At 71.6% G+C, this 56,847-nt stretch carries 50 protein-coding genes, 5 tRNA genes and 2 pseudogenes (1 of these 57 only partly in view); 18 read left to right on the forward strand and 39 right to left on the reverse strand.

Annotated elements, in window-relative coordinates; translation table 11 throughout:
• Positions 1–106 (forward strand): annotated as a pseudogene (locus tag ACWD4A_RS17645) (roadblock/LC7 domain-containing protein); the annotation flags it as partial.
• Positions 107–166: 60 nt separating this feature from the next.
• Here ACWD4A_RS17645 and ACWD4A_RS17650 read toward each other — a convergent pair.
• From ACWD4A_RS17650 to ACWD4A_RS17665, 4 genes and pseudogenes are all read right to left on the reverse strand, one after another.
• A pseudogene (locus ACWD4A_RS17650) lies at positions 167–1,582 on the reverse strand (sugar porter family MFS transporter); the annotation flags it as partial.
• Positions 1,583–1,789: 207 nt separating this feature from the next.
• Positions 1,790–5,380, reverse strand: coding sequence for a chromosome segregation protein SMC (gene smc, locus ACWD4A_RS17655; protein WP_451194781.1), 3,591 nt, complete (start codon positions 5,378–5,380; stop codon positions 1,790–1,792).
• A 279-nt stretch (positions 5,381–5,659) separates the two neighbouring features.
• Entirely contained in the window at positions 5,660–5,866 is a 207-nt protein-coding gene (locus ACWD4A_RS17660) for a hypothetical protein (protein ID WP_451194783.1), read from the reverse strand.
• A gap of 426 nt (positions 5,867–6,292) precedes the next feature.
• Complete coding sequence (locus ACWD4A_RS17665; protein WP_451194784.1) at positions 6,293–6,574, reverse strand: acylphosphatase; 282 nt, start codon at positions 6,572–6,574, stop codon at positions 6,293–6,295.
• A gap of 134 nt (positions 6,575–6,708) precedes the next feature.
• On the opposite strand from ACWD4A_RS17665, the gene ACWD4A_RS17670 reads away from it, so the two are divergent.
• The gene (locus tag ACWD4A_RS17670; RefSeq protein WP_451194786.1) at positions 6,709–7,692 is read left to right on the forward strand and encodes a CAP domain-containing protein; all 984 of its coding nucleotides are present in this window, start codon (positions 6,709–6,711) and stop codon (positions 7,690–7,692) included.
• A gap of 19 nt (positions 7,693–7,711) precedes the next feature.
• Here the strand turns inward: ACWD4A_RS17670 and mutM are convergent, their stop codons facing one another.
• The 9 genes from mutM to ACWD4A_RS17715 form a co-directional block, all read right to left on the reverse strand.
• A complete protein-coding gene (gene mutM / locus ACWD4A_RS17675; RefSeq protein WP_451194788.1) occupies positions 7,712–8,590 on the reverse strand; it encodes a bifunctional DNA-formamidopyrimidine glycosylase/DNA-(apurinic or apyrimidinic site) lyase in 879 nt (292 codons plus the stop codon).
• Positions 8,591–8,684: 94 nt separating this feature from the next.
• A complete protein-coding gene (rnc, locus tag ACWD4A_RS17680; protein ID WP_451194790.1) occupies positions 8,685–9,509 on the reverse strand; it encodes a ribonuclease III in 825 nt (274 codons plus the stop codon).
• Positions 9,510–9,528: 19 nt separating this feature from the next.
• On the reverse strand, positions 9,529–9,702 hold the full coding sequence (gene rpmF / locus ACWD4A_RS17685) for a 50S ribosomal protein L32 (protein WP_030087884.1): 174 nt from the start codon (positions 9,700–9,702) through the stop codon (positions 9,529–9,531).
• A gap of 2 nt (positions 9,703–9,704) precedes the next feature.
• Positions 9,705–10,301, reverse strand: a complete 597-nt coding sequence (locus ACWD4A_RS17690; RefSeq protein ID WP_451194792.1) for a YceD family protein — start codon at positions 10,299–10,301, stop codon at positions 9,705–9,707.
• Positions 10,302–10,491: 190 nt separating this feature from the next.
• Entirely contained in the window at positions 10,492–11,559 is a 1,068-nt protein-coding gene (locus tag ACWD4A_RS17695; protein ID WP_451194880.1) for a cell division initiation protein, read from the reverse strand.
• 99 nt (positions 11,560–11,658) lie between these two features.
• Positions 11,659–12,168 carry a pantetheine-phosphate adenylyltransferase gene (gene coaD, locus ACWD4A_RS17700; RefSeq protein WP_451194794.1) on the reverse strand — a complete coding sequence of 170 codons (510 nt, stop codon included), beginning with the start codon at positions 12,166–12,168 and terminating at the stop codon, positions 11,659–11,661.
• Complete coding sequence (gene rsmD / locus ACWD4A_RS17705) at positions 12,165–12,767, reverse strand: 16S rRNA (guanine(966)-N(2))-methyltransferase RsmD (RefSeq protein ID WP_451194795.1); 603 nt, start codon at positions 12,765–12,767, stop codon at positions 12,165–12,167. The genes coaD and rsmD overlap by 4 nt, the downstream gene beginning before the upstream one ends.
• Before the next feature lie 214 nt (positions 12,768–12,981).
• Positions 12,982–15,204, reverse strand: coding sequence for an ATP-dependent DNA helicase RecG (gene recG, locus ACWD4A_RS17710; RefSeq protein WP_451194797.1), 2,223 nt, complete (start codon positions 15,202–15,204; stop codon positions 12,982–12,984).
• A 121-nt stretch (positions 15,205–15,325) separates the two neighbouring features.
• Positions 15,326–17,023: a DAK2 domain-containing protein gene (locus tag ACWD4A_RS17715; RefSeq protein ID WP_451194799.1), complete on the reverse strand. Its 1,698-nt coding sequence runs from the start codon at positions 17,021–17,023 to the stop codon at positions 15,326–15,328.
• Positions 17,024–17,360: 337 nt separating this feature from the next.
• Here ACWD4A_RS17715 and rpmB point away from each other — a divergent pair, with 337 nt between their 5' ends.
• Positions 17,361–17,546, forward strand: a complete 186-nt coding sequence (gene rpmB, locus ACWD4A_RS17720) for a 50S ribosomal protein L28 (protein WP_087926075.1) — start codon at positions 17,361–17,363, stop codon at positions 17,544–17,546.
• Positions 17,547–17,684: 138 nt separating this feature from the next.
• On the opposite strand, the gene thiD is transcribed toward rpmB, so the two are convergent.
• A complete protein-coding gene (thiD, locus tag ACWD4A_RS17725; RefSeq protein WP_451194801.1) occupies positions 17,685–18,479 on the reverse strand; it encodes a bifunctional hydroxymethylpyrimidine kinase/phosphomethylpyrimidine kinase in 795 nt (264 codons plus the stop codon).
• 10 nt (positions 18,480–18,489) lie between these two features.
• On the reverse strand, positions 18,490–19,461 hold the full coding sequence (locus ACWD4A_RS17730) for a thiamine-phosphate kinase (RefSeq protein ID WP_451194802.1): 972 nt from the start codon (positions 19,459–19,461) through the stop codon (positions 18,490–18,492).
• A 137-nt stretch (positions 19,462–19,598) separates the two neighbouring features.
• Between ACWD4A_RS17730 and ACWD4A_RS17735 the strand changes: the two genes are divergently transcribed.
• Positions 19,599–19,832, forward strand: a complete 234-nt coding sequence (locus tag ACWD4A_RS17735; RefSeq protein ID WP_451194804.1) for an Lrp/AsnC ligand binding domain-containing protein — start codon at positions 19,599–19,601, stop codon at positions 19,830–19,832.
• Positions 19,833–19,852: 20 nt separating this feature from the next.
• Positions 19,853–20,359: a DUF3515 domain-containing protein gene (locus ACWD4A_RS17740; protein ID WP_451194806.1), complete on the forward strand. Its 507-nt coding sequence runs from the start codon at positions 19,853–19,855 to the stop codon at positions 20,357–20,359.
• Here ACWD4A_RS17740 and ACWD4A_RS17745 read toward each other — a convergent pair.
• The 3 genes from ACWD4A_RS17745 to ACWD4A_RS17755 are packed head-to-tail and all read right to left on the reverse strand — an operon-like array spanning position 20,356 to position 23,292.
• Complete coding sequence (locus tag ACWD4A_RS17745; RefSeq protein WP_451194808.1) at positions 20,356–21,510, reverse strand: D-alanine--D-alanine ligase family protein; 1,155 nt, start codon at positions 21,508–21,510, stop codon at positions 20,356–20,358. The genes ACWD4A_RS17740 and ACWD4A_RS17745 overlap by 4 nt on opposite strands.
• A gap of 34 nt (positions 21,511–21,544) precedes the next feature.
• Positions 21,545–22,546, reverse strand: a complete 1,002-nt coding sequence (locus tag ACWD4A_RS17750) for an NAD(P)H-dependent glycerol-3-phosphate dehydrogenase (protein ID WP_451194809.1) — start codon at positions 22,544–22,546, stop codon at positions 21,545–21,547.
• Entirely contained in the window at positions 22,543–23,292 is a 750-nt protein-coding gene (locus ACWD4A_RS17755; protein ID WP_451194811.1) for a lysophospholipid acyltransferase family protein, read from the reverse strand. The genes ACWD4A_RS17750 and ACWD4A_RS17755 overlap by 4 nt, the downstream gene beginning before the upstream one ends.
• 160 nt (positions 23,293–23,452) lie before the next feature.
• Here ACWD4A_RS17755 and cofC point away from each other — a divergent pair, with 160 nt between their 5' ends.
• The gene (gene cofC, locus ACWD4A_RS17760; protein ID WP_451194882.1) at positions 23,453–24,115 is read left to right on the forward strand and encodes a 2-phospho-L-lactate guanylyltransferase; all 663 of its coding nucleotides are present in this window, start codon (positions 23,453–23,455) and stop codon (positions 24,113–24,115) included.
• Positions 24,116–24,203: 88 nt separating this feature from the next.
• The gene (locus ACWD4A_RS17765; protein WP_451194813.1) at positions 24,204–24,413 is read left to right on the forward strand and encodes a hypothetical protein; all 210 of its coding nucleotides are present in this window, start codon (positions 24,204–24,206) and stop codon (positions 24,411–24,413) included.
• Between the two features lie 150 nt (positions 24,414–24,563).
• On the opposite strand, the gene ACWD4A_RS17770 is transcribed toward ACWD4A_RS17765, so the two are convergent.
• From ACWD4A_RS17770 to leuC, 4 genes are all read right to left on the reverse strand, one after another.
• Positions 24,564–25,271: an HU family DNA-binding protein gene (locus tag ACWD4A_RS17770; protein WP_451194814.1), complete on the reverse strand. Its 708-nt coding sequence runs from the start codon at positions 25,269–25,271 to the stop codon at positions 24,564–24,566.
• 125 nt (positions 25,272–25,396) lie between these two features.
• A complete protein-coding gene (locus tag ACWD4A_RS17775; RefSeq protein ID WP_451194815.1) occupies positions 25,397–25,642 on the reverse strand; it encodes an SCO5555 family protein in 246 nt (81 codons plus the stop codon).
• 169 nt (positions 25,643–25,811) lie between these two features.
• Positions 25,812–26,405: a 3-isopropylmalate dehydratase small subunit gene (gene leuD, locus ACWD4A_RS17780; protein ID WP_451194817.1), complete on the reverse strand. Its 594-nt coding sequence runs from the start codon at positions 26,403–26,405 to the stop codon at positions 25,812–25,814.
• Positions 26,406–26,410: 5 nt separating this feature from the next.
• Positions 26,411–27,844: a 3-isopropylmalate dehydratase large subunit gene (gene leuC / locus ACWD4A_RS17785; RefSeq protein WP_451194818.1), complete on the reverse strand. Its 1,434-nt coding sequence runs from the start codon at positions 27,842–27,844 to the stop codon at positions 26,411–26,413.
• 127 nt (positions 27,845–27,971) lie between these two features.
• On the opposite strand from leuC, the gene ndgR reads away from it, so the two are divergent.
• Positions 27,972–28,700 (forward strand): IclR family transcriptional regulator NdgR, encoded by a 729-nt coding sequence (gene ndgR / locus ACWD4A_RS17790; RefSeq protein ID WP_451194820.1) that lies wholly within the window; start codon positions 27,972–27,974, stop codon positions 28,698–28,700.
• A gap of 79 nt (positions 28,701–28,779) precedes the next feature.
• Here the strand turns inward: ndgR and ACWD4A_RS17795 are convergent, their stop codons facing one another.
• From ACWD4A_RS17795 to ACWD4A_RS17845, 11 genes are all read right to left on the reverse strand, one after another.
• Positions 28,780–29,829 carry an anti-sigma factor RsbA family regulatory protein gene (locus ACWD4A_RS17795; protein WP_451194821.1) on the reverse strand — a complete coding sequence of 350 codons (1,050 nt, stop codon included), beginning with the start codon at positions 29,827–29,829 and terminating at the stop codon, positions 28,780–28,782.
• Complete coding sequence (locus ACWD4A_RS17800; RefSeq protein WP_451194823.1) at positions 29,819–30,721, reverse strand: MEDS domain-containing protein; 903 nt, start codon at positions 30,719–30,721, stop codon at positions 29,819–29,821. The genes ACWD4A_RS17795 and ACWD4A_RS17800 overlap by 11 nt, the downstream gene beginning before the upstream one ends.
• An 87-nt stretch (positions 30,722–30,808) precedes the next feature.
• Positions 30,809–30,881 (reverse strand) — tRNA-Glu (locus ACWD4A_RS17805).
• 45 nt (positions 30,882–30,926) lie between these two features.
• Positions 30,927–30,998 (reverse strand) — tRNA-Gln (locus ACWD4A_RS17810).
• Between the two features lie 12 nt (positions 30,999–31,010).
• Positions 31,011–31,083, reverse strand: a tRNA-Glu gene (locus ACWD4A_RS17815).
• Positions 31,084–31,142: 59 nt separating this feature from the next.
• A tRNA-Glu gene (locus ACWD4A_RS17820) sits at positions 31,143–31,215 on the reverse strand.
• Positions 31,216–31,288: 73 nt separating this feature from the next.
• Positions 31,289–31,360: transfer RNA gene (locus ACWD4A_RS17825), tRNA-Gln, on the reverse strand.
• 89 nt (positions 31,361–31,449) lie between these two features.
• Positions 31,450–32,178, reverse strand: a complete 729-nt coding sequence (locus ACWD4A_RS17830; RefSeq protein WP_451194825.1) for an HAD family hydrolase — start codon at positions 32,176–32,178, stop codon at positions 31,450–31,452.
• Positions 32,179–32,204: 26 nt separating this feature from the next.
• A complete protein-coding gene (gene gltX / locus ACWD4A_RS17835; protein ID WP_451194827.1) occupies positions 32,205–33,686 on the reverse strand; it encodes a glutamate--tRNA ligase in 1,482 nt (493 codons plus the stop codon).
• Entirely contained in the window at positions 33,679–34,461 is a 783-nt protein-coding gene (locus tag ACWD4A_RS17840; protein ID WP_451194829.1) for a fumarylacetoacetate hydrolase family protein, read from the reverse strand. Before ACWD4A_RS17840 ends, gltX begins: the two co-directional genes overlap by 8 nt.
• A gap of 87 nt (positions 34,462–34,548) precedes the next feature.
• Positions 34,549–34,761, reverse strand: coding sequence for a hypothetical protein (locus ACWD4A_RS17845; RefSeq protein ID WP_451194831.1), 213 nt, complete (start codon positions 34,759–34,761; stop codon positions 34,549–34,551).
• A 520-nt stretch (positions 34,762–35,281) separates the two neighbouring features.
• On the opposite strand from ACWD4A_RS17845, the gene ACWD4A_RS17850 reads away from it, so the two are divergent.
• The 8 genes from ACWD4A_RS17850 to ACWD4A_RS17885 all read left to right on the forward strand — a co-directional run bounded on the left by ACWD4A_RS17850 (position 35,282) and on the right by ACWD4A_RS17885 (position 45,989).
• Positions 35,282–39,187: a nitrate- and nitrite sensing domain-containing protein gene (locus tag ACWD4A_RS17850; protein WP_451194833.1), complete on the forward strand. Its 3,906-nt coding sequence runs from the start codon at positions 35,282–35,284 to the stop codon at positions 39,185–39,187.
• Between the two features lie 9 nt (positions 39,188–39,196).
• Positions 39,197–39,610, forward strand: a complete 414-nt coding sequence (locus ACWD4A_RS17855; protein ID WP_451194884.1) for a roadblock/LC7 domain-containing protein — start codon at positions 39,197–39,199, stop codon at positions 39,608–39,610.
• Between the two features lie 104 nt (positions 39,611–39,714).
• Positions 39,715–40,122, forward strand: coding sequence for a DUF742 domain-containing protein (locus ACWD4A_RS17860; RefSeq protein WP_451194835.1), 408 nt, complete (start codon positions 39,715–39,717; stop codon positions 40,120–40,122).
• Positions 40,103–40,684 carry a GTP-binding protein gene (locus tag ACWD4A_RS17865; protein ID WP_451194836.1) on the forward strand — a complete coding sequence of 194 codons (582 nt, stop codon included), beginning with the start codon at positions 40,103–40,105 and terminating at the stop codon, positions 40,682–40,684. The genes ACWD4A_RS17860 and ACWD4A_RS17865 overlap by 20 nt, the downstream gene beginning before the upstream one ends.
• Before the next feature lie 327 nt (positions 40,685–41,011).
• A complete protein-coding gene (locus ACWD4A_RS17870) occupies positions 41,012–44,380 on the forward strand; it encodes a nitrate- and nitrite sensing domain-containing protein (protein WP_451194838.1) in 3,369 nt (1,122 codons plus the stop codon).
• Between the two features lie 10 nt (positions 44,381–44,390).
• Entirely contained in the window at positions 44,391–44,804 is a 414-nt protein-coding gene (locus ACWD4A_RS17875) for a roadblock/LC7 domain-containing protein (protein WP_451194886.1), read from the forward strand.
• A gap of 86 nt (positions 44,805–44,890) precedes the next feature.
• Positions 44,891–45,427, forward strand: a complete 537-nt coding sequence (locus ACWD4A_RS17880) for a DUF742 domain-containing protein (RefSeq protein ID WP_451194840.1) — start codon at positions 44,891–44,893, stop codon at positions 45,425–45,427.
• Complete coding sequence (locus ACWD4A_RS17885; RefSeq protein ID WP_116214070.1) at positions 45,408–45,989, forward strand: GTP-binding protein; 582 nt, start codon at positions 45,408–45,410, stop codon at positions 45,987–45,989. The genes ACWD4A_RS17880 and ACWD4A_RS17885 overlap by 20 nt, the downstream gene beginning before the upstream one ends.
• A gap of 102 nt (positions 45,990–46,091) precedes the next feature.
• Here the strand turns inward: ACWD4A_RS17885 and ACWD4A_RS17890 are convergent, their stop codons facing one another.
• From ACWD4A_RS17890 to ACWD4A_RS17900, 3 genes are all read right to left on the reverse strand, one after another.
• Positions 46,092–46,289 carry an acyl-CoA carboxylase subunit epsilon gene (locus tag ACWD4A_RS17890; RefSeq protein ID WP_451194842.1) on the reverse strand — a complete coding sequence of 66 codons (198 nt, stop codon included), beginning with the start codon at positions 46,287–46,289 and terminating at the stop codon, positions 46,092–46,094.
• A gap of 12 nt (positions 46,290–46,301) precedes the next feature.
• On the reverse strand, positions 46,302–47,885 hold the full coding sequence (locus tag ACWD4A_RS17895; protein WP_451194843.1) for an acyl-CoA carboxylase subunit beta: 1,584 nt from the start codon (positions 47,883–47,885) through the stop codon (positions 46,302–46,304).
• A gap of 220 nt (positions 47,886–48,105) precedes the next feature.
• Complete coding sequence (locus ACWD4A_RS17900; RefSeq protein WP_451194844.1) at positions 48,106–50,511, reverse strand: polysaccharide lyase 8 family protein; 2,406 nt, start codon at positions 50,509–50,511, stop codon at positions 48,106–48,108.
• Positions 50,512–50,768: 257 nt separating this feature from the next.
• Here ACWD4A_RS17900 and ACWD4A_RS17905 point away from each other — a divergent pair, with 257 nt between their 5' ends.
• Positions 50,769–51,386, forward strand: coding sequence for a YceI family protein (locus tag ACWD4A_RS17905; protein ID WP_451194846.1), 618 nt, complete (start codon positions 50,769–50,771; stop codon positions 51,384–51,386).
• 11 nt (positions 51,387–51,397) lie between these two features.
• Here ACWD4A_RS17905 and ACWD4A_RS17910 read toward each other — a convergent pair whose 3' ends face one another.
• The gene (locus ACWD4A_RS17910; protein WP_451194847.1) at positions 51,398–52,957 is read right to left on the reverse strand and encodes an FAD-dependent monooxygenase; all 1,560 of its coding nucleotides are present in this window, start codon (positions 52,955–52,957) and stop codon (positions 51,398–51,400) included.
• A 112-nt stretch (positions 52,958–53,069) separates the two neighbouring features.
• On the opposite strand from ACWD4A_RS17910, the gene ACWD4A_RS17915 reads away from it, so the two are divergent.
• Positions 53,070–53,705: a TetR/AcrR family transcriptional regulator gene (locus ACWD4A_RS17915; protein ID WP_451194849.1), complete on the forward strand. Its 636-nt coding sequence runs from the start codon at positions 53,070–53,072 to the stop codon at positions 53,703–53,705.
• Between the two features lie 209 nt (positions 53,706–53,914).
• On the opposite strand, the gene cimA is transcribed toward ACWD4A_RS17915, so the two are convergent.
• Positions 53,915–55,513 carry a citramalate synthase gene (cimA, locus tag ACWD4A_RS17920; protein ID WP_451194850.1) on the reverse strand — a complete coding sequence of 533 codons (1,599 nt, stop codon included), beginning with the start codon at positions 55,511–55,513 and terminating at the stop codon, positions 53,915–53,917.
• Between the two features lie 279 nt (positions 55,514–55,792).
• Positions 55,793–56,847 carry the 3' portion of an MFS transporter gene (locus ACWD4A_RS17925; protein ID WP_451194852.1) on the reverse strand. Its footprint extends 280 nt past the window's final position, so the window shows 1,055 of its 1,335 coding nt (coding positions 281–1,335); its start codon lies off the right edge, out of view — the gene reads right to left on this strand; it ends in the stop codon at positions 55,793–55,795.

Here is a 56,847-nt window from a genome sequence, read left to right on the forward strand (position 1 = left end):
TTTCTTCTATCTGATGGCCGCCGGGGCCGGGGCGTTCCTGGCGGTGCTGGCCGATGACGACGTCGACGCCGAGCTGATGGGCATGCGGATGCGGGCCGCCGTGTCCGGCTGCCCGGCCCCGCACCCGAGTTCGCGGTCTGCGCGAACGGCGGCGAGCTGCTCGTCCACCCATCTCCTCCAGCGCCTTGCCCTTGGTCTCCTTCACGTACTTGAGCACGAAGGGAATCGAGAGCACGGCGAAGACCGTGTAGATGATGTACGTACCGGAGAGGTTCCAGTCCGCGAGGCTCGGGAAGCTCGCGGTGATGGCCCAGTTGGCGACCCACTGCGCGGACGCGGCCACGCCGAGCGCCGCGGCGCGGATGCGGTTGGGGAACATCTCGCCGAGGAAGACCCAGACCACGACGCCCCAGGAGAGGGCGAAGAACAGCACGAACGCGTGGGCCGCGACGAGGGCCACCGTGCCCTGCGTGGTCGGCAGCGAGCCGTCGGCGGCCTTCGAGGCGAAGGCCCAGGCCTCCAGCGCGAGGGAGACGGCCATACCGGCGGAGCCGATGAGCGCGAGCGGCTTGCGGCCGATGCGGTCGACGAAGATCATCGCGATCACGGTGCCGACGATGTTGATGATCGACGTGGTGAAGGAGTAGAGGAAGGAGTCGCTCGGGTCGATGCCGACGGACTGCCACAGGGTCGCCGAGTAGTAGAAGGCGACGTTGATGCCGACGAGCTGCTGGAAGACCGAGAGGCCGATGCCGACCCAGACGATCGGCAGGAAGCCCGCCTTGCCGCCGAGCAGGTCCTTGAAGGTGGACTTCTCCTCGCTGTGCATGGCCAGTTCGATCTCGGCGACGCGCTTGTCGAGGTCGACGGTGTGGCCCTCGACGTCGGCGAGGACGGCCTTCGCCTTGTCGGTCTTGCCGACGGAGATCAGGAAGCGGGGCGACTCGGGGATCGCGAAGGACAGCAGGCCGTAGAGGACCGCCGGGACGACCATGACGCCGAGCATCAGCTGCCAGGCCTCGATGCCCAGGAGGTGGCCGCGCTGGTCACCGTGGGCGAGGTTGAGGATGCCCCAGTTGACGAGCTGGGAGATGGCGATGCCGACGACGATCGCGGCCTGCTGGAAGGAGCCGAGGCGGCCGCGGTAGGCGGGCGGCGAGACCTCGGCGATGTAGGCCGGGCCGATGACCGAGGCCATACCGATGGCGATGCCGCCGAGGACGCGCCAGAAGGCGAGGTCCCACAGGGCGAAGGGCAGTGCCGAACCGACCGCGCTGATCGTGAAGAGCGTCGCGGAGATCTGCATGACGCGGATGCGGCCGATGCGGTCCGCGAGGCGGCCCGCGGTGGCGGCACCGATCGCACAGCCGATCAGCGCGATGGCGATGACCTGGGCCAGGGCGGCGGAGCCGATGTCGTACTTCCCGCGGATGCCCTCGACAGCACCATTGATCACGGAACTGTCGTAACCGAAGAGAAAGCCACCCATGGCCGCGGCCGCGGTGATGAAGATGACATGGCCGAGGTGGTCCGGCTGGGCCTTGCGGCCCTCGGACCCCTGCGCCATCGCAGTGCTGGTCAACGTGTACTCCTGGGGCCCGGCGGCATTGCCGGGCGTGGGGGGGCTGGCCCTACAAGTGGGGCACAACTCCGGGGGGCCCACCACTTGAAGGTATTAGCGACGTTGCAGACCCTATGTCTTCAATTTTCTAAGTCAATAGGTCGTAACCAAGAAGTTTCCTAGAGGCATCCCATAGGTTGCGTTCAATACTTGAAGTGGCACTGAGGGTCAGCGCAGCCGCTGACTGATGACCTTGGAAACGCCGTCGCCCTGCATGGAGACGCCGTAGAGCGCGTCCGCGACCTCCATGGTCCGCTTCTGGTGGGTGATCACGATCAACTGGGAACTCTCCTGGAGCTCTTCCATGATCCTGATCAGCCGCTGGAGGTTGGTGTCGTCCAGCGCGGCCTCGACCTCGTCCATCACATAGAACGGGCTCGGTCGCGCCTTGAAGATCGCCACGAGCAGGGCCACGGCGGTCAGGGAGCGCTCGCCGCCCGACAGCAGCGACAGCCGCTTGACCTTCTTGCCCGGCGGACGGGCCTCGACGTCGACCCCGGTCGCCAGCATGTCGTCCGGGGCGGTGAGCACGAGCCGCCCCTCCCCACCGGGGAAGAGCCGGGAGAAGACGCCCTCGAACTCCCGGGCCGTGTCCCGGTACGCCTCGGTGAAGACCTCCTCGACGCGCTTGTCGACGTCCTTCACCACCTGCAGGAGGTCGCTCCTGGTCTTCTTCAGGTCCTCCAGCTGTTCGGAGAGGAACTGGTGCCGCTCCTCCAGCGCCGCGAACTCCTCCAGGGCCAGCGGGTTCACCTTGCCGAGCTGCTGGTACGCGCGCTCGGCGGCCTTCAGCCGCTTCTCCTGTTCGGCCCGGACATAGCGGACCGGCTGGTTCCTGGGGTGGTCCGGGTCGTCGGGCAGCTCCTCGCCCTCGGCGGGCGGCGACGGCGGTACGGGCTGGTCGGGGCCGTACTCGGCGGCCAGCGCGGCCGGTTCGACGCCGAGTTCCTCCAGGGACCTGGCCTCCAACTGCTCGATGCGCAGCCGCTTCTCCGCGCCCAGCACCTCGCCCCGGTGCACCGAGTCCGTGAGCCGGTCCAGCTCGGTCTTGAGCTCGCGGCCCCGGTTCCGCTCCGCGACCAGCTCCCGCTCGCGTTCGGCCTTCGCGGCCTCGGCGTGCGCGCGCTCCTCGTCGGCCCGCCGGAGCGACACCTCCACATGGGCCAGGAGCTGCCGGGCCCCGGCCGCGACGGCCGCGGCGACCCGCGCCTCGTGGCGCAGCCGGGCGCGCCGCTGCTCCGCGCGCGCCCGCGCCTCGCGCTCGGCGCGCGCCGCCCGGTCGAGCCCGTCCGCCCGTCCGGCGAGTGCCTTCACCCGCTCCTCGTGCGTACGGACCTGGAGCCGTGCCTCCATCTCGGTCTGCCGTGCGTTGGCCCCGTCGGCGGCGAGCCGGTCGCGCACGGAGGTGTCCGGCTCGTCCGTGCCCTCTCCGGGGGCCGCCTCCTCGGCGACCGCCAGCCGTTCGGCGAGTTCCTCCGCCTCCTCGGCGGCCCGGAGGAGCGCCTCCTCGGCGCGGGTCACGGCCGTGGCCGTGCGCTCCGCCTCGTCGGCGGCGGCGCGCGCCCGGCCGCCGAGGGCGCCGAGCTCCTGGGCCACCCGCGACGCGTCGCGGTCGGCGGTGCTGCGGAGGGCCGCCAGTTCCTCGACCAGGGCGGCGCACTCGGCGCGCCGCTCCCCCGCCGCCCGCTGTGCGGCCGCGAGTTCCTCGCACCGCGCGTCGAGTTCCGTCAGTTCCGCGGTGGCCTCGTCGACGGCCGACTGCACCTCCAGCAGGCTGGGCGCGCCGCCGGAACCACCCTGCGCGAAGTGGCCCCCGAGGAGGTCGCCCTCGGCGGTCACGGCGGTGCATCCGGGCCGTTCGGCGACCAGTTCCTCGGCGTCCTCCAGTGTTCCGACGACCATGACGTCCCGCAGCAGCGGGGCCACGGCGGCCAGCAACTCGGCGGGTCCGTGGACGAGTTCGAGCGCGGGGCGCGGGCCGGAGGCGGTGGCGGGCGCCGGGTCGGGGGTCCGTACCGCCTCGTCGGCGTTCCGCCGGAGCCCCGGTGCGACCAGCAGGGCCGCGCGGCCCGCGTCCTGTTTGCGGAGCAGGCGGAGGGCCTCGGCCGCCGTGGCGGTGTCGGTGACCGCGAGGGCGTCGGCGGCCGCGCCCAGGGCGGTGGCGACGGGGAGTTCATGGCCGGGGGCGACCGACAGGAGCTCGGCGGCCGGGCCCAGGACCCCGGACAAACGATCCTGCGCGGCGAGCAGGGCACCCGTGCCGTCCTTGCGGCGCAGCCCGAGCGCCAGCGCGTCGCGACGGGCGGCGGTCGCCGCGCGGCGGCGTTCGGTGGCCGTCGCCGCCTCGCGTGCCTCGGTGAGCACGGTCTCGGCGGCGGTCAGCGCGCGCTTGGCGGCCTGGTGGCGTTCGGCGAGCTCGGCGTTGCCCGCGTCGCGGCCCTCGCCCTCGGTGCGCCGCCGCCCGTACTCCTCGGCGGCCGCGGCGGCCCGCTCCCGGGCCTCGTCGCGGGCGGCGGTCAGCCGGCCGATCTCCGCCTGCGCGGAGGCCGCGCGGCCGCGGGCCGCGGTGACCCGTCCGTGCAGCCGGGCGAGGCCCTCGCGGTGGTCGGCGATGGCGCGGGCGGCGTCCCTGAGCCGGCGTTCCTCCTCGGCGAGCCGGCGCTCCAGCTCGGCACGGTGCAGGGAGGTCTCCTCCAGGGCGACGCCCGCGGCTTCGAGCGCGGCCTCCAGCTCAGCTTCCTGTTCGCGCACCCGGGCGGCCTCGCGCTCCAGGTCCTCGGGTTCGCGGCCGCGGCGCTCCTCGGCCGGGGCGGAGGTCGCGCTGGTGACCCGGGCGTCCGCCAGGCCGATGGTGCCGCGCACCCGCTCGGCGAGCCGGGACAGCTCGTACCAGGTCTGCTGTGCCTCCGCGAGGCGCGGCGTCAGCATGCGGACCCGCTCCTCCAGGGCGGCCTCCCGCTGGGCGGCCGCCCGGAGTTCGGCCTCGGCGGCCTCCCTGCGGGCCTTGAGCGCGGCCTCGTCGGCGAGTTCGGCGTGCAGGGCCTGCCGCAGGGTCACCAGGTCGTCGGCGAGCAGCCGCAGCCGGGCGTCGCGGAGGTCGGCCTGGATGACCGCGGCACGGCGGGCGACGGCGGCCTGCCGGCCGAGGGGCTTGAGCTGCCGCCGCAGTTCGTCGGTGAGATCCTGGACGCGGGCGAGGTTGGCGCGCATCGCGTCGAGCTTCCGGAGCGCTTTCTCCTTGCGCTTGCGGTGCTTCAGTACGCCCGCGGCCTCCTCGATGAAGGCCCGGCGGCCCATGGGGTCCGCGTGCAGGACGGAGTCCAGCTGTCCCTGGCCGACGATGACATGCATCTCGCGGCCGATGCCGGAGTCGGAGAGCAGCTCCTGGATGTCGAGGAGCCGGCAGGTGTCGCCGTTGAGCTGGTACTCGCTGCCGCCGTTGCGGAACATGATCCGCGTGATGGTGACCTCGGCGTAGTCGATGGGGAGGGCGCCGTCGGAGTTGTCGATGGTGAGGGAGACCTCGGCGCGGCCCAGCGGGGGGCGGCCGGTCGTCCCGGCGAAGATGACGTCCTCCATCTTGCCGCCGCGCAGCGACTTCGCGCCTTGTTCACCCATGACCCAGGAAAGCGCGTCGACCACATTGGACTTGCCTGAGCCATTGGGTCCCACGACGCAGGTGATCCCCGGTTCGAAGCGCAGGGTCGTCGCGGAGGCGAAGGATTTGAACCCCCGCAGGGTCAGGCTCTTGAGGTGCACGCGGAAGGACTTTACCGGCCGCCCGGCCCGGCAGCCGTCTGCCCGCGCCAGCGTGCGCGCTGGGGCGGCAAAGCTGCCCCTTTCAATTTTCCGGTTTCACCCGGGAAGGGGCAGGGCACATCAGTCCAAGGGGACGGGAGGAAAACGGCCGGAAACGCCGGGGTGATACGACGATCGGATGGGGCACCACGGATACGACGAAGGGACGCCTGGGCGTCCCTTGCAACTCTCAAGCGGCTGACAGTGCAGCCCGACCGGGCCCCCGGGGCAGGGCGGCGGTCAGGCGAGCGCAGGCTCCGCGTGGGATACGTCGATGCTGCCGAGCAGCGAGTCGCCGTTGTGAGCGGCGGCAGTCAGCGCGTCGTTCTCGGCCTGCATCCGGATGAGCTCGGATTCAAGGTCCTGGACACGCTGCTGAAGCCGTCGCATCTCGGAGAGGACTCGGGGGTCGGAGCCGCCGACGTAACCGAGAAGCGCCTTTGCCATGATGGATGGTCCTCCACACTGAGTGACCGACCGAAGCGGTGTGGGTCGTGAGGGATTCGCACCCGCGGTGTCTGCCATCACTACTGCGGTGTTCAATGCCAAACAGCTAAGGTGCGCGGGGCTTCCAGAGTCTCACCAAAAAGTTTGACGGTCAACACGATCACACCCCGTATCCGCGGGCGTCCCAGGGGTGCGCGGCGATGAATACGCGGCGCAGTCTCTGCCTGGGCCCGGAGGGGCGTAGAGATCATCCGTTGAGCAGCAGCCTTCCACGATGACGGCGAGTTGGCAACCATCAGGGAATTTCTTCCGTTCGCATATGCCAAGGACATATCAATAAGGTCATCGCGACCCACGCCACCTCCTTCTTCACGCGGTCCGGCCGTCCTCCCATGGGTGGAAATTCCGTTTTCGACGGGGTGCCGGTCAGCGGATCCCGAACCCGTCATAGCCCCCGCGCGGCACGTCCCAGATCTCCGTGACGCCGTCCACGCGGCCGGGCGTGTCGCCGTCGCGCAGCCATTCGAGCAATTGTTCACACTCGTGACGTGCGCCCTCCGCGACGACCTGGACACGGCCGTCGGCGAGATTCGAGGCGAAACCGGCGAGCCCGCCGATACGCATGGCGTTCTCCCGCGTGAACCACCGGAAGCCGACACCCTGCACATGACCACGGACCCAGGCCGTCAGACGGACATTCTCGTTCATGTCTGCACGTTAACCGGGCAATTACTTGCGGAGCACTTCGACCCCGGCCCTATTGCCGTACAGTCGCCGCTCGACAGGTCCCCCCCCCGTACGAGTGACGCACGATGACGCCGAGCACGTAAGGAAGGCAGCGGATGGGTCGCCATCGACGCTCTGCCCCCCAGGCCACCGGTCGCAGCGCAGCCGTTCCCCCGCCGGCCGGGGCCCCCTCGACGACCGGGACGACCGCCCCGGGGCCCCGCTACGAGGCCGACGACCCCGCCGCCGCGCGCAGGCAGCGGACCACGCGCCGGCGGGGCCGGGTGACCCCGATGCGGACCGGGCTGCTGGGCGCGTCCGCCGCCATGGCGATGGGCGTGGTCGCGATGGCCTCGGGGCTGTTCTCCGGCGGCGACGCCCTCCAGCTCGGCGGCGGCAGCCCCGGCGGGCAGGTGGTGGCCGACGATCCGCCCGCGCTGCAGAGCCCCGGCGGGCCGCAGGCACCCGCCGCCGACCGCGGCGGGCTTCCGGTCAGCCGTGGCGCGGAGCGCCCGGACAGCCGGTCCGCGTCCCCCGGCGCGCCCGCCTCCCCGTCCTCGGCGCCCGCCGACGGCACGGCGCCGGGCCGCCCCGGCGGGGGCATCGACCCGGGCAGCGAGGCGCACACGCTCCCGGCCCATGTGCCGGAGACCGTCACCGCGGACCCGTCCGGCACGGACCCCGGCGGCAGCCCCACGCCCCCGCCCGCCGCGGTCGACCTCCAGGCGACGCCCGTCGCCCAGATCCTCTCCCTGGTCAACGAGGAGCGGGCCAAGGCGGGCCTCCGGCCGCTGGCCGCCAGCTCCCGACTGTCGGCCCTGGCCCAGTCGTTCAGCGACGACATGGCGCGGCGCGGCTTCTTCGCGCACACCGACCCGGACGGCCGCACGCCCTGGGACCGGGCCGCCCGGCGCGGCATCGACAATCTCGGCGGCGAGAACATCGCCCGCGGCCAGCCGGACGCCAGGGCGGTCATGGACGCGTGGATGCGGAGCAGCGGCCACCGGGCGAACATCCTCAACCGGGAGTACCGCACCCTCGGCATCGGCCTCAACCCCGGTGAGGGAGGCCCTTGGTGGACCCAGGACTTCGGCTACTGACCCGGCCGCCGAGCGGACCTCAGACGCGCGGGGCGCGCTGGCAGCGGGGGCAGAAGTAGCTGGAGCGGTTCATCCAGGGGCGCCTGCGGATGGCCGTGCCGCAGCGGCGGCACGGCTCGTCCTCACGGCCGTACGCGTCCAACGAGCGGTCGAAGTAACCGGATTCGCCGTTCACGTTGACGTAGAGGCTGTCGAAGCTCGTACCCCCGGCGGCGAGGGCCTCGTTCATCACCTCGCGGATGTGGGTGAGGAGTTCGGCACCGCGCGGGCGGGTCAGGGTCGCGGTGGGGCGTTCGTAGTGCAGCCGGGAGCGCCACAGCGCCTCGTCGGCGTAGATGTTGCCGACGCCGCTGATCAGCGACTGGTCGAGCAGGGCCCGCTTGACGGTGGTACGGCGGCGGCGCAGCGCGGCGTGGAAGGCGTCCTCGTCGAAGGCCGGGTCCAGCGGGTCGCGGGCGATGTGCGCGATGACGTCCGGGAGTCCGTCCGGTTCGCCCGGCACGCAGTCGTGCAGCGACAGGCCGCCGAAGGTGCGCTGGTCGACGAAGCGCAGTTCGGTGGGGGTGGTGTCGGCGAAGCGGACGCGGATGCGCAGGTGCTTCTCGTCGGGCGCCCCGGGCGGCTGGACGAGGAGCTGGCCGCTCATGCCGAGGTGGGCGAGGACGGCCCGGTCGGGTGCCGTACGGTCCTCCGTTTCGAGGGGCACCCAGAGGTATTTGCCGCGGCGGTGCGCCATGCCGAGCCTGCGCCCGGCCAGTTGGGCGGCGAAGTCCTCGGGTCCGGCGAGGTGCCGGCGGATCGCCCGGGGGTGCAGGACCTGGACCGTGGCGACCGTACGGCCGCAGATCCACCGTTCCAGGCCGCGCCGTACGACCTCGACCTCGGGCAATTCGGGCACGTCATTCCTCCGGAGGGGTCACCTGGGGTTCGTGGTACGCAGGAACGCCGGGCGGGCACGATGGCCCGCCCGGCGTTCCCGGACGAAAAACGCGTCAGTGCGACGCGCCCTGCACGCCGTCGGCGGGCGCGGTGCCCGCCGGGTCGGCGGGGGTTCCGGCCTCGGCGGCCTTCTCCCCGGCGGAGGCGCGGGCCTCCGCCGCCTCGTGGATGGCGCGCCAGGCGGCTTCCGCCGCCTGCTGCTCCGCTTCCTTCTTGCTGCGGCCGGTGCCGGTGCCGTACGCGACACCACCGACGCGGGCAGCAGCCGTGAAGGTCTTCTCGTGGTCCGGGCCGGTCTCGGAGACGAGGTACTCCGGGACTCCGAGGCCCTCGGTGGCGGTCAGTTCCTGGAGACTGGTCTTCCAGTCCAGGCCCGCACCCAGGTTCGAGGACTTCTCGATCAGCGGATCGAAGAGCCTGTGCACCAGTTCACCGGCGGCTTCGAGACCCTGGTCGAGGTAGACCGCCCCGATCACCGCTTCGAGCGTGTCCGCGAGGATCGACGCCTTGTTGCGGCCTCCGGTGCCCTCTTCACCGCGCCCGAGGCGGATGAAGGAGCCGAGGTCGAGACCACGGCCGACCTCCGCCAGCGCACGGGAGTTGACCACCGCGGCCCGCAGCTTGGCCAGCTGGCCTTCCGGCAGGTCGGGGTGGATGCGGTACAGCGTGTCGGTGACCACCAGTCCGAGCACGGAGTCCCCGAGGAACTCCAGCCGCTCGTTGGTGGGCAGCCCGCCGTTCTCGTACGCGTAGGAACGGTGAGTCAGCGCACGCACCAGAAGGGCGGACTCGAGTCTGTACCCGAGCCGCCCTTCCAGAAGCGTGTGAGACGAGGCCGTGTCCGCCGGCGCCTTCTTCGGCGTAGTGGCGTCTGACATGGAGCCTGTCACCCGCCGATCAGACCTCGAGGACCTGGCGCTTGTTGTAGGTGCCGCAGCTGGGGCACGCGATGTGCTGCAGCTTCGGCTCGTGGCAGCTAGCGCATGCCACCAGGGTGGGGACCGCAGCCTTCCACTGCGACCGGCGGTGGCGCGTGTTGCTGCGCGACATCTTCCGCTTCGGAACAGCCACGGCTACTTCTCCTGTGAGTCATCCCCGCCGGAGCGGGGTGCGTTGTCCATCTCGCCGTCCTGGTTGGACCCGGCGAGTCCCTGCAGTGCCGCCCAACGAATGTCGACGGACTCGTGGTGGTGGTCCGGGTCGTCCGCCAGCCGCGCTCCGCACTCGGAGCACAGGCCAGGGCAGTCTTCCTGGCACACCGGCTGCAGCGGCAGTGCGAGCACCACCGCGTCACGCAGCACGGGTTCGAGGTCGAACAGGTCGTCCTCGAGGAAGAGCATGTCCTCCTCGTCGTCCTCGGCGTCGTCGTCCGTGGCCACAGAGCGGCCACGGGCGTCGGCGTCGGGGTAGGAGAACATCTCCTGGAAGTCCACTTCGAGCTCTCGCTCCAGCGGCTCCAGACACCTTACGCACTCCCCTGTCAGCGGTGCACGGGCGGTGCCTGTGACAAGCACCCCTTCCATGACCGACTCCAGGCGGAGTTCCAGCTCCACCGCCGCGCCCTCGGCGATCCCGATGACCTCGATACCGAGATCGGCGGGCGCCTCGATCGAACGGGAGACCCTCTTCAGCGCACCGGGACGCCGGCCCAGCTCGCGTGTGTCGAACACGAGAGGGGAACGGTGATCAAGGCGGGCGTTCAGGGCTTCCTGCTTTCTACGCTGCGGCGACGGCCGCCCGACGCGGTAAAAGCGTCCCGGGCAGCCCTGATCGCGAATGCACACGCGACCGAAGAGCCAGAATACTCGACGGGCCGCCGTACACCCAATCGGCGCCCGGCCACCGGCGACCCGCGAGGGGTCAGCGGCCCTGCTCGTACCTGCGGAGCTGATCGAGGTCGATCATGCTCGTGTCGAAGAGACTCGTCTCGTCGAGCTGGGGCTGCTGGGCCTGCGGGGCTTCGTGGGGCTGCTGGTGGGGGCTCTGGTGGCCGCCGGGCTGGGCCGCGTAGCCGCCGCTCTGGTCGTACGGCCAGGCGTAGGGGTCGTGCTGCGCGTAGCCGCCCTGGACCGCGTACGGGTCCGGCTGCGGCTGCGCGTACGACTGCTGGTAGGCGTACGGGTCGGGCTCGTAGGACGGGCCCGGGTAGTAGGCGGGCTGCTGCGGGGGCGCGGCGGGCGGCGGGACGGCGGTGGGCTGCTGGGAGTCCGCCAGCTCGGCGAGGAAGTCCGCGTCGCTGGTGCGGTGGCCGCCGGGGAGGCCGTCCTGGGCGGCCATGTGGGCGCCGAGCTCGTCCGCCGGGCGGGCGCCGAGCAGCTTCTCCCGGCCCTTGCCGACCGCTTCGAGGGTCTTGGCCAGCACCGCGGCGACCGCGCCGAGCTTGGCGTCCACGTAGGCGTCGGCGCGCTGCCGCTGGACCTGGGGGTCGGAGCTGCGCTCGAGCCCGTCGTCGGGCAGGCCGTCCGGGTCGTGGCCGTCCCCGTCCGGGCGGCCCAGCAGCTTCTCGCGGCCGCGGTCGACCGAACCGATGGTCTTGGTGAGGACGACCTCGAAGTTGGCGAGCTTGCCGTCGACGTAGTCGTCGGCCTCGGCACGGACGCGCTCGGCCTCCAGGCGGGCCTCCGCGAGGATGCGGTCGGCCGCCTCCTGGGACTGGCGGGCCACCTCGGTGTCGGAGATCAGCGAACCGCGGTGGGCACGGGCGGACTCGATGATCCGCTCCGCCTCCTCGCGGGCCTCGGCGACGAGCTGCTCACGGCCGCCGATCAGCTCCTGGGCCTGGGCGAGGGAGCCGGGCAGCGCGGCCCGCATCTCCTCCAGCAGGGCGAGCAGTTCGGCCCGGTTGACGACGCAGGAGGCCGACATGGGCATGGACCGGGCGCCGGCGACGGTCGAGACGATCTCGTCGAGCTTCTTCTGGACGTCCACCTTGGCGCTCGCCACTCTCTTATGACGGATGGGCACGAACGGGGACGACTGTACGGCCAGTCGCCCCCCGCCCGACACCCGCCGATCGGGGCCGGTCCGTCAGTCGCGGCCCAGCCGCTCGTTGAGCGCCTCCAGCACCAGCGGCGGCACCAGGTGGGAGACGTCGCCGCCCCAGGCCGCGACCTCCTTGACGAGGCTGGAGGAGAGGAAGCTGTAGGTGGGGTTGGTGGGGACGAACAGGGTCTCCACGCCCGAGAGGCCGTTGTTCATCTGGGCCATCTGGAGCTCGTAGTCGAAGTCGCTGACCGCCCGCAGCCCCTTCACGATGGCGGGGATGTCGCGCTGCTTGCAGAAGTCGACGAGCAGCCCGTGGAACGCCTCCACCTGGACGTTGCCGTACTCGGCGGTGACCCGGCGGAGCAGGTCGATCCGCTCGTCGACGGTGAACAGGCCCTGCTTCGACTTGTTGATCATCACTGCGACGTGCACGACGTCGTACAGCTTGGAAGCGCGGGCGATGATGTCGAGATGTCCATTGGTGACGGGGTCGAAAGACCCCGGACAGACGGCGCGGCGCAACTGTGGTTCCTCGCTCTCCGGTCCATTCATGACGCGCAGGGAGATGGTGTCTCTGCAGTGCACGTCGAGGCGGCGCGACCGTACCAAAGCGTCCCCTCGCCGTAACGACGGGCCCTCAGTGGCTCGAAACCGTCCGGCCAGGGGAACTCCCCGCCCCTGGTGCTCCGCTCCACGGTGACCAGCGCGTCGTCCGCAAGCCAGCCCCTCGTACGGAGTGTGAGCAGGATCTCGCACAGTTCGTCGTTGCCGACGGCGTAGGGCGGGTCCAGGAACACCACGTCGTACGGGCTCGTGGGCGCCGCTCCGGCGAGGACCTGCTCCGCCTTGCCCGCCCGGACCTCGGCACCCGGCAGGCCGACGGCGCGGGCGTTGTCCCGGATGACGCGGACCGCGCGGGCGTCGGCCTCCACCAGCAGGACGTGCGCGGCGCCGCGCGAGAGGGCCTCCAGGCCGACCGCGCCGGAGCCGCCGTAGAGGTCCAGGACGCGGGCACCGTCCAGGGGGCCGAAAAGCGACTCCCAGGTGGAGAACAGGCCCTCGCGCGCCCGGTCGGAGGTCGGGCGGGTGCCGGTGCCGGGCGGCACGGCCAAGCGGCGTCCGCCGGCGGTGCCGGCGATCACGCGGGTCATGGAGTCCTCTTCGATGGTGGGTGTTCGGTGGCGGGCGACTTCGGCGGTGGCCGACGGGGCGTCGCCCACCACTCAGCCTAGGTCGTGCCCGGCGGTCGGCGACACGCGGCGCGGTCCCGCCAAGGGCCCGCGGCCGGCCCCTGCCGACCCTTTCCGACCCTTTCCGGCCCTTGTCAGCCCTTGTCAGCCCTTGGTCGGCCCTTGTCAGCCCTTGTCAGCCCTTGTCCAAGTAGCGCTCGCGGTCGCGGTCCAGGAGGGCGTCCAGCGCCGTGCGCAGCTCCGGCAGCCCCGTCAGCTCCGGGTCCGCGGCGACCACCGCGGCGGCTTCCTCGCGGGCCGCGGCGATGACCTCCTCGTCCTCGATGACCGCGAGCATCCGCAGGGACGAGCGGACGCCGGACTGCGCCTGGCCGAGGACGTCGCCCTCGCGGCGCTGCTCCAGGTCGATGCGGGACAGCTCGAAACCGTCCAGGGTGCTCGCCACCGCGGCCAGCCGGGCGCGCGCCGGGCTGGCCTCCGGCATCTCGCTGACCAGCAGGCACAGGCCGGGCGCCGAGCCGCGGCCCACGCGGCCGCGCAGCTGGTGGAGCTGGGAGACGCCGAACCGGTCCGCGTCCATGATCACCATGACCGTGGAGTTGGGCACGTTCACGCCGACCTCGATGACGGTCGTGGCGACCAGCACGTCGACCTCGCCCGCGGCGAAGCGGCGCATCACGTCGTCCTTGGCGTCCGGCTGCATCCGGCCGTGCAGCACCTCCACGCGCAGCCCGCGCAGCGGGCCGCCGGTGAGCTGCGCGGCGATGTCGAGGACGGCGAGCGGCGGGCGCTTCTCGGCCAGATCCTCCGCGGAGGGCTCGTCCTCGGCGGGCTTCTTCCGCGGTCTGGTCTCGCCCTCGTCCGCGATGTCGTCGCCGATGCGGGGGCAGACCACATACGCCTGGTGCCCGTTCCCGACCTCTTCCCGCACCCGCTCCCAGGCACGGCTCAGGAAGTGCGGCTTGTCCTTGGCGGGCACCACGTGGGTGGCGATGGGCGAGCGCCCGGCGGGGAGCTGGTCGAGGACCGAGGTCTCCAGGTCGCCGAAGACGGTCATGGCGACGGTGCGCGGGATCGGGGTGGCGGTCATCACCAGCAGGTGGGGCGGCTGCTTGCCCTTGCCGCGCAGGGCGTCCCGCTGCTCGACGCCGAAGCGGTGCTGTTCGTCCACGACGACCAGGCCGAGGTCGTGGAACCGCACCTTGTCCTCGATCAGGGCGTGGGTGCCGATGACGATCCCGGCCTCGCCGGTGACCAGGTCGAGCAGCGCCTGACGGCGGGCCGCCGTGCCCATGGAGCCGGTGAGCAGCACCACCTTGGTGCCCTGCTCGGCGCCGCCGAGCAGACCGCCCTCGGCGAGCTCGCCCATCATCTCGGTGACCGACCGGTGGTGCTGCTGGGCGAGCACCTCGGTGGGCGCCAGCATGGCGGCCTGCCCCCCGGCGTCCACGACGCCGAGCATGGCCCGGAGGGCGACCATGGTCTTCCCGGAGCCGACCTCGCCCTGGAGGAGGCGGTGCATGGGGTGTTCGGCGGCGAGGTCGTCGAAGATCTCCGCGGAGACCTTGTGCTGGCCGTCGGTGAGGGTGAAGGGGAGCTTCGCGTCGAAGGCGTCGAGGAGGCCGCCCGCGACGGGCTTGCGGGCGACGGCGGGGAGTTGCGTGTCGGCGTGCCGGCGGCGGGCGAGGGCGACCTGGAGGACGAAGGCCTCGTCCCACTTCAGGCGGGCCCTGGCGTCCTCGAGGTCGGCCTTGGAGCCCGGGCGGTGGACCTTGCGGAAGGCGTCCGGGAGCTCGGCGAGGCCCCGGCCGTCGCGCAGCGCCGGGGGCAGGGGGTCGACGATGCCCTGCCACTGCTCGGCCTCGAAGAGGTCCAGCAGGGTGTCGACGGCCTTGGTGAGCTTCCAGGACTGGAACTGCTTGCACGCCGGGTAGATCGGCAGCAGCCGGCCCGCGAAGGACTCGGCGGCGTCGGCACCGCTCTCCTTGTCGAGGAGTTCGTAGTCGGGGTGCAGCAGCTGGCGGGTGTGGTTGAAGAGGGAGACCTTGCCGGCGAACATGCCGCGGCGGCCGGGCAGCAGCTCCTTCTCCCGCGCGTAGGCGCCCCGGCCGAAGAAGACGAGGGTCAGCGAGCCGCTGCCGTCGGTGACCACGACCTCCAGGCGGACGCCCTTGCCGTGGTTGAAGGTCTTCAGGGCGGCCTTGGCGACCTGGGCGACGACGGTGACGTGCTCGTCGAGCGGCAGGTCCGCGAGCCGGGTGAGCTCGCCGCGCTCGGCGTAGCGGCGCGGGTAGTGGTGCAGCAGATCGCCGACGGTGTGCAGGTCGAGGTGCTCGGCCATCACCTTCGCGGTGTTGCCGCCGAGGATCTTCTTGAGGGGTTCGTCGAGCGCGGGCACGCCCCTATTGCACACCACGGCACTGACAATCGGCGCCCGCCGCCCGCACTCCGGCCCGGCCGACGGCCTGTTCGGCGCCGAACGTCGGCACCGAACATCGGCACCGGACCGTCGCCACCGGTCATTCGACACCGATCAGCAGCGGCGCCGTCTGCTGGCCGCCGCGGTAGACCACCGTGTCCACGGCCAGGTGTCCGGCGCGGACATGGCGTTCCAGGCGGTCGGCCACGGCACCCGGCACACCCGCGCCGAGGACGAGGGTGACCATCTCGCCGCCCGCGGCGAGCATGCGGTCGAGGACGGTCTCGGCGGTGGGCGCGAGCTCCGCGCCGATGACGGCCACGTCGCCGTCGATGAGGCCGAGGACGTCGCCGGCCTGGCAGACGCCGGCCATGGTCCAGGACTGCCGTTCGGCGACGGCCAGTTCGGCGTAGCGGGTGGCACCCGCGGCGGCGGTCATGGCGACGACGTCCTCGTCGAAGCGGCGGCCCGGCTCGTGGACGGCGAGCGCGGCGATGCCCTGGACCGCGGAGCGGGTCGGGATGAGGGCGACGCGGACGCCTTCGGTGCGGGCCTGCTCGGCGGCGGCCGCGGCGGCGTGCCGCAGCTCGGGGTCGTTGGGCAGCAGCAGCACCTCGCGCGCGTGCGCGCGCCGGATGGCCTCGACCAGCTCGCCGCTGGCGGGCGGCTCGCCCGGCCGGGCCGCCACGACGGTGGCCCCGGCCTCCGCGCACAGCCCGGCCAGGCCCTCGCCGGGCACGACCGTGACCACGGCCCGCTGCACGGGTTCCCGGGTGCGGGCCGCTTCGGCGGCGGACCCGAAGTGGGTGATGCGGACGCGGTGGGGACGTCCGGCCTCGATCCCGGCCTCCACGGCGGCCCCGGCGTCGTCCACGTGGACGTGGACGTTCCACAGGCCGTCCCCGCCGACGACGACGAGCGAGTCGCCGAGCGCGTCGAGCCGGGTCCGCAGCCGGGCCACGGCCGCGTCGTCGGCCTCCAGGAGGTAGATCACCTCGAAGGAGGGCGTCGTGGTGCCGGTGCCCGTCAGGAGCTCCGGGTGGCAGCCCTCGGGGTGCGCGGCCTCCGTCCCGCCGTCCGGGTCCGCGGCCCGTACGGCCTGCGTTCCCGTCCGCCACGCGCGCGTGGCGGTGGCGGCCGTCTCCCCCGACAGCGCCCGTGCCAGCGCGCCCAGCACCTCGACCAGGCCCAGGCCGCCCGCGTCGACGACCCCGGCCCTGCCGAGCACGTCGAGCTGGCCGGGGGTCGCCGCGAGGGCGGAGCGGGCGGCCTCGTCGGCGGCGCGGGCCACGTCCGGGGCGGCGCCGGGCGTCCGCGCGGCGGCCTTGGCCGCGGCCGAGGCGACGGTGAGCACGGTGCCCTCGACCGGGCGGGCCACACCCTCGTACGCGGACTCCACGGCCCGCGACAGGGCCCTGCGCAGCGGTTCCCCGGTGTCGGGGCCGCCCGGGGACTCGTCCGCCGCCAGGACCTCGGCCATGCCGCGCAGCAGCTGCGCCAGGATCGTGCCGGAGTTGCCGCGCGCCCCTATGAGGGCGCCGTGGGCCATGGCCCGTACGGCCTCGGACAGCCCGGGAAGAGCCGCCCGGGAGGCGTCGTCCGCGGTGGCGTGGCCCTCGAAGGCCGCCTCGACGGTGCGGGACGCGGACTCGACGGTCAGGTAGAGGTTGGTGCCGGTGTCGCCGTCCGCGACCGGATAGACGTTGATCGCGTCGATCTCCTCGCGGGCCCGCCCGAGCGCGTCGAGGGCCAGGGCGCACCAGGTGCGCACCGCGGCGGCGTCCAGGGAGTGCGGCACCTGTTGTCCTCCTCGGACTCCTCGGGGTGGTGTGACGGTGATCGGCAGCGTAGTCCCGACGCGGTCCGGGGCGGGCGGCCGGCGGGAAGGCGGGGGCGCTCCGCGGCGGACCCGTGAGGTGGGCGGGGAGCACCCGAGGGTGCTGCCCGGCGGGGGTCCGGGGAGTCATGGTAGTTTCGCTGTACGGAAGCAGTCGATGTATGCTGCTCCGGTTGCCTGATGAAAATCAGGAACATCCCCTGATACTGCCGGTCACTCAGACTTCGGCACGCAGGGATTCACCGTACGTGCCTGTTGTCCCTGTGCAAGTGGGGATGACCCGTCTTTGGAGTAACCCGTGGCTGCCAACTGCGACGTCTGCGGCAAGGGGCCGGGCTTCGGCAACGCTATTTCGCACTCGCACCGCCGTACCCCCCGTCGTTGGAACCCCAACATCCAGCGGGTGCGCGCGGTGATCGGGCGCACGCCGAAGCGGATCAATGCCTGCACCTCGTGCATCAAGGCCGGCAAGGTCTCGCGCTAGCGCGCAGCCTCCGGTTGCCTGAACAACCGGTCTGCCCTTTGGGGCGGGCCGGTTTTTCGCATGCCCTGATGCCGTCGGCCCTGATGCTGTCGGCCCCGGCGCTCGCCCTTCTCGGCGGGGCCGGGGAGACGGCCGTCGTCAGCCCCGGAAGCGCCAGGCGTGGTCGACCGGGCCGATCCCCCGGCCCAGGGGGAAGCCCGCGGCGATCGCACCCGTGACGTACGCCTTGGCCTCCGTCACCGCCTGCGGCACCCCGTGTCCGCGTGCCAGCCCGGCGGCGATCGCGGAGGCGAGGGTGCAGCCCGTGCCGTGGGTGTGGCGGTTGTCGTGGCGCGGTGCGCGCAGCCAGTGTTCCTCGGTGCCGTCCGTGAGGAGGTCGACGGCCTCGGGCACGTCCAGGTGGCCGCCCTTGATCAGCGCCCAGGCCGGCCCGTGGGACAGTACGGCGTCGGCCGCCCGGCGCAGGTCAGCCTCGGTGGTCACGCGGACGCCCGTGAGCCAGGCGACCTCGTCGAGGTTGGGGGTGGCGACGGTCGCGACGGGCAGCAGCTTCGTGCGGACCGTGTCGAGCGCGGAGGCGGCGAGCAGCGGGTCGCCGTGCTTGGAGATGCCGACCGGGTCGACGACGACGGGGGCGCCGACCCCGGTGAGGAGCTCCGCCACCGTCTCCACGAGCTCGGCGGACGCGAGCATGCCGGTCTTGACGGCCTGGACGCCGATGTCGTCGACGACGCTGCGGAACTGGGCGCGCACCGCCTCGGCGGGCAGTGGCCAGGACCCCTGCACGCCGCGGGAGTTCTGGGCGGTGACGGCGGTGAGCACGCTCATGCCGTGCACGCCGAGGGCGAGCATGGTCTTCAGGTCGGCCTGGATGCCCGCACCGCCGCCGGAGTCGGATCCGGCGACGGTCAGTACGCGTGGAGGTATCGGCATACCGCCGAATCTACTCGTCGGGCGCGTCGTCCCCGAAGTGGTCCCAGCCGCCCGCCTTGTCCCAGGGGGCGCCGTCGACGGTCACCTGCGGCAGGGCGGAGGGGCTGACGACCTCGCCGATGACCTTCCAGCGGGCCGGGAGCTTCACGTCCGGCGGGAAGGTCGCCACGATCGCGTGGTCCTCTCCCCCGGTGAGCACCCACTGCAACGGGTCGACGCCGACGGCCTGTCCGATGTCGGACATCTGGGTGGGCACGTCGATCGCGGCGGTGTGCAGGTCGATACGGACCTTGCTGGCCTCGGCGATGTGCCCGAGGTCGGCGATGAGGCCGTCGCTGACGTCGGTCATCGCCGTGGCGCCGAGGCCGGCGGCCGCGGGGCCCGCGTGGTACGGCGGTTCGGGGCGGCGGTGGGCCTCGACGAAGGCGCGGGGCGAGCGGAAGCCGCGGACGAGCACCGCGAGTCCGGCGGCGGACCAGCCGAGCCAGCCGGTGACCGCGACGACGTCGCCCGGCTTGGCGCCGGAGCGGGTGACCGGCTCGTGGTTGCGCAGGTCGCCCAGGGCCGTGATGGCCACGGTGATGGTGTCGCCGCGCACCACGTCGCCGCCGACCACGGCGGCGCCGGCGACCTGGCACTCGTCGCGGATGCCGTCCATCAGCTCGGTCGGCCAGGTGACGGGGAGTTCGGCGGGGACGACGAGACCGAGGAGGACGGCGGTGGGGACCGCGCCCATGGCGGCGATGTCGGCGAGGTTCTGCGCGGCGGCCTTGCGGCCGACGTCATAGGCCGTGGACCAGTCGCGGCGGAAGTGCCGCCCTTCCAGAAGCACGTCCGTACTGGCCACGACCCTGCGGTCGGGCGCAGCCACCACCGCGGCGTCGTCACCCGGCCCGAGCCGGACCGCAGGGGTGGTGGTGAGCCGGGAAGTAAGCTCTCTGATGAGCCCGAACTCCCCCAACTCGCCCACGGTGCCTTTCACTGAGCTCCTCCTAGGAGTATCGGTTGTGACATTCGCCGCGCCGCGCAGGCAGCGCGGGTCTCCCCGCGCCGTACGGCGACGCGGTACCGTGGCGTCTCTTCTCCCCACATGATCCTCGAAGCCGCCCTGGAGGTTCCGTGGTACAGGCGTACATCCTGATCCAGACCGAGGTCGGCAAAGCGTCGACCGTGGCCGAAGTCATCTCGAAGATCACGGGGGTGATCCAGGCGGAGGACGTGACCGGTCCGTACGACGTGATCGTGCGTGCCCAGGCCGACACCGTGGACGAGCTCGGCCGGATGGTGGTCGCCAAGGTCCAGCAGGTGGAGGGCATCACGCGCACGCTGACCTGTCCGGTCGTCCATCTGTAGGTCCCCCGTATGCTCGCCCGGTGAAGTCTTCGCTCCGCCGGTCGCTCGGTCTGCCCGCTCTCGTCGTCCTGTTCGCCGCCTCCGGCTGCGCCGCGGGCGGCGGGCCCGCGGGTCCGGCGGTGCCCACGCCGCCGGACCGGGCGGTCGGGCCCTGCCGGGCCCTGCACAAGGTCCTGCCGGAGTCCGTGGACGGGATGAAGCGGCGTACCGCCGATCCCGTCTCGGACTTCACCGCTGTCTGGGGCGATCCCGCGATCGCGTTGCGCTGCGGGGTGCAGCGCCCCGAGGTGATCCGGGCGGGTTCCAAGACGTACGCGCCGTCCACGGGCTCGGTGGAGGCGGACGGTGTCGAGTGGCTGCCTGAGCGGCAGCCGGACGGCAGCGTCCGCTGTACCACGGTGCAGCGGGAGGTGTGGGTGGAGGTGACACTGCCGAAGAAGGTCGCCGGTGACGCCGGCGATCTCGGTGCGCTCACCGATCTCGCCGACGCCGTCAAGAAGACGATCCCCTTCGGGTACGTTGACTAGCGCAGTCCGGTCGGGCGGCGCAGCGCGGCCCGGACGAGCGTGTCGATCAGCTCGGGGTAGCTCACGCCGGTCTCCTGCCACATGCGCGGGTACATGGAGATGGGTGTGAACCCGGGCATCGTGTTGATCTCGTTGATGACGAACTCGCCGTCCTCGGTGAGGAAGAAGTCCGCGCGGACCAGGCCCTCGCAGGACACGGCGTCGAAGGACCGGACGGCCAGTTCCTGGACGCGGGCGGTCTGCTCCGGCGTCAGCGGCGCGGGGACGATGCCGGCGGCGGAGTCGATGTACTTCGCCTCGAAGTCGTAGAAGTCGTGCGCGGTGACCGGCGGGATCTCGGCGGGGACGCTGGCGCGCGGCCCGTCCTCGAACTCCAGCACGCCGCACTCGATCTCCCGGCCGCGGAGCAGCGACTCGACGAGGATCTTGGGGTCGTGGCGCTGGGCCTCGGCGATGGCGTCGTCCAGGCCGGAGAGGTCGTCGACCTTGGTGATGCCCATGGACGAGCCGGCGCGGGCGGGCTTCACGAAGAGCGGCCAGCCGTGCTCGCCCGCGAAGTCGACGATCCTCTTGCGGGCGGCGGCCGGGTCGGCCTGCCACTCGCGGGGGCGGATCACCTCGTACGGGCCGACAGGCAGCCCGTAGGAGATGAAGACCCGCTTCATGTACTCCTTGTCCTGGCCGACGGCCGAGGCGAGGACACCGGCGCCCACGTAGGGGATGCCGGAGAGCTCCAGCATGCCCTGGAGGGTGCCGTCCTCCCCGTAGGGGCCGTGCAGCACGGGGAAGACGACGTCGACCTCACCCAGGGCCTTGGGCATGGTGCCCGGCTCGGTGTGGACGATCTCGCGGGAGTTGGGGTCGACCGGCAGCACGACGGTGCCGTCGGGCGACTCGGCGAGCTCGTCGACGCTCGGCAGCGTGCGGTCGGCGATGGCCATCCGCTCGGGGTCGTCGGCGGTGAGCGCCCAACGGCCGTCGGTGGTAATGCCGATCGGCAGCACGTCGTACTTCGTCCGGTCGATCGCGGCCAGCACGGCGCCGGCGGTGACGACGGAGATCGCGTGCTCGGAACTGCGACCGCCGAACACGACCGCGACGCGCGGCTTCCGGCTCCGGTCAGGGCTCTGGGTGGTGGTCTCGCTGCTCATATCGCGACGAGACTACCTGGTGGTACGGGGTGCGTCAGTGCCGCTCGGGCTTGGCGCTGCGCGACATCAGCTCCTTGAGGGCCACCATCGGGGGCTTCCCCTCGTGGACGATCTCCACGACGGTCTCGGTGATCGGCATGTCGACGTCGTGCCGCCGGGCCAGATCCAGCACGGACTCACAGGACTTGACGCCCTCGGCGGTCTGCCTGGTGACGGCGATGGTCTCGGCGAGGGTCATGCCGCGGCCGAGGTTGGTGCCGAAGGTGTGGTTGCGGGAGAGCGGCGAGGAGCAGGTGGCGACGAGGTCGCCCATGCCGGCGAGACCGGCGAAGGTGTGCGCGTCGGCGCCCATGGCGAGCCCGAGCCGGGTGGTCTCGGCGAGGCCGCGGGTGATGAGCGACGCCTTGGCGTTGTCGCCGAGGCCCATGCCGTCGGCGATGCCCACGGCCAGCGCGATGACGTTCTTGACGGCGCCGCCGAGTTCGCAGCCGACGACGTCGGTGTTGGTGTACGGCCGGAAGTAGGCGGTGTGGCAGGCGGCCTGGAGGCGCTTGGCGACGGCCTCGTCACGGCAGGCGACGACGGCCGCGGCGGGCTGCCGGGCGGCGATCTCCTTGGCGAGGTTGGGGCCGGTGAGCACGGCGACGCGGTCCGCGGAGACCTTGGCGACCTCCTCGACGACCTCGCTCATCCGCTTGGCGGTGCCGAGTTCGACGCCCTTCATCAGGGAGACGAGGACGGTGTCGGGGGCCAGCAGGGGCGCCCACTCGGTGAGGTTGCCGCGCAGGGTCTGGGAGGGGACGGCGAGGACGGTGAAGTCCGCGCCGGCGGCCGCCTCGGCGGGGTCGGTGGTGGCCCGTACGGCGGCGGGGAGCTCGGTGCCGGGGAGGTAGTCGGGGTTGGTGCGGGTGGTGTTGATGGCGGTGACGAGGGTCTCGCGGCGGCCCCACATGGTCACCTCGCAGCCCGCGTCGGCGAGGATCATCGCGAAGGCGGTGCCCCACGATCCGGTGCCGTAGACGGCGCAGCGCGTCACTTGGTGTCCTCCTGGGCCTTCCTGCGGACCTCGGCGCGGGCCTTGCGGTGGTTGTACGGCTCGGCGGGGGCGGGCTCGCCGCGGAGTTCGGCGAGGAGCGCGGTGATGGCGGCCATGATGTCGTCGGTGGCGGCGCGCAGCACCTCCGCGGTGGGCTCCTTGCCGTAGTACTTGGCGAGGTCGACGGGCGGGCCCGCGAGGACCTTGAGCGTCTTGCGGGGGAAGAGCCGGAGCTTCTTCTCCTTGGCGTACGGCGGCATGGCCTCGTTGGCGCCCCACTGGGCGACCGGGATGACGGGGGCCCGCGTGAGGAGTGCCACACGGGCGGCGCCGGTCTTGCCCTCCATGGGCCACATGTCGGGGTCGCGGGTAAGGGTGCCCTCGGGGTAGAAGGCCACGCACTCGCCCTTGTTGATGGCGTCGACGGCGGCGCGGAAGGCGGTGGCGGCGTCGGTGGTCTCGCGGTAGACGGGGATCTGCCCGGTGCCGCGCAGTATCGCGCCGACGAAGCTGCCCCTGAACAGGGCGGCCTTGGCCAGGAAGCGGGGGACGCGGCCGGTGTTGTACTGGAAGTGGGCGTACGACAGCGGGTCGAGATACGAGTTGTGGTTGACCGCGGTGATAAAACCGCCGTCGGCCGGAATGTGCTCCATTCCTCGCCAGTCCCGCTTGAACAGAACCACGAGCGGCGGTTTTGCCAACACCGCCGTAAAGCGGTACCAGAAGCCGATTCTGTGGCGGGACACTCGGACACCCTTCTCTTGGGACCTGGGGGCTGTATGAACCTTGGGGCCGCACAAGTGTCGCCCCAGGTACCCGGTCTGTCGAGAACACCGTAACCCCGCGCTCGCCGGGCGTCTGCGGCAGCGGGGGACAATGAGGCTGATGCTGAGAGAGGGGGCGGATGTGGTCTGGACGCTGGTGGTGCCGCTGAAGCCGCTGTCCCTGGCCAAGAGCCGTCTCGTGGGGGGCCGCGGACCCGTCGTGCCGGACAGACCCGCGCTGGCGCTGGCGTTCGCGCTGGACACGGTGGCCGCCGCGCTGTCCTGCCGGGCCGTGGACGATGTGGTGGTCGTCACGGACGATCCGGTGGCGGGTGCGGAGCTGGGGGCGCTCGGCGCCCGGGTGCTGCCCGAGCCGGACCGCGGTTCCGGTGGCCTGAACGGCGCGCTTGCGCACGGCGCGCGGAGCGTGCGGACGGGCCGGCCGGGATCGGCGGTGGCGACGCTCAACGCGGATCTGCCGGCGCTGCGGGCGATGGAACTCGGGCGGGTGCTCGATTCGGCCGCGGAATTCCCGCGCGCTTTTCTCGCGGACCGGGCGGGAATCGGGACGACGCTTCTCGCGGCGGCGCCGGGAATGGAATTGGCTCCGGCGTTCGAGGGGCAGTCGCGCACCCGTCACCGGGCTTCGGGGGCGCGGGAGATCGAGCTGGCGGGGGTCGATTCCGTGCGCCAGGACGTGGACACGGAGGACGATTTGCGGGCGGCGCTGGCCCTGGGCGTGGGCCCGCGGACGGCCGCCGCCGCGGCGGGACTGCTGGCGCCGCGGCCCGTACGGGCCGACTGAGCGGCCTTCTCCGGGTGTTCCCGGGGCTTTCCCGGCCCGCCCCCGCCGCTGTGCGGCAGGGTGCCGGGCAAGCCGTAGGGTTGGCGGCATGCAGGCCACCGCGTACACCTACGACCCCCAGACCCGCTCCGGCAGCGTGCTGCTGGACGACGGAACCCCGGTCCCGTTCGGCACGGCCGCGTTCGACGCGGGCGGTCTGCGGCTGTTGCGCCCCGGCCAGCGGGTGCGGATCGAATACGCCGGGAGCGGCGCGGAGTCCGGCCGGACCATCTCACTGGTGACGCTGCAGACCTTCTGAGGCAGACCTTCCGAGCGGACCTTCCGGCCCCGGACTTCCGGCGGACTTTCCGGCGGACTTTCCGAGGGCCCGCGAAGGTCTTCCGTCCACACACCGCGGGCCGGGCTCCCCGGAGGGAGCCCGGCCCGGCGCGTGACGCCGTCCGCTGCCTTACTTCTTGGCGGCGGCCTTCTTGGCGGTGGTCTTGCGCGCGGTGGTCTTGCGCGCCGGAGCCTTGACCGCCGTGGCCTTCTTGGCGGGCGCGGTCTTCTTCGCCGTCGCCGTGGTCTTCTTGGCGGTGGCCTTCTTGGCCGTGGTCGCCTTCTTGGCGGCGGCCTTGGTGGCGGTGACCGTCGTCTTCTTGGCGGCGGCCTTCTTCGTGGTCGCCGCGGCCTTCTTGGCGGTGGTCGCCTTCTTGGCCGTGGTCTTCTTCGCCGCCGTGGTCTTCGCCGCGGTCGTCTTCTTGACGGCCGTGGTGGCCTTCTTCGCGGTCACCTTCTTTGCGGTGGCCTTCTTGGTGGCGGCCTTGGCCGTCGTCTTGGTGCCGCCCGAAAGGCTGCCCTTCGGCGCCTTCTTCACGGCCACGTCGTTCTTCGGCAGCTTCTTCGAGCCGCTCACCAGGTCCTTGAAGCCCTGACCCGCGCGGAAGCGCGGCACCGAGGTCTTCTTGACCCGCACGCGCTCACCCGTCTGCGGGTTGCGGGCGTAACGGGCCGGGCGGTCGACCTTCTCGAAGGAACCGAAGCCGGTGACCGAGACCCGGTCCCCGGCGACAACTGCACGGACGATCGCGTCGAGTACCGCGTCGACCGCGTCTGCGGCCTGCTGACGGCCACCGAGCTTGTCGGCAATCGCTTCAACGAGCTGCGCCTTGTTCACGTCTTCCCCTTCGGAGACATTGCTGGAACGAATGCGTTCCAGCCTTTTCGCACGTTAGGCAGATATATACCGCAAATCAAACACGAAACGGTCTAATCACCCTTGTGCCGCAACGAACTCGACCATCACGGAGTTCCGTCACGGTCGGGCTCTTCGGGGAAACGGCCCTCGTCGAGGTCGTTCATCAGCCGGTCCAGACGCTTTGCCGCGCCTGAGAGATCGTGCTTTGCCGCAGCCGTGATGGCCAGCAGCTTCCGGGACAGCGCCATCCGTACGCCCTCCGGGACTTGCAGTGTGCGCACCCGCGAGTGCGCTTGCTTGAGTTGGTCGGCGACGAGCCGGTAAAGCTCGAGTTGGCTGTCGCGTTCCATGCACCGATTGTGCCATCTGAGGCGAGTTGTCGCTCCACAGGGCCTCAACAAAGCGGTGCGCCCCCTGTCCGAAGACAGGGGGCGCATCATGTCAAACCCTGGGTGAGCAGCGAAAATCCGGGTCCCCGGAAGCGCGTCGGCGCGGCGCCGAAGAAGCTCGAAATCCGTGTCAGGACTGGGCTGTGGAGGGCTTGTACGCGGGCCGCCGGGTCTCGAAGGCGGCGATGTCCGGCTCGTGCCGGAGGGTCAGGCCGATGTCGTCCAGCCCCTCCAGAAGACGCCAGCGCGCGTTCTCGTCAAGCTCAAAATCAGCCGTGATGTCCCCGGCCCGGACCTGTCGGGCGACCAGGTCGACCGTCACCTCGGTGGTGGGGTCGGCCTCGGTCAGCCGCCAGAGCACGTCGACGGTCTCCTGCGGCAGGACGACGGTCAGCAGTCCGTTCTTGAGCGAGTTCCCGCGGAAGATGTCGGCGAAGCGGGACGAGACGACGGCCTTGAAGCCGTAGTTCTGCAGCGCCCAGACGGCGTGCTCGCGGGAGGAGCCGGTGCCGAAGTCGGGCCCGGCGACGAGCACGGTGGCACCGCGGTGCTCCGGGCGGTTCAGCACGAACTCCGGATCCTTGCGCCACGCCTCGAAGAGCCCGTCCTCGAAGCCGTCGCGGGTGACCTTCTTGAGCCAGTGGGCCGGGATGATCTGGTCGGTGTCGACATTGCTGCGGCGCAGGGGGACGGCCCGGCCGGTGTGCGTGGTGAAGGCTTCCATGAGTCTCAGACCCCTACGGCGGTACGGACGTCGGACGCGTCGGACAGGTCGGCCGGGAAGGCCAGCCGGCCCAGGACGGCGGTGGCGGCGGCGACCTGGGGCGACACCAGGTGGGTGCGGCCGCCCTTGCCCTGCCTGCCCTCGAAGTTGCGGTTGGAGGTCGACGCGGACCTCTCGCCGGGCGCGAGTTGATCGGGGTTCATGCCCAGGCACATGGAGCAGCCCGCGTGCCGCCATTCGGCCCCGGCGGCGGTGAACACCTTGTCCAGCCCTTCCGCGACGGCCTGGAGCGAGACGCGCACCGACCCGGGGACGACCAGCATCCGGACGCCGTCGGCGACCTGGCGGCCGTCGAGGACGGCGGCGGCCGCCCGCAGGTCCTCGATGCGGCCGTTGGTGCACGAGCCCACGAAAACGGTGTCCACGCGGATGTCGCGCAGCGCCTGACCCGCCGTCAATCCCATGTATTCCAGGGCCTTTTCGGCGGCGAACCGGTCCGACGGGTCGGCGAAGGAGGCCGGGTCGGGAACGTCGGCCGACAGGGGTGCGCCCTGGCCCGGGTTGGTGCCCCAGGTGACGAACGGGGACAGCTCCGCGGCGTCGATGACCACCTCGTGGTCGAACACGGCGTCGTCGTCGGTGCGCAGGGTGCGCCAGTAGGCGACGGCCGCGTCCCAGTCGGCGCCCTCCGGCGCGTGGGGGCGGCCCCGGAGGTAGTCGAAGGTGGTCTCGTCGGGGGCGATCATCCCGGCGCGGGCGCCCGCCTCGATGGACATGTTGCAGACGGTCATCCGCGCCTCCATCGAGAGCTTCTCGACGGCCGGGCCGCGGTACTCGATGACGTAACCCTGGCCGCCGCCGGTGCCGATGCGGGCGATGACGGCGAGGATCAGGTCCTTGGCCGTGACGCCCTCGGGCAGTTCGCCCCGGACGGTGACGGCCATGGTCCGGAACGGGGCCAGCGGCAGGGTCTGGGTGGCGAGCACGTGCTCGACCTGGCTGGTGCCGATGCCGAACGCGAGCGCGCCGAAGGCGCCGTGGGTGGAGGTGTGGCTGTCGCCGCAGACGACGGTGGTGCCGGGCTGGGTCAGTCCCAGCTGCGGTCCCACCACGTGGACGACGCCCTGCTCGACGTCGCCGAGCGGGTGCAGCCGCACGCCGAACTCGGCGCAGTTCTTGCGGAGGGTCTCCAGCTGGGTGCGGGAGACGGGGTCCGCGATCGGCTTGTCGATGTCGAGGGTCGGGGTGTTGTGGTCCTCGGTGGCGATGGTGAGGTCCGTGCGGCGCACCCGGCGGCCCGCCCTGCGCAGTCCGTCGAAGGCCTGCGGGCTGGTCACCTCGTGGAGCAGGTGCAGATCGATGAAGAGAAGGTCGGGCTCGCCTTCGGCGCGCGTGACGACGTGGTCGTCCCAGACCTTTTCCGCGAGTGTCCGTCCCATCGCTGTCCCTCCGGCCGGCGTGACCGCCGGTCCATGTGTGTGCTCGTGGGTTGCTTGCTCTCCAGGTTGGCGCTTCCGCCGGAAAATTGAACTTGCGTTTCACAGTGTGAGACGCAAGTATCGTTGCATGGACAACTCTGGTGGCCCTTCGAGCGGCGTGGGCGTACTCGACAAAGCGGCTCTGGTGCTGAGCGCTCTGGAGTCCGGTCCGGCGACGCTGGCCGGGCTGGTCACGGCGACCGGTCTCGCGCGCCCGACGGCGCACCGGCTCGCGGTGGCGCTGGAGCACCACCGCATGGTGGCGCGGGACATGCAGGGCCGGTTCATCCTCGGTCCGCGGCTGAGCGAGCTGGCGGCCGCGGCGGGCGAGGACCGGCTGCTGGCCACGGCGGGCCCGGTGCTCACGCACCTGCGGGACGTGACGGGCGAGAGCGCGCAGCTCTACCGGCGGCAGGGCGACATGCGGATCTGTGTGGCCGCGGCGGAGCGGCTGTCCGGCCTGCGGGACACCGTGCCGGTCGGCTCCACGCTGCCGATGAAGGCCGGGTCCGCGGCGCAGGTGCTGATGGCCTGGGAGGAGCCCGAGCGGCTGCACCGCGGCCTGCAGGGCGCCCGTTTCACGGCGACGGCGCTCTCGGGCGTGCGCCGCCGCGGCTGGGCCCAGTCGATCGGCGAGCGGGAGCCGGGCGTGGCCTCGGTCTCCGCGCCCGTGCGGGGCCCCTCCAACCGCGTGGTGGCCGCCGTCTCGGTCTCCGGGCCGATCGAGCGGCTGACCCGCCACCCGGGCCGGATGCACGCCCAGGCGGTCATCGACGCGGCCGTGCGGCTCACCGAGGCGCTGCGCCGCAACGGCTGACCCATGAGCCGGCCCAAGAGCCGGCCGATGAACCGACCGATGAACGGAAGCCCTGTGAGGGCGGGCGTCCCGTCCGCCCTCACAGGGCTTCCGCGTCCCCGGCTCCGGCGATCCGCAATGTGATACGGGTCTCACCGTCCCGGGAGCGTACGTCCAGGCAGTCGCTGAGGCGGCGGGCGAGCCAGAGGCCATCCTCTGCGCCGGGGCCGGGGCCGGGCGGGACGTAGCCCGCGAGAGCCGGTACGGGGGCGCTCAGCGGCCCGGGGCGCCGCAGCTCGTACACGACGGTCCCGGGCTCCTGCCAGGCGCTCAGCGCGACGCGCGCGCCGTCGGCGGCCAGCAGGCGGCCCGCGGCCTCGTGGACGGCGAGCTCGGCCAGCGCGAGCCGGCCGCCGGTGAGGCCCGCCGCGGCCGCCCGCTCGCGGGCGAAGCGGCGTACGGCGGGAAGCTCGGCGGTCGGCCCGGCGGTGACGGCGGAGAGCGGGGGCGGCGGGCCGGGCAGCAGCATGGAGGCCGCGTAGTCCGCCGGGTCCCGGTAGGCGGCGCAGGGCGTGACGCGCTCGCCGTCCAGCAGCGCCGGGTGGGTCGCGCGGGCCGCCTCGGCGACGGCGGGGGGCACGGTCCTCGTGTCGTACGGGCAGACCATCCACACCGGCAGCGCGGCCAGCAGCAGGTTGAGGCCGGATTCCAGCCGCTGCCACTCGGCGGTCCGGTGGGCGGATCCGCCGCACCGCACGGGTTCGGCGATCATCCGTGTCCGCCTGCCGGGACGGGAGCGCCGCTCCTGGTAGCGCAGGAAGGCGGCGATCCGTTCGACGGGTCTGCGGCCGAAGTGCGCGCTCTCCGCAGTGTCCAGCGCGTGGGCGTGGTCCCCCAGGGCGGTGCGGAGGAGTTCGATGTTGGCGGGTGTCGTCACGGCCAGGACGGGCTCTCCGGCGGCCAGCCCGGCGCGCGCGAAGGGGACCGCCATCGCCAGGAATTCGTCGTCGCTGCCGTAGAGACAGGCGTGGTGGACGAATCCCCGCCCCTGTCCACGTCCCCGCCCCTGTCCCGGCCCCCGTTCCCGCCCCTGGACGGCTCCCCCGGTGGGCCCGTCGGGCCCGGTCCGTCCGGTGTGGTCAGCAGGCATGCGCGGCCCCCAGCCGGAGGCCCGGCGTGCGGTCCCAGCCGATGAGGGTGATGACGTGCAGCAGGTGCGGTGGCACTCCGGCGAGTTCGACGGTGCAGTGGCGGGCGGCGCGGGCCCTGGCGAAGGTCATCAGCAGCCGCAGCCCGGCCAGGTCGAGGAACTCCACCCGGGACATCTCCAGGCGGACGTCGCCCCGTACGGACGCGACGGACTGGAGGGCGTCCCGGAGGTAGCGGTGCGAGGCGGTGTCGACCACCCCCTCGATGCGCAGCCCCGGCGGGTCGAAGGTGCGGACGACGAGGAGTTCGGCTGTGCGGACGAGTGGATCCACTTCGACGCTCCTGGGATGAGCCGATGCGAAGGCGCCCAGGGCGGCGGGGTCGCAGCGGCGGACGTCGCACTGGCAGACCGCCAGCGCCTCGCCGGAGCCGAACTCCGCGGCCAGCAGGGCCTCGTAGCGCAGCAGCCGGGAGGTGTCCCGGCCGTCGCACAGAGCGGTGCACAGATCCCCCGTGACGCGCAGCGCGCGGTAGCCCTCGCTGCGGGACCGGTCGACGGCCGCCCGCAGCGAGCCGAGTAACGCGGCGGGGTCCAACTCGCCCCGCGGCGGGGCGAGATCGGCCGGTCCGAGCACTTCCAGCTGTCCGTACGGTGCCTCGGGCAGCTCGGCGAGGCGGCACTCCTCCAGCAGTTCGCGCGGCCCCTTGGGCCCGTCCTCGCCCGCGAGGTAGAGGATCTTGTGCTCCGCGTCCAGACCGTCCAGCAGGAAGCCCCGCAGGACCGCGGCCCGTTCCTCGTCCGACGCATAGAGCAGGGACGCGTGATCGCCTGGACGGAGATCACCGACGTGGATACGGCTGCCCCCGTGTCGCGCGCCGTCGGTATGGGCCATGCGTGGATTATCCGGCCCGGTACGGACATGCGGAAGGCCACACGAAAAAATGCCCCCCGCTTATGCGGGAGGCATCTTTCCTTTTTGTACCCCCGACCGGATTCGAACCGGCGCTACCGCCTTGAGAGGGCGGCGTGCTAGGCCGCTACACAACGGGGGCTCGCACTGCGCTTTACTACTTGCAGAGCTTCAAGCTCTCTCTGCGCTGGGGTACCAGGACTCGAACCTAGACTAAGGGAACCAGAAACCCTCGTGCTGCCAATTACACCATACCCCATGGTGTTACCAGTACCCCCGACCGGATTCGAACCGGCGCTACCGCCTTGAGAGGGCGGCGTGCTAGGCCGCTACACAACGGGGGCCCTAGCGATCCCTTCCCCGCCTCCGGGATTCATCCGGATGGTGAAGAATTATGGATCAGTACCCCCGACCGGATTCGAACCGGCGCTACCGCCTTGAGAGGGCGGCGTGCTAGGCCGCTACACAACGGGGGCTCGCACTGCGCTTTACTACTTTGTTTACCGCGTTTTCTACTTTACCAAAAGAAACCCGAGTGAATTTCTTTTGCTGGGGTACCAGGACTCGAACCTAGACTAAGGGAACCAGAAACCCTCGTGCTGCCAATTACACCATACCCCACCAGAACTCGACCTCTTTGAAGGGGTCTTGCTCGGGCTTGCTCCGTCCGTTCCGGCCTCTCGGCCCTCTCGGGCGGCGCAGGAAGAACATTACCCGAAGGTGGAGGGTGCTCCAAAACCGATAAGCCGCCACAGCACCCCGGGCAGCTCGTGGAGTCCCGCGATGCGCCGCACGCCATCCGGAACTGGCGCCTCCGGCGGGCCCGTACGGTCCAGCCAGATCCCGTGCAACCCGGCGTCGCGGGCCCCGATCGCATCGCATTCGAGCTGGTCGCCGACGTACGCGACGGCGGCGGGCGGCAACCCCAGCCGCGCGCAGGCGGCGTGGAAGGCGCCGGGGTCGGGCTTGGCGCGGCCGATGCGGTCCGCGCACATCACGTCCTCGAACCGGGCGCGCGCCCCGAGGACGCGGAGCTTGCGCTCCTGGTACGTGGTGGCGGCGTTGGAGAGCACCGCCTGGCGGACGTGCGGGGCGAGGGCGTCCAGGGCGGGCAGGGCGTCCGGGAAGAGGGTCCAGGCGGCCTCGTAGCGGCTCACGTAGCGGGCGAACCAGGCGTCGGCCTCGGAATCGCCCATGGGGGCGCCCAGGAAGGCGCGTGCGCGCTCACGGCGGTGCTCCTGGTGATCGAGCTCGCCGGAGAGGAAACGGGCGAACTGCGCCTCCATCACGGCACGCCAAAGGCCGAGGGCCTGCTCCGCGGAGTCGTACCGCGAGAGCAGGCCCTCGGCCTCGATGTGGCGCAGCGCCCCGGCCCGGTCGGAACCGGTGTAGTCGAAGAGGGTGTCGTCGACGTCCCAGAGGACTGCGCGGATCGCCATGCGGCGACGGTGACCCGGAGGGGTCGTTACGCCGTCAGCTTTGCCAGGGCCGCGTCGATGCGGGCCAGGGTGCGCTCGCGGCCGAGGATCTCCAGGGACTCGAAGAGCGGCAGGCCGACCGTGCGGCCGGTGACGGCGACGCGGACCGGGGCCTGCGCCTTGCCGAGCTTCAGGCCGTGGGCCTCGCCGGCGGCCAGGACGGCCTCCTTGAGGGACTCCGGGCTGGACCAGTCGGCGGCGTCGAGCTTCTCGCGGGCCGTGCGCAGCAGGTCGCCTGCGCCCTCCTTCATCGCCTTGGCCCAGGACGCCTCGTCCTCCACCGGCTCCTTCAGGAAGAGGAAGTCGACGTTGGCGGTGATGTCCGAGAGGACCGTCAGCCGGGTCTGGGCGTGCGGGGCGATGGCCTCCCAGGCGGCCTGGTCGAAGTCCTCGGGCGCCCAGTTGGCGTGCGGGGCCCGCAGCCAGGGGCCGCACGCCTCGGCGAACGCCTTCACGTCGAGCCGCCGGATGTGGTCGCCGTTGATGGACTCGGCCTTCTTCAGGTCGAAGCGGGCCGGATTGGCGTTGACGTCGGCGAGGTCGAACTTGGCGACCATCTCCGCGATGGAGAAGACGTCCTGGTCGGCGGAGAACGACCAGCCCAGCAGGGAGAGGTAGTTGAGCAGGCCCTCGGGGAGGAAGCCGCGCTCCCGGTAGAGGTTGAGGGACGCCTGCGGGTCGCGCTTGGAGAGCTTCTTGTTGCCCTCGCCCATGACGTACGGCAGGTGGCCGAACTCGGGGGTGGTGCCGTTGCCGACGCCGATCTCGGCGAGCGCCTTGTAGAGCGCGATCTGCCGCGGGGTGGAGGACAGCAGGTCCTCGCCGCGCAGCACGTGCGTGATCTCCATCAGCGCGTCGTCGACCGGGTTGACGAGCGTGTACAGCGGGGCGCCGTTGGCCCGGACGATGCCGTAGTCCGGCACGTTCTCCGGGGTGAAGGTCAGCTCGCCGCGGACCAGGTCGGTGAAGGTGATCGGCTCGTCGGGCATCCGGAAGCGGACGATGGAGGGGCGGCCCTCCGCCTCGTACGCGGCCTTCTGCTCGGCGGTCACGGTGCGGCACTTGCCGTCGTAGCCGGACGGCTTGCCGGCGGCGCGGGCGGCCTCGCGGCGGGCGTCGAGCTCCTCGGTGGTGCAGTAGCAGTGGTAGGCGTGGCCGCCGTCCAGCAGCTTCCGCGCGACGTCCTGGTAGATGTCCATGCGCTGCGACTGGCGGTACGGGGCGTGCGGGCCGCCGATCTCGGGGCCCTCGTCCCAGTCGAAGCCCAGCCAGCGCATCGAGTCGAGCAGCTGCTCGTACGACTCCTCGGAGTCACGGGCCGCGTCGGTGTCCTCGATACGGAAGACCAGGGTGCCGCCGTTGTGGCGGGCGAACGCCCAGTTGAACAGGGCGGTGCGGACCAGGCCCACATGGGGGTTGCCGGTCGGCGAGGGACAGAAACGGACGCGTACGGGAGTTGCGCTAGCCACGCTTGATCACCTTATTGGTGAGAGTGCCGATGCCTTCGATGGTGACGGCGACCTCGTCGCCGACGTTCAGGGGTCCGACACCGGCCGGGGTGCCGGTGAGGACGACGTCGCCGGGGAGCAGCGTCATCGCCTCGGTGATGTGGACGATCAGGTCCTCGATGGAGTGCACCATGTCGCTCGTGCGGCCCAGCTGGCGCTGTTCACCGTTGACGGTGCACATGATGCCGAGATCCGTGGGGTCGAGCTCGGTCTCGATCCAGGGGCCGAGGGGGCAGGAGCTGTCGAAGCCCTTGGCACGGGCCCACTGCTTCTCGCGCCGCTGGATGTCGCGCGCGGTGATGTCGTTGGCGCAGGTGTAGCCGAGGATGACGTCCTTCACGCGCTCGCGCGGGACCTCGCGGCACATCCGTCCGATGACCACGGCCAGCTCGGCCTCGTGGTGCACCTCTTCGGAGAAGGGCGGGTACGCGATGGGGTCCCCGGGGCCGATGACCGCGGTGGACGGCTTGAAGAAGACGACGGGGGCGTCGGGGAGCTCGTTGCCCAGCTCCGCGGCGTGCTCGGCGTAGTTGCGGGCGACGGCGACGACCTTGTTGGGCAACACGGGCGGCAGGAGCCGCACCTTGCCGAGGGGGATCTTCTGCCCCGAGCGCTCGAATTCGGCGAAGGGGTGGCCCTTGATGATGTCGAGGACGGGGCCGCCTTCTGTCGAGGCGTCCCCTTCCACGACGCCGAAGGCGACGTTGCCGTCGATGGAGAACCTGGCGATGCGCACGGGAAGCTGCTGCCCCTATCTGATCCGGCCGGAGTCTGACACCCCAGGCTATCGCGGGGGCGCGCGCGGCCCGTGCGCCGCCGGGGATCAGGCCTGGGGAGCCGCGGCGGGGGCGGTCATCAGGACGGTGCGGCGCGGGTTGGCCGTGACCTGGGGCAGCTCGACGGCGTGCTCGCGGGGCTCGAGGGTGCGCAGGGCGCCGGGGCCCTCGAGGTGGGCGAGCGTCGTACGGCGCGGGTTGGCGGTCTTGCGGGACACCAGAGTCGTCGTGACCTTGTTCTTCTTCGTCGTCGTCTGCACTTGTCGCCTCGCGGTATCGGGATGCTCGGGATCGCGCGGACGGGCACGGCACGGGGGTGCGCGGTGTCGTGCCCGCGGTTTGCGCAAAGGACCAGGCTAGGCGCGCCTATCCCCCGCCGACCGTGGGACAAGCCATCAATTACCTGTGAGTTTGCTCACCAACTCGCCGATAAATGCCGCATAACGGGCGGGAAATACATGGTCGCGAAACGGACATTGCAGTGCTGAACCTGACGTTCCGCTCCTGATCATGGCGACTGGGACACCCGGCGGCCGCCCAGGCCGGTAGGGCGAATTGGCAAGGATTGCCCTATGTAAAGACTCACCTCCTCTACGCGCCGTGACGACGGACGGCACTGAGCGTCACGCACCGCACGGGGAGGCGCACCGGCCTTGTTGGGAGATCCGGCACTGTGCTGGAATTCCACGGACCGCCAGGGGGCAACCGCGGTCCCCCCACGACTCGACACCGTCCCGCCGCTCCACCGGTGGGACGCCTGGTCCAGAGGTTGCGACGCTAGTGCAGGGACGTTTCAAGAGGGATGGCAGCGCTGCGGCGGAGCCGGAGCCGCGCGGTGCGACCGACCGCGGCACGTCCGTCGACGCGCCGACCGGTGGCGAAGCCGCCGAACGGTCGAAGTCCAAGTCGAAGGCGAAAGGGCCCAGCGGGCCGGGCTCACGAATAGCCCTGCGCAACTGGCGCATCTCCACCCGTCTGATCTCCCTGCTGGCCCTGCCCGTCGTCGCCGCGACGACGCTGGGTGGCATGCGTATCGCGAGCTCCCTCGACAACGTCGACCAGCTCGACCACATGAAGCTCCTCACCGATATGACGGGCAAGGCCACCCAGCTGGCCAGCGCCCTTCAGGAGGAGCGCGACAAGACCGCGGGCCCGCTGTCCTCCGGCAACAAGGACGACGACCGCATCGTCTCCACCCGGCAGCGCTCCGACAAGGCCGTCCAGGCGTTCCGCGACGCCACCGAGGGCGTCAAGCCGAACGACCCGACGATGGTCGGTGTGCAGACCACCCTGGTCGACATCACCCGGCAGCTCGGCAAGATCCGGACCGTGCGCGAGAACGCGTACAAGGACAAGGACTACGTCGCCAAGACGGTCAACAGCTACGACTCGCTGATCAACTCGCTGCTGTCGCTCTCGCAGGACATGGCCCAGGCCACCAGCAACAGCGACATGATCACCGCCACCCGCGCGCTGGCCACGTTCTCCGCCGCCAAGGAGTACGCGTCCATCCAGCGCGCCGTGATCACCGCGGGTCTGGCCGCCAAGGGCGGCCCCGCCCTCTCCGCCAACGACATGCAGTACGGCGACGAGGCGCGGCAGGCGGAGAACGAGGCCGTCAAGCGCTTCACCGCCATCCGCTCCGACGACGCCAAGTCGCTGCTCCAGGCGCTCAACGGCGGCGTCGCCGACGTCACCGCGGCCAACGCGTTCGCCGAGCGCGCGTTCACCAAGAGCACCGCGCTCAAGGACGCCCAGATGTCCTGGATGGACTGGTCCGACCAGTCCGGCACCAAGCTCTCGGAGATGTCCAAGGTCGAGACCACGCTGCTCAACCAGATGGAGCAGAAGGCGCGCGAGCTGAAGGACGAGGCGCAGCAGGAAGCCATCCTCAACGGTGTGCTGATCGTGCTCGTCCTCGGCATCTCGCTCGTCGGCGCGTTCGTCGTGGCCCGCTCCATGGTGCGCTCGCTGCGCCGGCTGCAGGACACCGCCCAGAAGGTCGCCCAGGAGCGCCTGCCCGAGCTCGTCAAGCAGCTGTCCGAGACCGACCCGCAGGACGTCGACACGTCCGTCGAGTCCGTCGGCGTGCACAGCACCGACGAGATCGGCAAGGTGGCCGCGGCCTTCGACGACGTGCACCGCGAGGCGGTCCGCCTCGCCGCCGAGCAGGCGCTGCTGCGAGGCAACGTCAACGCGATGTTCACCAACCTCTCGCGCCGCAGCCAGGGCCTCATCCAGCGTCAGCTGTCGCTCATCTCCGAGCTGGAGAGCCGCGAGGCCGACCCGGACCAGCTGTCCTCGCTGTTCAAGCTCGACCACCTCGCGACCCGCATGCGCCGTAACGGCGAGAACCTCCTCGTCCTCGCGGGCGAGGAGCCCGGCCGCCGGTGGACCCGGCCCGTGCCGCTCGTCGACGTCCTGCGCGCCGCCGCGTCCGAGGTGGAGCAGTACGAGCGCATCGAGCTGTCCGGCGTGCCGCCGACCGAGGTCGCGGGCCGCGTGGTCAACGACCTCGTGCACCTCCTCGCCGAGCTGCTGGAGAACGCCACGTCGTTCTCCTCGCCGCAGACCAAGGTCAAGGTGACCGGTCACGCGCTGCCCGACGGCCGCGTGCTGGTCGAGATCCACGACACCGGCATCGGTCTCTCCCCGGAGGACCTCGCCGCGATCAACGAGCGGCTCGCCAGCCCGCCGACCGTGGACGTGTCGGTCTCCCGCCGCATGGGTCTGTTCGTGGTCGGCCGCCTGTCCCTGCGACACGGCGTCCGCATCCAGCTCCGGCCCTCCGACTCGGGCGGCACGACCGCGCTCGTCATGCTGCCGGTCGATGTCGCCCAGGGCGGCAGGCGGCCGATGCCCGGTGCTCCCGGCGCGCCCGCGCAGGGCGGTGCCCCCGCCGCTCCCGGCGGCAAGGGCGGCCCCGGCCTCATGGGCGCCGTGCCGCGTCGCCAGGTCCCGGGCGGCGACGGCAGCGGCCCGCGTCCGGCGCTGCCGGGCAACGGCCGGCCGGCCACCACGGAGAACGGCCTGCCCAAGCGCACCACTTCGCCGGACAGCGGTCTGCCGCCGCGCCCCGCGACGACGGACAGCGGTCTGCCGACCCGCCCGGCCACGACGCAGAGCGGCCTGCCGACGCGTCCCGTGCCCGCGCCCGGCACGGCGGGTCCCGGTACGGGTCCCGCCTCCACCGGCGGCAGCCTCTTCGACGCGGCTCCGCGCGGTGGTTCGGACAAGGGCGCCGACGGCCGTCCCTCGCTGCCGACCCGTGGCGTCGACCCGTCCGTCGTCCCCCCGGCGAGCGAGAACGTCCGCCGTCCGAAGATGCCCCGGCGCCGCGGCAGCGGCCCCGTGCAGCCCGCACCCGGCGGCAACTCCGAGCTGCCCACGCGCAAGGCGCCCAGCTGGGGCAACCAGCAGCCTGCCGCCCCGAAGCCGCCGGCCGACGACTGGCCGGCACCGTCCGGCGACCGCGCCGGGCAGGACGCCCCGCGCGGCCACCAGGACGTCGACGCGTCCGGCACCGGCGTGCCGGGCACGCCGGGCGGGTTCGCGCTGCCCGCGGGCACCCCGCAGAGCGGCGGTCCCGGCGACACCGCGCAGTTCCCGGCGATCGCCCCGGCTCCCGAGCCGACGGGCCGCACGCAGTCCGCGGAAGGCACGGGCCAGTTCGCCCTGCCCGCCTCGCCGGACGCGCCCAACAGCACGAGCGGCCAGCACGCACGGCCCGGCACCACCGGCCAGTACGCGCTTCCCGCGTCCACGGACACTCCGAACAGCACCAGCGGCCAGCACGCACAGCCGCAGACCACGGGTCAGTACGCGCTCCCCGCCTCGCCGGACGCCCCCAACAGCACCAGCGGCCAGCACGCGCGGCCCGGCACCGGCCGGTTCGAGGTGCCCGGATCCGGCGAATCCCCGAACAGCACGAGCGGTCGGCACGCGCTGCCCGACACCACGGGTCAGTACGCGCTTCCCGCCTCGCCGGACGCCCTCAGCAGCACCAGTGGGCAGTACGCGCGGCCGCAGGCCGCCCCGCAGGCGCCGGTCGACGACTGGCCGCTCGGCGGAAACGGTTCCGCCCCGCGGGCCGAAGGCCCCGGCGGGACCGGCCGGTTCGAGCTGCCGCACGGCGCTCCGGACGGCCTGACCGCCGTGCCGTCCCCGATGCCGGCGGGCGGCGCCGGTGACGCGCGGACGCCGCTCTTCGAGGAGCTGGAGTCCAACTGGTTCCGCGGCGCGGCGGAGGAGAACCACGCCACCGCGCCCGAGCCGACGGCGGACGCCCCGCAGCGGCTGCCCCGGCGCGAGCCGCGGCAGACCCTCCAGGACCCGCAGCGCTCACAGATCCCGCAGACCCCGCAGGCCCCGCAGACCCCGCAGGACACTTGGCGCGAGACCTCGAACGACGAGCGCTGGCGCCGTGCCGAGCAGGTGCGCGAGCCGGCCGCGGACGGGGTCACCCCGTCCGGGCTGCCGCGCCGTGTCCCCCGCGCGAACCTCGTCGAGGGCACCGCGGAACAGCAGCAGTCCCACCCGACCGGTCCGCAGGTCTCGCGTGCGCCCGATGACGTACGCGGCCGTCTGACCAACCTTCGCCGGGGCATCCAGCAGGGCCGTCAGGCCGGCGGTGCCCCGTCGACCGGAAGCCACAATGTTGGCCCCACTTACCAGCAGGAGCGTTAGTTGAGTCCGATGAGCCAGGCGGCGCAGAATCTGAACTGGTTGATCACCAACTTTGTGGAGAACACCCCTGGTGTCTCCCACACGGTGGTGGTCTCCGCCGACGGACTCCTTCTGGCGATGTCCGAAGGTTTCCCGCGGGACCGTGCCGACCAGTTGGCGGCGGTGGCCTCCGGCCTGACCTCGCTGACCGCGGGTGCTTCGCGCATCTTCGAGGGCGGCCCGGTCAACCAGACCGTCGTGGAGATGGAGCGAGGCTTCCTCTTCATCATGTCCGTCTCCGACGGATCCTCGCTGGCCGTGCTGGCGCACCCGGAGTGCGACATCGGCCTCGTGGGCTACGAGATGGCCCTGCTGGTCGACCGCGCGGGCACCGTGCTCACGCCCGATCTTCGCGCCGAACTCCAGGGCAACCTGCTGAACTGACCGGAGCACACCGCAAATACCGTCCGACCGTACGGCCGAAAACGCCCCACCGGCCCACCGCTCGACGGCATTATTGCCTTCCTGCTGTCCCGTCCGGAGGATTCATGACCCCGCCCGCCTCGCCCGGCCCGTACGGCGATTCCCATTACGCGCCGTACGGGAGTGAGGGCGACCAGCCACTGGTCCGCCCCTATGCCATGACGGGTGGCCGCACCCGGCCGCGCTACCAGCTCGCCATCGAGGCCCTGGTCAGTTCCACGGCCGACCCGGCCCACCTCCAGGGGCTGCTCCCCGAGCACCAGCGGATCTGCCACCTGTGCCGGGAGGTCAAGTCGGTCGCGGAGGTCTCGGCGCTGCTGAACATGCCCCTGGGCGTGGCGCGCATCCTCGTCGCGGACCTCGCGGAGGCCGGAATGGTGGCGATCCACCAGCCGGGCGGCAGCGGCGAGTCCGGCGGGACGCCGGACGTGACACTGCTCGAAAGGGTGCTCAGTGGACTTCGGAAGCTCTAGCGGCGGCGTCGGCCGTTCCACCACCTCCGCGAAGATCGTGGTGGCCGGCGGTTTCGGCGTCGGCAAGACCACGTTCGTGGGCGCGGTCTCGGAGATCAGCCCGCTGCGCACCGAAGCCGTGATGACGTCCGCGTCGGCGGGGATCGACGATCTGAGCCACGTCCAGGACAAGACCACGACGACCGTGGCGATGGATTTCGGCCGCATCACGCTGGACGACGATCTGATCCTGTATCTGTTCGGCACGCCCGGCCAGGACCGCTTCTGGTTCATGTGGGACGACCTGGTGCGCGGTGCGATCGGCGCGGTGGTCCTGGTGGACACCCGCCGGCTCGCGGACTGTTTCCCGGCCGTCGACTACTTCGAGAACAGCGGCCTGCCGTTCGTCATCGCCCTCAACGGCTTCGACGGACACCAGCCGTACGGCCCCGAGGAAGTGCGCGAGGCGCTGCAGATCGGGCCGGACGCCCCGATCATCACGACGGACGCCCGCCACCGGAACGAGGCCAAGAGCGCGCTGATCACCCTGGTCGAGCACGCCCTGATGGCACGGCTGAAGTAGCCTCCGCAATCACTGGTCGGCACCAATGGCTTGTGGTATTGAACACGACCTGACGGATCGTTCATAACGTTTCGACAGAGAATCGGCCGGACGTGAGCACCGTATGCGTTCGGCCGACTTCGCTGTGCACACAATTCGCCCGCCATTTGCCGCCGCTCGCTCTTAATGCCCGTTTTATGTCGGGCAAATTACTTCGGCCGTCGGCCGTGTGCACTGTTTGGAATGCGCACGCCCGGCGTGCTGGAATTCCAGGAACCGGGCGGTAGTGGCCCGGTTCGCAAAAACGGCACACAACGCAGGTGCCGACGCCGAGAGGTTGTTGGTCGAGTGACGCGCAGAAAGACGGGCGCCGCACAGCAGGCGCGGGACGAGCGGGGCAACTTCACCCCGCCGTCGCGCACAGCGGTGCCGCCGCCTTCCGACGTGCCCGAAACCCCCGCTCCGCCGCCCCAGGGCCGCGGCGGCCGTTTCTCGCCCCGCAACTGGCGTGTGCCCGTACGCCTGAACGCGATCCTGCTGATCCCGGTGCTGGTGGCCCTGGTCTTCGGCGGGCTCGACGTCAAGGGCCGGGTGGACACCTGGACCGAGGCGAAGGACGCGGCGAACACCGCGCGTCTGGTCCGTGCCGCGGCCACGTACGCCCACGCCGTCATCGACGAGCGCGACCTGAGCGCGCAGCCGATGCTGGAGGGCAACCGTGAGGCGCCGGTCATCAAGAAGGCGCAGGCCGCGACGGACCGTGCCCAGGAGGAGTTCAACGCGGCCGTCAAGAAGGCCCCGAACACCAAGAGCCTCCAGCGCCGCGTCAAGCTCTTCCGCGAGGCCGAGCTGACGCTGCCCAAGCTGCGGCAGGTCGCGTACACGTCCGCGCTGGGCGAGGTGAAGACCGAGGACGGCTACGGAGCGATCCAGCAGCCGCTGATGGCCTTCACCAACGAACTCGGCCTGGGCACCGGCAACAACTCCTACGGCCGCATGGTCTACGCGATCTCCCTCGCGAAGGCCGCCGAGTCACTGCAGCGCTCCATCGGCATGCACCTGCTGGTGAAGCCCTCGACCGACCCCAAGGAGCACGCGGTCCAGGTGACCGCGTTCACCTCCTACAACTTCCTGGAGTCCATCGCCCGGCGTGAGTACGACGCCGCCGGTACCGAGGACGACATCAGCCGGCTCAACGACATCTTCGCCACCAAGGGCAAGCTGTCCGAGCAGGACAAGATCTTCAACGCCCTCGCGAGCGGCCAGACGAAGGCCCAGCTGAAGGAAGCGGGCATCACCCCGGAGGCCTGGCTCGCCGCCTCGACGGCGAAGTTCGACGCCTACCGCGAGGTCGAGAAGGAGCTGGCCGACAAGTCGGTGAACGAGGCCGAGCAGGTCTCCTCCGACGCCCAGACGGCCGCCTACGTCAACGGCGCCATCCTGGTCACGGTCCTCATCATCGCGTTCTTCGTGGCCGGCATGATGGCCCGCTCGATGAGCCGCAACATGCGCCACCTGCGCCGCGCGGCCTTCGACGTCGCCGAGCAGCGGCTGCCCACGCTGGTCGACCAGCTCTCGCGGACGGACCCGGGCCGGGTGGACACCCGTATCCAGCCCATCCCGATCACCACCCGGGACGAGATCGGCGAGGTCGCCCGCGCCTTCGACCAGGTGCACCGCGAGGCCGTCCGGCTCGCCGCCGAGCAGGCGCTGCTCCGGGGCAACGTCAACGCGATCTTCACCAACCTCTCGCGCCGCAACCAGAGCCTGATCGAGGGCCAGCTGACCCTGATCACGGAGCTGGAGGAGAACGAGGCGGACCCGGACCAGCTGGAGAACCTCTTCCGCCTGGACCACCTGGCCACCCGTATGCGCCGCAACGGCGAGAACCTCCTCGTCCTCGCCGGCGAGGAGCCCGGCCGCCGCTGGGACCAGCCGGTGCCGCTGGTCGACGTGCTGCGCGCCGCCTCCTCCGAGGTGGAGGCGTACGAGCGCATCGAGCTGTCCGGCGTCCCGGACGCCGAGATCCACGGCCTGGCCGTGACCGACCTCGTGCACCTGCTCGCCGAGCTGCTGGAGAACGCCACGTCGTTCTCCTCCCCGCACACCAAGGTCCGGGTCACCGCGACACGGCTGCCCGACGGCCGTGTGATGGTCGAGATCCACGACAAGGGCATCGGCCTGACCGCCGAGGACTTCGCGGACATCAACCACCGCCTGGCCAACCCGCCGTCCGTGGACGTCGCGATCGCCCAGCGCATGGGCCTGTTCGTGGTCGGCCGCCTGGCGACCCGGCACGGCATCCGGGTCCAGCTCCGCCCCTCGGGCGAGCAGGCGGGCACCACCTCGCTGGTCATGCTCCCCGACGCGATCACGCACGGTGGTGGCGGCGAGGACGAGCCGGGCGACAACGACTTCACGGTCTCCCGGATGGTGCCGGAGCAGCAGCAGGTCGCGCCCGTGGGCCGGTTCCGCACGGCCGCCGAGCTCGGCTTCGACGACTCGCGCTACGAGCCCCGGCAGGACAACGCGGGCGTGCCCACGCTGGACCCGGTCGGCCGTTCGCGACTGCGCGAGGAGCGGCGTGCCGCCCTGGAGGCCGCGACCGACAACCGCGCGCTGTTCCAGGACCAGGCGGACCGGCAGCCGTACGAGCAGCAGGGTTACGAGCAGCAGGGTCAACAGGGCTACGAGCAGCAACCGTTCGAGCAGCGGCCGGACCAGGACACGGGTGGCCACGCGGCCCCGTTCCCCGGTCAGCACTCGACGGGCCAGCACGCCGTACCGCAGCAGGGCCAGTACTCCACGGGTCAGCACGAGCTCCCGCAGCACAACGGCCACTCGACCGGTCAGCACGAGATGCCCCGGCAGGGGCAGTACTCCACCGGCCAGCACGAGATGCCGCAGCAGGGCCAGTACTCCACCGGTCAGCACGAGATGCCGCAGCACAACGGGCACTCCACCGGCCAGCACGCGGTGCCGGAGCACGAGCCGTACGAGCGGACGGCCCAGCACGCCTTCCCCGAGGCGCCCTACCAGGACGCCGGTTACACGGAGCAGGGCTACCCCGAGCAGCAGCAGTCCTTCGACGGCTTCGGCACCCCGGGCCGCCGGGCCGGATGGCAGGAGTCAGGTCCGTACCAGGACGCCACCCAGCAGGGTTACGGAGCGGCTTCGGATTCCCTGCCGTCCGCTGACACGGCGCAGCCCGAGCGCGTAGAGTTCGACCGTCCGGGCCCCGCCTCGAGCGGCTCCCACTCGCTGACCGGGGCCGGTCTGCCGCGCCGCGCGAAGCAGTGGCAGCAATCCGATTCAGTCGAGGACGCCGCGGGGGCCGGCGAGCCGGAGCAGCCTCAGCAGGACGTCCGACAGCAGCCGCAGCAGGGTGACGAGCCCGACTGGCGATCGAGGAACGACGAGCGCTGGCACCGCGCCGAGCAGCTCCGGGAGCCGAAGGCCGGCGGAATCACCTCTTCCGGCCTGCCCCGCCGAGTGCCCAAGGCCAATCTGATCGAGGGCAAGGCGGAGCAGACCCCCCAGAGCGGCCCCCAGATATCCCGTGCCCCCGAGGACGTACGCGGCAGGCTGAGCAACCTGCGCCGCGGTGTCCAGCAGGGGCGCAGCGCGGGAGGCGACACCGCCGGTACCGCGCAGGAGCAGCATCAGCAACACGACCAGGGCTTCGGCCCCGGCGGCACCTACGATCAGGAGCGTTAGTGTGAGCCCGATGAGCCAGGCGGCGCAGAACCTGAACTGGTTGATCACCAGTTTCGTGGAGAACACCCCAGGGGTGTCCCACACCGTCGTGGTCTCCGCCGACGGACTCCTTCTGGCGATGTCCGAAGGTTTCCCGCGGGACCGCGCAGACCAGCTGGCGGCGGTGGCCTCCGGCCTGACCTCGCTGACCGCGGGCGCTTCGCGCATCTTCGAGGGCGGCCCGGTCAACCAGACCGTCGTGGAGATGGAGCGAGGCTTCCTCTTCATCATGTCCGTCTCCGACGGATCCTCGCTGGCCGTGCTGGCGCACCCGGAGTGCGACATCGGCCTCGTGGGCTACGAGATGGCTCTCCTGGTGGATCGAGCGGGGAGCGTGCTGACGCCCGATCTCCGTGCCGAACTGCAGGGAAGCCTTCTCAACTAGCAAAGAGGCAGTGCGTTTCGCGCCATCGCGCCATAAGGTGCGGTGGCGCGACCAGCAGCAGACAGGCGAGTTGGAGGAGGATCGACGTGGCAACGCCCCCAGGCGGTTACCCGTATGGCAATGAGCAGCAGGGGCAGCCCCCGCTGAACCGCTTCAACTTCCCCTCTGCGCCAAGCCACCAAGCGCACGCGGAGCCGCCGCGTCCGCCGCAGCACGTGCAGCCGGTGCCGCAGCAGCAGCACCGGCGCGCGGCGCAGGCGTCCCCGTCCGGGGGCAAGAAGCACAATCCGCTGGTCCGTCCGTACGCGATGACCGGCGGCCGTACCCGACCGCGGTACCAGCTCGCCATCGAGGCGCTGGTGCACACGACGGCCCAGCCGTCCCAGCTCCAAGGGCAGTTGCCGGAACACCAGCGCATCTGCCATCTGTGCCGTGAGATCAAGTCGGTCGCCGAGATCTCGGCACTTCTCTCCATCCCCCTCGGCGTCGCCCGAATCCTCGTCGCCGACTTGGCGGAGGCCGGGCTCGTCGCCATCCATCAGCCCGGCGGCGACGAGTCCGCCGGCGGCCAGCCTGACGTGACACTGCTCGAAAGGGTGCTCAGTGGACTTCGGAACCTCTAGCGGCGAGGCAGTCCGCTCCACCACCTCCGCGAAGATCGTGGTGGCGGGTGGATTCGGCGTGGGCAAGACCACGTTCGTCGGCGCGGTCTCGGAGATCAACCCGCTGCGCACCGAAGCCGTGATGACGTCCGCTTCCGCGGGGATCGACGATCTCACGCACGCGCCGGACAAGACCACGACGACCGTGGCGATGGACTTCGGCCGCATCACCCTGGACCAGGACCTGATCCTGTACCTGTTCGGCACGCCCGGCCAGGACCGCTTCTGGTTCATGTGGGACGACCTGGTGCGCGGTGCGATCGGCGCCGTCGTCCTCGTGGACACCCGCCGGCTCGCGGACTGCTTCCCGGCCGTCGACTACTTCGAGAACAGCGGCCTGCCGTTCGTCATCGCCCTCAACGGCTTCGACGGACACCAGCCGTACACGCCGGAGGAGGTCCGCGAGGCGCTGCAGATCGGCCCGGACGCCCCGATCATCACGACGGACGCCCGTCACCGGAACGAGGCCAAGAGCGCGCTGATCACGCTGGTCGAGCACGCCCTGATGGCGCGCCTGCGGTGAGCCGTCTCGGCTGCCGCGCCGACGCGAAAAGGTCCCCCCGCTCACGAGGAGCGGGGGGACCTTCTGCGTTGTCGGGCCCCTTGCCGGGGCCCGGAGGGGGGCTCAGCCCTGCCAGCTGTGCGGTGCTCTGAAGCCCGGCGTGCGCTCCAGGCGGCGCCAGGCGGCCGTGGAGCGGCGGGGGCGCGGCGGGGCCGCGTGGTGGCCGACAGCAGCCGCACGGGCGAGGAGGACGGCCGTGACGGCGGCCACTTCCTCCGCGTCGGCCGTGCCCTTCTCGACGCGTACGAGCGTGTTGTCCATGCGTGTACTCCCTTACTGGGGCGGATTGCCGTGCTTGCGGGAGGGCAGGTCCGCGTGCTTGGTGGCGAGCATGGCGAGCGACTTGATCAGCACCGACCGGGTCTCGACGGGGTCGATGACGTCGTCCACCAGGCCGCGTTCGGCGGCGTAGTACGGGTGCATGAGCTCGGCCTTGTACTCCTTGACCATCCGTGCCCGCATCGCCTCGGGGTCGTCCGCCTCGGCGATCTGCTTGCGGAAGATCACGTTGGCCGCGCCCTCGGCACCCATCACGGCGATCTCGTTCGTCGGCCACGCGTAGGTGAGATCCGCGCCGATGGACTGCGAGTCCATCACGATGTACGCACCGCCGTAGGCCTTGCGCAGGATCACCGAGATCCGCGGCACCGTCGCGTTGCAGTACGCGTACAGCAGCTTCGCGCCGTGCCGGATGATCCCGCCGTGCTCCTGGTCCACACCCGGCAGGAAGCCCGGCACATCCAGAAGCGTCACGATCGGGATATTGAAAGCATCGCACATCTGGATGAAACGGGCAGCCTTCTCGGACGCCTCGATGTCCAGCACCCCGGCCAGCGACTGCGGCTGGTTCGCGACGATACCGACCACCTGTCCGTCCAGCCGCGACAGCGCACAGATGATGTTGGTGGCCCAGCGCTCGTGGATCTCCAGGTACTCGCCGTCGTCGACGAGCTCCTCGATCACCTTGCGCATGTCGTACGGCCGGTTGCCGTCCGCCGGCACCAGGTCCAGGAGCGCCTCGCCGACACGGTCGGCCGGGTCCTCGCTCACCACACGCGGCGGGTTCTCCCGGTTGTTCTGCGGCAGCAGGGAGAGGAGGTAACGCACCTCTTCGAGGCACGTCTCCTCGTCGTCGTAGGCGAAGTGGGCCACGCCGGAGGTCTCGGCGTGCACGTCCGCACCGCCCAGGCCGTTCTGGCTGATCTCCTCGCCGGTGACGGCGCGCACGACGTCCGGGCCGGTGATGAACATCTGCGAGGTCTCACGGACCATGAACACGAAGTCCGTCAGCGCCGGGCTGTAGGCCGCGCCGCCCGCGCAGGGACCCAGCATCACACTTATCTGCGGGATGACACCCGACGCCCGGGTGTTGCGCTGGAAGATCCCCCCGTACCCGGCCAGCGCCGAGACGCCCTCCTGGATACGGGCACCCGCACCGTCGTTCAGGGACACCAGAGGCGCCCCCGCCGCGATGGCCATGTCCATAATCTTGTGGATCTTGGTGGCGTGGGCCTCGCCCAGCGCACCGCCGAAGATCCGGAAGTCATGGGCGTACACGAACACGGTCCGGCCGTGCACCGTGCCCCACCCGGTGATCACACCGTCGGTGTAGGGCTTCTTGCTCTCCAGACCGAACCCCGTGGCCCGGTGCCGCCGCAGCGGCTCCACCTCGGAGAACGACCCCTCGTCCAGCAGCAGACCGATCCGCTCCCGGGCCGTCAGCTTCCCCTTGGCCTTCTGCGCCTGGGTCGCCCGCTCGCTCGGACCACGCCGAACCTGCTCGCGGATGGCGTGCAGCTCGGCGACGCGCCCACGGACGTCACTCGCCTCTACGGGCGCACCTTCGAGATTGCTCATGCATAGACGGTACGTGCCGGGGAGGCCGGAAACTCATGTCGGTTCCATACAACGTCGTGTGCGATTTGGTGGGCAGGCGACACAGAAGCTCACAGCGACTGGGGTTCGGGGCACCCCCTATAGGGGGTGCCTCTTGTGAATACCTCACAAGAGACCGCGCTCCGAGCCGTAGGCTGGCCAACTTGACGGCGGTCCGGGGCCGGGAAGCGTGCCCCCGCGGTCATGCCAGGGCGACCGTACAGCCGTGGGGGGCGCAGGCCGTGCCCGGGGTCACCCGGATGCGCAGCGCGTCACCGGTGGACAGCACCCGGACCGAGGGGTTGTGCGCCGTCACGCACCGCACCGGGCGGTGCCAGGTGAGGTCGACGGGCGCGCCGGTGCGCGGTGGCTCGGCGAGGTGGACGGTCGCGGTGCCGCCTCTCTCCCTGACGAGGACGGCCGCCGGCGCCGTGGCCCCGAGGGGGCCGACGGTGCCCGCGGCCCAGAAGTTGGCGGCGGTGAGACCGAGCGAGGGCAGGCGAACGGCCTGCTGGTCACGGGAGTTGGCGAGGACGGTGAGCCAGCGCGGGTCCTCGGCGCGGTCGGCCACGGCGCGCTGTCCGGCGCCGGGCAGCAGGACGTAGGCGTAGGCGGCATCGGCGGGGTCGGTGCCGTGGGGGTGGAGGAGGGTGAGGTAGCGGCGGGTGAGGCGGTCGGGGGTGCCGCCGGTGTTGATGTCGTGCCAGGAGCCGGTGCGGGCCTCGCAGAGGATCTCCAGGGGGGCGCCGCCGGGGAAGACGTAGCCGCCGTGGCCTTCGAGGTGGGCCCAGCGGGCGCGGGAGCGGGAGCGCGACCAGCCGGTGGCGGAGGTCTGGGGCTCTCCGTCGACGGTGAGGAGCGGCAGGCCGCGCTCGCCGAGGGAGCGGTTGTCGACGACCGTCTCGACAGGTGTGCCGTCGCGGGCGGTGATCCCCGCGCCGAGGCAGACGATCGCGTCGGCCGCGCAGAACCAGGACTTGCGGGCCTCCAGCGTGGAGGAGAGCCCCTTGAGGTGCTGCCCGACGGCCGCGAACTCCCCGTCGGTGACCCCGCCCACCCAGCGCACGGCGGGTCTCGGCGCTCCCCAGCCGCCGCCCTCGTTGTCGGCGAGCCGCTTGGCGGAGACGGTCGTGCCGGGCAGCCGGTAGGGGTCGACGGTGGGCCAGAAGGCGTCGGTGTACTGGCCGTGGGTGCCCGGCGCGGCCCACCAGGAGAGCATTCCGGCGCCGGTGTGCCAGCCGCGCGGGTTCTCGCCGTTGCCGTTCTCGTAGTGGGTGATGCGGTCGGAAGCCATGGCGAGGGCGGCGGTCCAGCCGGGGCGGTGGTGGACGGCCCGGTCCATGGCGGCGAACAGCCGGTGGCCCACGGGCGGGGGCGCGGCCGGGCCCGGGGTGTCGAGGGCGGCGGCGATCCGGGTGAGGTCGGCGACGCCGAACTGCGGGTCGGTCCGCAGGTCGGCGGCGGGGTCGCGGTCCGCCCAGCCCTTGATCAGGGAGTGCCAGCGGGTCCGGTCGGCCGGGGTCGCGCTGTCGGCGAGCAGGGCGACGGCGGCGATGATCGCGTGGCCGCGCTGGTGGTCGCTCTGCACCGCCCGGCGGGGGTCGGCGGTCTGCACCCCGCGGCTGATGGCACGGCCGGAGACGCTGTCCGTGATCAGCCCGTCGTGGACGAGGGGCGCGTAGGCGTTCTCGACGCTGTCGTGGACGTTCCGCGCCTGGGGGTCGTCGATCTCCCAGGGGGATCCGCGCAGCAGGGCGAAGAGCCGCCCGAGCCCGTCGAGCAGGACCTGGCCGTACGTGCCGGAGTAGGCGACCCAGGTGTGCTGGACGAAGGAGCCGTCGGCGTAGAGCCCGTCGCCGTGGGTGACATGGGGGAAGACGGGTGAGAGGGCGTCGCGGGCGAGCGCGGTGCGGTCGGGGTCGGCACCGAGGATGCCGCGCAGGGCGACGACGCGGCACAGGTCGACCCGGTTGGCGCCGGTGCTGGTGCCGGAGTAGTCGTCGAGCTCCGTGTCGGGGACGAAGTGGCCGACCGCGTCCAGATACGCGCCCCGGCGCTCGGCCCCGGCCTCGTCGTACAGGAGCGTGAGGGTGTCGAGGAGGAGCCGGGGGCTGCCGATCCGCCATTCCCACCAGTTGCCGGTGGGGGTGGTGCCGGAGTGGTAGACGCGCCGGTGCACATGGTCGAGCCCGGCGAGGATGTCGGCGGCGAGCGCGGCGTCCCCCGTGAGACCGGTGCCGGGCTGGGCGTACGCCTGGGCCATGGTGTGCAGCCGGGCGTAGCTCCGGGTGATCCCGGCGGGCGGGTCGAAGGGGGTGTCGGGCCAGAGCGAGGCGGGGGCGGGGCTCATGCCCGCCCGGTGGACGCGGGCGAGCGCCCCGGTGTCGCGCAGGGCCCCGGCATAGGGCTCGGCACGGGCGTCGAACCCGGCACCGAGCATCAAGTCCCGCCAGCGCGATCTCAGTCGGGCGAAATCGCCGTCGGGCTCCCCGGCGCCCCGTCCGCCCGCCGGGCCCGAGGCATTCGCCGCGGTGGCGGGGGCGGCGCCGAGGACACCCGCGGCGGAGGCGGCGAGCAGGAAGCCTCGACGGGTCCAGGCAGGGGGCACGGCGGTTCCTCCCGGGGCGCTGGGGGCGGTACGGGGCGGGGTTGCACGCGAGGCACACGGTGGCACGGCGGCGACGGAGCCGCAACGACCACGACAGCACGGACCTGGCGACCTCCTGAGGAACCGCCTCGCCATGTTCACCCTCCCTGGAGGTTGAAAGTTGAACCAGATCGCGCTACCGTCATTCTCGTTGAACATTCAACGACATTCAACGACTCGGCCTCGACAGCCGGATCTCTCGACAAGGAGCAGCCGTCATGGGCATCTTCACTCGCAGGAACAGCACCGCCCCCGCCACCACCGCCGTCCTGGACGTCGACCCGGCACTCGCCGCCCTGACCGGCGACTACGCCATCGACGCGACCCACAGCAGCATCGGCTTCACCGTGCGCCACGCCATGGTCACCAACGTCAAGGGCTCATTTACCGACCACGAGGGCACCCTCCGCCTCGACGGGGCCGACCCCTCCCGCTCCGCCGCGTCCATCGACGTCCGGATCGGGAGCGTGGACACCGGCATCGGCGACCGCGACGCCCACCTGCGCGGCACCGACTTCTTCGACGCCGAGCGGTTCCCGCTGATGACCTTCCGCTCCGGCGCCGCCGAGCAGCTCGGCGGCGACCGTTACCGGATCACCGGCGACCTCACCATCAAGGACGTCACCCGCCCGCTCTCCATCGACCTGGAGTTCAACGGCTCGGCCACCGACGTCTACGGCAACGAGCGGGTCGGCTTCGAGGGCAGCGCCGAGATCCTGCGCTCCGACTGGGGACTGACCTGGAACGCGGCCCTGGAGGCCGGCGGCGTGATGGTCAGCGACAAGGTGAAGCTGACCTTCGACATCTCCGCCGTCAAGATCGCTCCCCAGGCGTGACCCATGCGGTGTCAGCGGCCGAGGCGCTCCAGACGGTCCACGATCTCGGCGCCTCGGTCCACCGCCGCACCCATGGCTATGTGGTTGTCGGGCCGCACCAGCACCAGGCCGCCCTTCCCGGGCCCGCCCGCACCCCCCGCCCCCTTCTCCTCCATCCCGTACGCCTCCATCCCATACGCCGTCCACGCGTGCCGTCCGGGATCCAGCAGACCCTCGCCCCCGCCGTCGATCAGGCAGGTGCGCACCAGGTCGCCGTGGGCGGCCGACACCCGGGCCAGGGCTTCCGCGCTCTCCGGGCCGAAGCCCAGCAGGGTGAACCGGGGGCCGGCGAAGACCTCGAAGAGCCTGACGGGCTCCCCGCTCGCGGCGTCGCGGCACGGCGCGTCCGGCGCCCGCTCCCCCGCCATCGGCCCGCCCCACGCGAGTGAGCTCCAGCGATAGCCGACGCCCAGCGTGGTGAGGTCCGGGGCGAACCCCGCCTCCGTGCCGACCCCGGCCTTCCGGACCCCCTCCCTGACCGCCCGCAGTCGCTCGTCGGTGAGCTTCAAGGTCCACGCGGCCACCGGCAGCCGCTCCTCCTCATAGGTGTCGAGGAGCCCCTCCCCCGCGCCGCCGCTCACGACGAGGGCGAGCTTCCAGCCCAGGTTGTAGCCGTCCTGGATGCCGGTGTTCATGCCGAGGCCGCCGGCTATCGAGTGGATGTGGGCCGCGTCCCCCGCGAGGAGCACCCGGCCGACCCGGAAGCGGTCGGCCATCCGGACGTTGACGCGATAGGTCGAGAGCCAGCCGGGGTTGGTGAGCCTCAGCCCGGGGTTCCGGGCGTGGCGGTCGAGCTGACGCTGGAACAGCTCCAGCGACGGCCGCTCGTGGTTCCCCTCCGCGTCGAGCTCGGGCGAGCTCTGGAGCTGCCAGCGCCGGGTGCCGGGCAGGGGGCAGAGCAGGACGGCGCCGTCCTCGTCGATCCACTGGTGCCAACAGCCGCGGTCCAGGCCGCCCTCGACCTCGACGTCCCCGACGAGGGCCAGCTCCGGCTCGGTCTCCCCCTCGAAGGACACCCCGAGCGCCTTGCGGACCACTCCGCGGGCACCGTCGCAGCCCACCAGATACGCGGTCTCGATGCGCCGCCCGTCGGTGAGCGTGACCACCACCCCCGACCCGTCCTGCGTGAACCCGGCGACCTCGCGGCCCAGTTCCACCCGCACCCCGTACGAGGCGAGCCGCGCGCGCAGGATCTCCTCGGTCCGCCACTGCGGTATCCACAGGCCGGTCGGATAGGGCACGCCGGGGGCCGGGGTGCCGTCCGCCGGGGGCACGTGATCGGCCACCGCGACGCCGTGCCGGTACTTGCGGAAGATCAGGCGGGGGTTGCCCGCAGCCGTGAACTCCTCCCCCATGCCGAGGTCCGCGAGCACCTCGCGACTGCGCTGGTTGAGCCCCTTGCCACGCGAACCTCCGTGGAATTCGGGCGACTTGTCGATGATCCGCACCGGAACCCCGGCGCGGGCGAGCGTGCAGCCCAGCGTCAGCCCCGTCGGTCCGGCGCCCACGATCAGCACTGCGGTGGCGGTCATGCGATGTCCCCTCGTCGTTCGGTGTCTCCTCATCCATCAAAAGCCCGCCGCACCGAAAACACAACTCGGTAACAAAAGATCCTGGGTTAAAAACACCTGATAGGGTGAACCCGTGACCGAGGAGACCGGACTGCGGGAACGCAAGAAGCAGCGCACGCGGCAGGTGCTGTCCGAGACGGCGATCGAGCTCTTCCTGGCCCGCGGCTTCGACCGGGTGTCGGTCGCGGACGTGGCCGCGGCGGCGGAGGTGTCCAAGCCGACCCTCTTCCGCTACTTCCCGGCCAAGGAGGATCTGGTCCTGCACCGCTTCGCCGACCACCAGGGCGAGGCGGCCCGCGTGGTGCGGGCGCGGGCGGCGGGGATGTCACCGCTGGGCGCGCTGCGCACGCACTTCCACGAGCGGCTCGACGCCCACGACCCCGTCACGGGGCTGTGCGACGTGCCCGCCGTGCTGGCCTTTCACGACCTGGTGTTCACGACGCCGAGCCTGGCGGCGCGGCTGGTGCGGTATTCCGCGCGGGACGAGGAGTTGCTCGCCGCCGCGCTGTGCGAGGCGGGTGGGGGCGACGAGGTCGCCGCCGGGCTGGCGGCCGCGCAGATCGTCTGCGTGCAGCAGCGGTTGGCGCGGGGCAATTGGCGCCGGGTGACGGGGGGTTCGAGCGCGGCCGGGGCGCTGGCGCTGGCCCATGCGGATGCGGATGTCGCGTATGGGTTGCTGGGGGGTGGGTTGGGGGCCGTATACGGCTGAGGTGGGCGGGTGGGTTTGTTCCCCGGCCCCGCCCCTTCCCGAAACCGGGGCTCCGCCCCGGGCCCCTGTTCCGTCACCTGCGGGCCGGTTCGCCGCCTGCGGCGGGAGCGGCCTGCGGCCGCGTCCTCAATCGCCGGACGGGCTGGATTTGCGGGCGCAGTTCGCAACCTGCAGGCGATTCAGCCCGTCCGGCGTTTGAGGACACCGCACTACTCCTGCGGTTCCACCCCCGCGCGTCGCAGGCCGTACGCGTAGGCGTCGTCCAGGGCCTGCCACGATGCCGCGATGACGTTTTCCGCCACTCCCACCGTGGACCATTCGCCGCGTTCGTCGCTGGTGGAGACGAGGACTCTGGTGATCGAGCCCGTGCCGAGGCTGCCTTCCAGGATGCGGACCTTGTAGTCGGTGAGCTTGAGTGCGGCGAGTTGGGGATAGATGCGCTCCAGGGCCACCCGCAGCGCGCGGTCCAGGGCGTTGACCGGGCCGTTGCCCTCGGCGGTGGCGACGATGCGCTCGCCCTTGGCCCACAGCTTCACGGTCGCCTCGTTCGCGTGCGTGCCGTCGGGGCGGTCCTCGACGATGGCCCGCCAGGACTCGACGCGGTAGTAGCGGCGGGCCCGGCCCTCCGTCTCCTGGCGCAGCAGCAACTCGAAGGAGGCGTCGGCGGCTTCGTAGGTGTAACCGGCCAGCTCGCGTTCCTTGACGCGCTCGACGACGCGGCCGATCAGTTCGCGGTCGCCGCCCAGGTCGATGCCCAGTTCCTTGCCCTTGAGCTCGACGGAGGCCCGGCCCGCCATGTCGGAGACCAGCATGCGCATGGTGTTGCCGACGCGTTCGGGGTCGATGTGCTGGTAGAGGTCCGGGTCGACCTTGATCGCGGACGCGTGCAGTCCGGCCTTGTGCGCGAAGGCGGAGACACCGACGTACGGCTGATGGGTGGCGGGCGTGAGGTTGACGACCTCGGCGATGGCGTGCGAGATCCGGGTCATCTCGGCGAGCGAGCCCTCCGGCAGCACCTTGCGCCCGTACTTGAGCTCCAGGGCGGCGACCACGGGGAAGAGATTGGAGTTCCCCACGCGCTCGCCGTAGCCGTTGGCGGTGCACTGCACGTGTGTGGCGCCCGCGTCCACGGCGGCGAGGGTGTTGGCGACCGCGCAGCCCGTGTCGTCCTGCGCGTGGATACCGAGCCGGGCGCCGGTGTCGGCGAGCACGGTCCGTACGACGGCGCCGACCTGGGCGGGCAGCATGCCGCCGTTGGTGTCGCAGAGCACGACCACGTCGGCGCCCGCCTCGTGTGCCGTGCGGACGACCTGGGTGGCGTAGCCGGGGTTGGCACGGTGCCCGTCGAAGAAGTGCTCGCAGTCGACGAAGACGCGGCGGCCCTGCGACCGGAGGTACGCGACGGTGTCGCGCACCATCGCGAGGTTCTCGTCGAGCGTGGTGCGCAGGGCGAGTTCGACGTGGCGGTCGTGCGACTTGGCGACCAGCGTGACGACCGGGGCCTCCGAGGCGAGCAGCGCGGCGACCTGCGGGTCGTCCTCCGCGCGGACCCCGGCCTTGCGGGTGGCACCGAACGCGACGAGCTGGGCGTGCTTGAAGTCGATCTCCAGGCGGGCCCGCTGGAAGAACTCGGTGTCCCGGGGGTTGGCACCGGGCCAGCCGCCCTCGATGAAGCCGACGCCGAAGTCGTCCAGGTGCCGGGCGATGGTCAGCTTGTCGGCGACGGTGAGGTTGATGCCCTCGCGCTGGGCGCCGTCCCGCAGGGTGGTGTCGAAGACATGGAAGCTGTCGTCGGTTGCGTCCGTCATGCTGCTCTGACTCCTGTCGGATCTCGGTCTACCGGACTGACCGGTTCCACCGTCCCCTCATGATCGCGCGCCCTCGGCCCCGGCGAGGTGGTGCCGGGAAACGAAAAGACCTCTCGCGGGTGCGAGAGGTCTGCGCGCGGGTCTGGGACGACGGTGGCCGCGCCGTACGTCGTGGGTACGGCGGGGTCACTGCGGACCGGCGCGCTCACTGCCAATAATCGTGACGAGGTTGAGCACGGGGCCATCCTGGCACGGGTTCCGCCGTGGTGCGGCCCGGTCTCACGATGCGGTCACTTCGGGCGTTCGGGACGCCTCCGCCCGCCGTACCCCCTTCAGGTCGATGTCCCGCGTCTCGCGCATCGTGAGGTAGACGACCAGGGAGACCGCCGCGCAGCCCGCCACGTACCAGTAGAAGCCCGATTCGACGCCCGCCTTCTTGAACCACAGGGCCACGTACTCCGCCGTGCCGCCGAAGAGCGCGTTGGCGACGGCGTACGGCAGGGCCACGCCCAGCGAGCGGATGCCGGTGGGGAACAGTTCGGCCTTCACACAGGCGTTGATCGACGTGTAGCCGGTGACGACGACCAGGGCGAGCAGCGACAGTCCGAGCGCGGGCCAGAAGGAGCCCGCGTGCCGGAGCAGGGTCATGATCGGGACGGTCAGGAACGTGGAGCCCACCGCGAAGGTGATCAGCAGCGGGCGGCGGCCGATGCGGTCCGAGAGCGCCCCGGCGAGCGGCTGGAGGCAGGCGAAGACGATCAGCGCGCAGAAGCTGACCAGGGTCGCGGTCTGCTTGGGCAGACCGGCGCTGTTGGAGAGGTACTTGGTGAGGTAGGTGGTGTAGGTGTAGTACGCCACCGTGCCGCCCATGGTGAGCGCGATGACGAGGAACGCCTCGCGCTTGTGGCGGAGCAGCGCCCGGATGGTGCCCCGCTCCTCCTTCTCCATCGCGTCCGCCGCGTCCGTTCCCCCGGTCTCCGCGATCTCTTCGTAGGCCTCGGTCTCCAGCATGTTGCGCCGCAGATAGAAGATGACGGCGGCGCCGAGCGCGCCCACGACGAAGGGGATGCGCCAGCCCCAGCTGTGCAGTTCGCCGCTGGAGAGGGTGTGCTGGAGGATGATCAGGAGTCCGAGACCCAGGATCTGGCCCGCCGTCATGGACACGTACTGGAAGCTGGAGGCGAAGCCGCGGCGGCCCGGCGCGGACGCCTCGGTGAGGTAGGTGGCGCTGGCCGCGTACTCGCCGCCGACGGAGAGGCCCTGGAGCAGCCGGGCGATCAGCAGGACGGCGACGCCGCCGTAGCCCGCGACCGCGTAGGTCGGGGCGACGGCGA

This window comes from Streptomyces sp. NPDC002537 (genome assembly GCF_053594975.1).

Bases quoted from the DNA above. Each gene is read 5' to 3' on its own strand.
- ACWD4A_RS17660 (WP_451194783.1), bottom strand. From the start codon at position 5,866: ATGGCAAAGGCGCTTCTCGGTTACGTCGGCGGCTCCGACCCCCGAGTC.
- ACWD4A_RS17665 (WP_451194784.1), bottom strand. From the start codon at position 6,574: ATGAACGAGAATGTCCGTCTGACGGCCTGGGTCCGTGGTCATGTGCAG.
- ACWD4A_RS17670 (WP_451194786.1), top strand. From the start codon at position 6,709: ATGGGTCGCCATCGACGCTCTGCCCCCCAGGCCACCGGTCGCAGCGCA.
- rnc (WP_451194790.1), bottom strand. From the start codon at position 9,509: ATGTCAGACGCCACTACGCCGAAGAAGGCGCCGGCGGACACGGCCTCG.
- coaD (WP_451194794.1), bottom strand. From the start codon at position 12,168: ATGAATGGACCGGAGAGCGAGGAACCACAGTTGCGCCGCGCCGTCTGT.
- rsmD (WP_451194795.1), bottom strand. From the start codon at position 12,767: ATGACCCGCGTGATCGCCGGCACCGCCGGCGGACGCCGCTTGGCCGTG.
- thiD (WP_451194801.1), bottom strand. From the start codon at position 18,479: ATGCCGATACCTCCACGCGTACTGACCGTCGCCGGATCCGACTCCGGC.
- ACWD4A_RS17745 (WP_451194808.1), bottom strand. From the start codon at position 21,510: ATGAGCAGCGAGACCACCACCCAGAGCCCTGACCGGAGCCGGAAGCCG.
- ACWD4A_RS17765 (WP_451194813.1), top strand. From the start codon at position 24,204: ATGCAGGCCACCGCGTACACCTACGACCCCCAGACCCGCTCCGGCAGC.
- ACWD4A_RS17775 (WP_451194815.1), bottom strand. From the start codon at position 25,642: ATGGAACGCGACAGCCAACTCGAGCTTTACCGGCTCGTCGCCGACCAA.
- leuD (WP_451194817.1), bottom strand. From the start codon at position 26,405: ATGGAAGCCTTCACCACGCACACCGGCCGGGCCGTCCCCCTGCGCCGC.
- leuC (WP_451194818.1), bottom strand. From the start codon at position 27,844: ATGGGACGGACACTCGCGGAAAAGGTCTGGGACGACCACGTCGTCACG.
- ndgR (WP_451194820.1), top strand. From the start codon at position 27,972: ATGGACAACTCTGGTGGCCCTTCGAGCGGCGTGGGCGTACTCGACAAA.
- ACWD4A_RS17795 (WP_451194821.1), bottom strand. From the start codon at position 29,829: ATGCCTGCTGACCACACCGGACGGACCGGGCCCGACGGGCCCACCGGG.
- ACWD4A_RS17800 (WP_451194823.1), bottom strand. From the start codon at position 30,721: ATGGCCCATACCGACGGCGCGCGACACGGGGGCAGCCGTATCCACGTC.
- ACWD4A_RS17830 (WP_451194825.1), bottom strand. From the start codon at position 32,178: ATGGCGATCCGCGCAGTCCTCTGGGACGTCGACGACACCCTCTTCGAC.
- ACWD4A_RS17855 (WP_451194884.1), top strand. From the start codon at position 39,197: ATGAGCCAGGCGGCGCAGAATCTGAACTGGTTGATCACCAACTTTGTG.
- ACWD4A_RS17860 (WP_451194835.1), top strand. From the start codon at position 39,715: ATGACCCCGCCCGCCTCGCCCGGCCCGTACGGCGATTCCCATTACGCG.
- ACWD4A_RS17875 (WP_451194886.1), top strand. From the start codon at position 44,391: ATGAGCCAGGCGGCGCAGAACCTGAACTGGTTGATCACCAGTTTCGTG.
- ACWD4A_RS17890 (WP_451194842.1), bottom strand. From the start codon at position 46,289: ATGGACAACACGCTCGTACGCGTCGAGAAGGGCACGGCCGACGCGGAG.
- ACWD4A_RS17895 (WP_451194843.1), bottom strand. From the start codon at position 47,885: ATGAGCAATCTCGAAGGTGCGCCCGTAGAGGCGAGTGACGTCCGTGGG.
- ACWD4A_RS17905 (WP_451194846.1), top strand. From the start codon at position 50,769: ATGGGCATCTTCACTCGCAGGAACAGCACCGCCCCCGCCACCACCGCC.
- ACWD4A_RS17910 (WP_451194847.1), bottom strand. From the start codon at position 52,957: ATGACCGCCACCGCAGTGCTGATCGTGGGCGCCGGACCGACGGGGCTG.
- cimA (WP_451194850.1), bottom strand. From the start codon at position 55,513: ATGACGGACGCAACCGACGACAGCTTCCATGTCTTCGACACCACCCTG.